The 57,671-nt window shown below is 65.1% G+C and carries 48 protein-coding genes, 2 tRNA genes and 1 pseudogene (2 of these 51 running past the window's edge); 32 read left to right on the forward strand and 19 right to left on the reverse strand.

The window, feature by feature from the left end; all coding sequences use genetic code 11:
- Positions 1–495, reverse strand: partial view of a lipid A export permease/ATP-binding protein MsbA gene (msbA, locus tag ACEN9P_RS22740; protein ID WP_495620546.1) — the 5' portion only. Its footprint begins 1,278 nt before the window's first position; only the first 495 of its 1,773 coding nucleotides appear in the window; it begins with the start codon at positions 493–495; its stop codon lies off the left edge, out of view.
- Positions 492–1,739, reverse strand: a complete 1,248-nt coding sequence (locus tag ACEN9P_RS22745) for an O-antigen ligase family protein (protein WP_477701032.1) — start codon at positions 1,737–1,739, stop codon at positions 492–494. The genes msbA and ACEN9P_RS22745 overlap by 4 nt, the downstream gene beginning before the upstream one ends.
- 218 nt (positions 1,740–1,957) lie before the next feature.
- On the opposite strand from ACEN9P_RS22745, the gene ACEN9P_RS22750 reads away from it, so the two are divergent.
- The 9 genes from ACEN9P_RS22750 (at position 1,958) to ACEN9P_RS22790 (ending at position 8,448) form a co-directional block, all read left to right on the forward strand.
- Positions 1,958–2,680, forward strand: a complete 723-nt coding sequence (locus tag ACEN9P_RS22750) for a glycosyltransferase family 2 protein (RefSeq protein WP_495622220.1) — start codon at positions 1,958–1,960, stop codon at positions 2,678–2,680.
- Complete coding sequence (locus tag ACEN9P_RS22755; RefSeq protein ID WP_495620547.1) at positions 2,677–3,549, forward strand: glycosyltransferase family 2 protein; 873 nt, start codon at positions 2,677–2,679, stop codon at positions 3,547–3,549. The genes ACEN9P_RS22750 and ACEN9P_RS22755 overlap by 4 nt, the downstream gene beginning before the upstream one ends.
- The gene (gene tolB, locus ACEN9P_RS22760) at positions 3,546–4,835 is read left to right on the forward strand and encodes a Tol-Pal system beta propeller repeat protein TolB (RefSeq protein WP_477663685.1); all 1,290 of its coding nucleotides are present in this window, start codon (positions 3,546–3,548) and stop codon (positions 4,833–4,835) included. The genes ACEN9P_RS22755 and tolB overlap by 4 nt, the downstream gene beginning before the upstream one ends.
- A gap of 74 nt (positions 4,836–4,909) precedes the next feature.
- Positions 4,910–5,443, forward strand: coding sequence for a peptidoglycan-associated lipoprotein Pal (gene pal, locus ACEN9P_RS22765; protein ID WP_477663686.1), 534 nt, complete (start codon positions 4,910–4,912; stop codon positions 5,441–5,443).
- Positions 5,444–5,457: 14 nt separating this feature from the next.
- Positions 5,458–6,219, forward strand: a complete 762-nt coding sequence (gene ybgF, locus ACEN9P_RS22770) for a tol-pal system protein YbgF (protein ID WP_495620548.1) — start codon at positions 5,458–5,460, stop codon at positions 6,217–6,219.
- Positions 6,220–6,267: 48 nt separating this feature from the next.
- Entirely contained in the window at positions 6,268–7,383 is a 1,116-nt protein-coding gene (locus ACEN9P_RS22775) for a YeeE/YedE family protein (protein ID WP_477701033.1), read from the forward strand.
- A gap of 21 nt (positions 7,384–7,404) precedes the next feature.
- Positions 7,405–8,184: a tRNA threonylcarbamoyladenosine dehydratase gene (locus ACEN9P_RS22780; protein WP_477663689.1), complete on the forward strand. Its 780-nt coding sequence runs from the start codon at positions 7,405–7,407 to the stop codon at positions 8,182–8,184.
- A gap of 104 nt (positions 8,185–8,288) precedes the next feature.
- A tRNA-Lys gene (locus ACEN9P_RS22785) sits at positions 8,289–8,364 on the forward strand.
- Positions 8,365–8,372: 8 nt separating this feature from the next.
- Positions 8,373–8,448, forward strand: a tRNA-Lys gene (locus ACEN9P_RS22790).
- A gap of 101 nt (positions 8,449–8,549) precedes the next feature.
- On the opposite strand, the gene ACEN9P_RS22795 is transcribed toward ACEN9P_RS22790, so the two are convergent.
- The 7 genes from ACEN9P_RS22795 to dapC form a co-directional block, all read right to left on the reverse strand.
- Positions 8,550–9,053 carry a hypothetical protein gene (locus ACEN9P_RS22795; protein ID WP_477664813.1) on the reverse strand — a complete coding sequence of 168 codons (504 nt, stop codon included), beginning with the start codon at positions 9,051–9,053 and terminating at the stop codon, positions 8,550–8,552.
- Between the two features lie 68 nt (positions 9,054–9,121).
- Positions 9,122–11,128 (reverse strand): ABC-F family ATP-binding cassette domain-containing protein, encoded by a 2,007-nt coding sequence (locus tag ACEN9P_RS22800; RefSeq protein WP_477664814.1) that lies wholly within the window; start codon positions 11,126–11,128, stop codon positions 9,122–9,124.
- Positions 11,129–11,231: 103 nt separating this feature from the next.
- Positions 11,232–12,125, reverse strand: a complete 894-nt coding sequence (prmB, locus tag ACEN9P_RS22805; RefSeq protein ID WP_477664815.1) for a 50S ribosomal protein L3 N(5)-glutamine methyltransferase — start codon at positions 12,123–12,125, stop codon at positions 11,232–11,234.
- On the reverse strand, positions 12,122–13,285 hold the full coding sequence (gene dapE, locus ACEN9P_RS22810) for a succinyl-diaminopimelate desuccinylase (RefSeq protein WP_495620549.1): 1,164 nt from the start codon (positions 13,283–13,285) through the stop codon (positions 12,122–12,124). Before dapE ends, prmB begins: the two co-directional genes overlap by 4 nt.
- A gap of 315 nt (positions 13,286–13,600) precedes the next feature.
- Entirely contained in the window at positions 13,601–14,746 is a 1,146-nt protein-coding gene (locus ACEN9P_RS22815; protein WP_477664817.1) for a PilT/PilU family type 4a pilus ATPase, read from the reverse strand.
- A 52-nt stretch (positions 14,747–14,798) separates the two neighbouring features.
- Positions 14,799–15,626: a 2,3,4,5-tetrahydropyridine-2,6-dicarboxylate N-succinyltransferase gene (gene dapD, locus ACEN9P_RS22820; RefSeq protein ID WP_477701035.1), complete on the reverse strand. Its 828-nt coding sequence runs from the start codon at positions 15,624–15,626 to the stop codon at positions 14,799–14,801.
- Positions 15,627–15,646: 20 nt separating this feature from the next.
- On the reverse strand, positions 15,647–16,852 hold the full coding sequence (gene dapC / locus ACEN9P_RS22825) for a succinyldiaminopimelate transaminase (protein WP_477663090.1): 1,206 nt from the start codon (positions 16,850–16,852) through the stop codon (positions 15,647–15,649).
- Between the two features lie 388 nt (positions 16,853–17,240).
- Here dapC and smc point away from each other — a divergent pair, with 388 nt between their 5' ends.
- The 7 genes from smc (at position 17,241) to ACEN9P_RS22860 (ending at position 26,419) form a co-directional block, all read left to right on the forward strand.
- On the forward strand, positions 17,241–20,777 hold the full coding sequence (smc, locus tag ACEN9P_RS22830; protein ID WP_477663091.1) for a chromosome segregation protein SMC: 3,537 nt from the start codon (positions 17,241–17,243) through the stop codon (positions 20,775–20,777).
- A 7-nt stretch (positions 20,778–20,784) separates the two neighbouring features.
- Complete coding sequence (locus tag ACEN9P_RS22835; protein ID WP_477663092.1) at positions 20,785–21,870, forward strand: cell division protein ZipA C-terminal FtsZ-binding domain-containing protein; 1,086 nt, start codon at positions 20,785–20,787, stop codon at positions 21,868–21,870.
- A 36-nt stretch (positions 21,871–21,906) separates the two neighbouring features.
- The gene (gene ligA / locus ACEN9P_RS22840) at positions 21,907–24,003 is read left to right on the forward strand and encodes an NAD-dependent DNA ligase LigA (protein ID WP_495620550.1); all 2,097 of its coding nucleotides are present in this window, start codon (positions 21,907–21,909) and stop codon (positions 24,001–24,003) included.
- Between the two features lie 24 nt (positions 24,004–24,027).
- Complete coding sequence (locus ACEN9P_RS22845) at positions 24,028–24,744, forward strand: MgtC/SapB family protein (RefSeq protein ID WP_477663094.1); 717 nt, start codon at positions 24,028–24,030, stop codon at positions 24,742–24,744.
- A gap of 105 nt (positions 24,745–24,849) precedes the next feature.
- Positions 24,850–25,044: a hypothetical protein gene (locus ACEN9P_RS22850; protein ID WP_007874547.1), complete on the forward strand. Its 195-nt coding sequence runs from the start codon at positions 24,850–24,852 to the stop codon at positions 25,042–25,044.
- Positions 25,045–25,077: 33 nt separating this feature from the next.
- Positions 25,078–25,617: a peptide deformylase gene (gene def / locus ACEN9P_RS22855; protein WP_074574241.1), complete on the forward strand. Its 540-nt coding sequence runs from the start codon at positions 25,078–25,080 to the stop codon at positions 25,615–25,617.
- Positions 25,618–25,705: 88 nt separating this feature from the next.
- On the forward strand, positions 25,706–26,419 hold the full coding sequence (locus ACEN9P_RS22860; RefSeq protein WP_477663096.1) for a class I SAM-dependent methyltransferase: 714 nt from the start codon (positions 25,706–25,708) through the stop codon (positions 26,417–26,419).
- 13 nt (positions 26,420–26,432) lie between these two features.
- On the opposite strand, the gene ACEN9P_RS22865 is transcribed toward ACEN9P_RS22860, so the two are convergent.
- Both ACEN9P_RS22865 and map read right to left on the reverse strand, forming a co-directional pair.
- Positions 26,433–29,024, reverse strand: coding sequence for a [protein-PII] uridylyltransferase (locus ACEN9P_RS22865; RefSeq protein ID WP_477663157.1), 2,592 nt, complete (start codon positions 29,022–29,024; stop codon positions 26,433–26,435).
- Positions 29,025–29,086: 62 nt separating this feature from the next.
- Positions 29,087–29,929, reverse strand: coding sequence for a type I methionyl aminopeptidase (map, locus tag ACEN9P_RS22870; RefSeq protein ID WP_074574244.1), 843 nt, complete (start codon positions 29,927–29,929; stop codon positions 29,087–29,089).
- 260 nt (positions 29,930–30,189) lie between these two features.
- Between map and purL the strand changes: the two genes are divergently transcribed.
- Together purL and ACEN9P_RS22880 are read left to right on the forward strand one after the other, a co-directional pair.
- A complete protein-coding gene (purL, locus tag ACEN9P_RS22875; RefSeq protein ID WP_495620551.1) occupies positions 30,190–34,197 on the forward strand; it encodes a phosphoribosylformylglycinamidine synthase in 4,008 nt (1,335 codons plus the stop codon).
- A gap of 22 nt (positions 34,198–34,219) precedes the next feature.
- Positions 34,220–34,768, forward strand: coding sequence for a hypothetical protein (locus tag ACEN9P_RS22880; RefSeq protein ID WP_477663099.1), 549 nt, complete (start codon positions 34,220–34,222; stop codon positions 34,766–34,768).
- A 10-nt stretch (positions 34,769–34,778) separates the two neighbouring features.
- Here the strand turns inward: ACEN9P_RS22880 and ACEN9P_RS22885 are convergent, their stop codons facing one another.
- The 8 genes and pseudogenes from ACEN9P_RS22885 to ACEN9P_RS22920 form a co-directional block, all read right to left on the reverse strand.
- Positions 34,779–35,525: an ABC transporter substrate-binding protein gene (locus ACEN9P_RS22885; RefSeq protein ID WP_477701066.1), complete on the reverse strand. Its 747-nt coding sequence runs from the start codon at positions 35,523–35,525 to the stop codon at positions 34,779–34,781.
- Positions 35,526–35,690: 165 nt separating this feature from the next.
- Positions 35,691–36,053 (reverse strand): annotated as a pseudogene (locus ACEN9P_RS22890) (hypothetical protein); the annotation flags it as partial.
- Between the two features lie 155 nt (positions 36,054–36,208).
- Complete coding sequence (locus ACEN9P_RS22895) at positions 36,209–36,994, reverse strand: peptidylprolyl isomerase (RefSeq protein WP_477663100.1); 786 nt, start codon at positions 36,992–36,994, stop codon at positions 36,209–36,211.
- Positions 36,995–37,083: 89 nt separating this feature from the next.
- Positions 37,084–37,377, reverse strand: a complete 294-nt coding sequence (locus ACEN9P_RS22900; RefSeq protein WP_495620552.1) for a BolA family protein — start codon at positions 37,375–37,377, stop codon at positions 37,084–37,086.
- On the reverse strand, positions 37,374–38,000 hold the full coding sequence (locus ACEN9P_RS22905) for a septation protein A (protein ID WP_495620553.1): 627 nt from the start codon (positions 37,998–38,000) through the stop codon (positions 37,374–37,376). The genes ACEN9P_RS22900 and ACEN9P_RS22905 overlap by 4 nt, the downstream gene beginning before the upstream one ends.
- An 84-nt stretch (positions 38,001–38,084) precedes the next feature.
- A complete protein-coding gene (msrB, locus tag ACEN9P_RS22910; protein ID WP_074574249.1) occupies positions 38,085–38,498 on the reverse strand; it encodes a peptide-methionine (R)-S-oxide reductase MsrB in 414 nt (137 codons plus the stop codon).
- Positions 38,499–38,527: 29 nt separating this feature from the next.
- Positions 38,528–40,027: a protein adenylyltransferase SelO gene (locus ACEN9P_RS22915; RefSeq protein ID WP_495620554.1), complete on the reverse strand. Its 1,500-nt coding sequence runs from the start codon at positions 40,025–40,027 to the stop codon at positions 38,528–38,530.
- A 43-nt stretch (positions 40,028–40,070) separates the two neighbouring features.
- Positions 40,071–40,766: a Crp/Fnr family transcriptional regulator gene (locus ACEN9P_RS22920; RefSeq protein WP_495620555.1), complete on the reverse strand. Its 696-nt coding sequence runs from the start codon at positions 40,764–40,766 to the stop codon at positions 40,071–40,073.
- 230 nt (positions 40,767–40,996) lie between these two features.
- On the opposite strand from ACEN9P_RS22920, the gene ACEN9P_RS22925 reads away from it, so the two are divergent.
- From ACEN9P_RS22925 to ACEN9P_RS22990, 14 genes are all read left to right on the forward strand, one after another.
- Positions 40,997–42,625, forward strand: a complete 1,629-nt coding sequence (locus ACEN9P_RS22925) for a 3-(methylthio)propionyl-CoA ligase (protein ID WP_495620556.1) — start codon at positions 40,997–40,999, stop codon at positions 42,623–42,625.
- Positions 42,626–42,939: 314 nt separating this feature from the next.
- The gene (locus ACEN9P_RS22930; protein ID WP_495622221.1) at positions 42,940–44,205 is read left to right on the forward strand and encodes a branched-chain amino acid ABC transporter substrate-binding protein; all 1,266 of its coding nucleotides are present in this window, start codon (positions 42,940–42,942) and stop codon (positions 44,203–44,205) included.
- Positions 44,206–44,290: 85 nt separating this feature from the next.
- On the forward strand, positions 44,291–45,244 hold the full coding sequence (locus tag ACEN9P_RS22935) for a branched-chain amino acid ABC transporter permease (RefSeq protein WP_413328063.1): 954 nt from the start codon (positions 44,291–44,293) through the stop codon (positions 45,242–45,244).
- A gap of 14 nt (positions 45,245–45,258) precedes the next feature.
- On the forward strand, positions 45,259–46,551 hold the full coding sequence (locus ACEN9P_RS22940; protein ID WP_495620557.1) for a branched-chain amino acid ABC transporter permease: 1,293 nt from the start codon (positions 45,259–45,261) through the stop codon (positions 46,549–46,551).
- Positions 46,548–47,327, forward strand: coding sequence for an ABC transporter ATP-binding protein (locus ACEN9P_RS22945; protein WP_477663107.1), 780 nt, complete (start codon positions 46,548–46,550; stop codon positions 47,325–47,327). Before ACEN9P_RS22940 ends, ACEN9P_RS22945 begins: the two co-directional genes overlap by 4 nt.
- Positions 47,327–48,022 carry an ABC transporter ATP-binding protein gene (locus ACEN9P_RS22950; RefSeq protein WP_074574254.1) on the forward strand — a complete coding sequence of 232 codons (696 nt, stop codon included), beginning with the start codon at positions 47,327–47,329 and terminating at the stop codon, positions 48,020–48,022. Before ACEN9P_RS22945 ends, ACEN9P_RS22950 begins: the two co-directional genes overlap by 1 nt.
- Positions 48,023–48,240: 218 nt before the next feature.
- A complete protein-coding gene (locus ACEN9P_RS22955) occupies positions 48,241–50,349 on the forward strand; it encodes a 3-hydroxyacyl-CoA dehydrogenase NAD-binding domain-containing protein (RefSeq protein ID WP_477663109.1) in 2,109 nt (702 codons plus the stop codon).
- A 47-nt stretch (positions 50,350–50,396) separates the two neighbouring features.
- Positions 50,397–51,572 (forward strand): acetyl-CoA C-acyltransferase, encoded by a 1,176-nt coding sequence (locus ACEN9P_RS22960; protein ID WP_074574256.1) that lies wholly within the window; start codon positions 50,397–50,399, stop codon positions 51,570–51,572.
- Between the two features lie 91 nt (positions 51,573–51,663).
- Complete coding sequence (locus ACEN9P_RS22965) at positions 51,664–53,487, forward strand: acyl-CoA dehydrogenase (RefSeq protein WP_495620558.1); 1,824 nt, start codon at positions 51,664–51,666, stop codon at positions 53,485–53,487.
- Entirely contained in the window at positions 53,487–53,717 is a 231-nt protein-coding gene (locus ACEN9P_RS22970) for a hypothetical protein (RefSeq protein ID WP_477663111.1), read from the forward strand. Before ACEN9P_RS22965 ends, ACEN9P_RS22970 begins: the two co-directional genes overlap by 1 nt.
- A 193-nt stretch (positions 53,718–53,910) precedes the next feature.
- Positions 53,911–54,702 (forward strand): SDR family oxidoreductase, encoded by a 792-nt coding sequence (locus ACEN9P_RS22975; RefSeq protein ID WP_477663112.1) that lies wholly within the window; start codon positions 53,911–53,913, stop codon positions 54,700–54,702.
- 90 nt (positions 54,703–54,792) lie between these two features.
- Positions 54,793–55,248, forward strand: coding sequence for a PaaI family thioesterase (locus ACEN9P_RS22980; protein WP_495620559.1), 456 nt, complete (start codon positions 54,793–54,795; stop codon positions 55,246–55,248).
- 50 nt (positions 55,249–55,298) lie between these two features.
- Entirely contained in the window at positions 55,299–56,315 is a 1,017-nt protein-coding gene (locus tag ACEN9P_RS22985; RefSeq protein ID WP_477663114.1) for an NADP-dependent oxidoreductase, read from the forward strand.
- 24 nt (positions 56,316–56,339) lie between these two features.
- Positions 56,340–57,671, forward strand: the 5' portion of a protein-coding gene (locus ACEN9P_RS22990; protein WP_495620560.1) for an isovaleryl-CoA dehydrogenase. Its footprint extends 309 nt past the window's final position; 1,332 of the gene's 1,641 nt are visible here — the first part of the coding sequence; it begins with the start codon at positions 56,340–56,342; its stop codon lies beyond the right edge, outside the window.

The following is a 57,671-nucleotide window of genomic DNA, read 5'->3' on the forward strand; positions in this document are numbered from 1 at the left end:
CACCAGCGCCGCCAGCGTGAGCACGTCGCGCGCCAGCTTCATGACCGCGTTGATCATCATCGACGAGCCGTTGAACACCTCGTAGACCACGGTGTTGGCGAGAGCGCTGGAGGACTGGTCCGCGAACAGCGACAGGCGCGAACTCAGCAGCTTGCCGAACATGGCGCGGCGCAGCGACTGCAGGCCCTCGTTGGTGACCTTGGCCAGCGCGTACTGCGCCACAAAACCGGAGATGCCGCGCACGGCGAACAGCAGGATCAGGGTCACCGGCACCAGCCAGAGGTCCAGCGCGCCCTTCTGGAAGCCGCGGTCCAGCAGCGGCTTGAGCAGGGCCGGCACAAAGGGTTCGGTGGCCGAGGCGACGATGGTCGCGCCCACGGCCAGTGCCCAGCCCGTGCGCGAGCCGCTGAAGTAGGGCCAGACCCGCGCGAGGCGGCGCCACAGGCTCAGCCTGGCGGCCGCGGCGGGGGCTTGGTTATCGGTGGAAGAGCTCACGTTGCGTGTTGGGGTGGGGGCGGCACGGCGGGTTTGCTCAGTCCCAATGCCAGCAGCAGGCCGATCAGGACGCAGAAAAAATCGCCGATCAGGCCGTCGTAAAGGGTGGAATTGAACAGGCAGGCCACAGCCAGCGCCAGCAGGGCGGATTGCGCGGCCCGGGCGTGGGGTATTTCCATCTTCAGGGTGTCGCGCAGCACCGAGAGCATGAAGCCGGCGATCAGCAGCAGGCCGGGAACGCCGAGCTGCACGCCCCAGAGCAGGTATTCCTGGTGCGGGTTGCCGTTGGGTTCTATATCGCTGTGGGCCGGATTTTTCTGGCGCTCCATCCGGTTGTATTCGGTGCTCCAGCTGCCTATGCCCGCGCCCACAAGCGGCTTTTGAACGATAAGCTGGGCGGCGGTCCGCCAGAACGTCAGCCGCACGCCCGATGAAGTGTTGGTGTCCTGCTGCGGCGAATAGGCTTGCACTTCGGTCTTGAGCAGCGTGAGCCTTTCCCGCATCGTCGGGGAGCTCGCAAACAGCACCAGCATCAGCACAAAGGGCAGGGCCACCGCGGCGATGCGGTATTTTTTGGGAAGCTGCCACATGATGGCCAGGGACAGCAGGGTGACGCCGACCGCCTGGCCGCTGCGGCCGGCCAGCACGAAGAACACGTTGGCCAGGGAGGCCAGCGCCACCACGGTGGCGGCTTGCGGCCCGTAGCGGCCAGGCACCATGCCCCGCAAATGCCAGCACACCGCGGCGAATACGGCGCTCATGATGCCCTGGTCGAGGTAGCCGGAAAAGACGGTGTAGTGGCTCAGCGTCGTACGGGAACTGGCCCAGGCTACCGGCAGGTGGGCAAAAAGCAGCCACGAACTGGCAACCACCAGCAACTGTGCAAGCGCAAATGCGGCCAGGGCGCAGCTCGCCTCGCGGCGGTCTCGGATCAGGGCCATCATGGCGATGATGATGGCGAGTTTGCCGTACTTGGCGAGCGAGCCAAGGGCCTCCTTTTGCGGCGCGACCGTCCAGAGCAGGCTTAGCGCAAACGCCACCAGCACGAGCAGCACGGCCGCCGGCGTCCAGGTTTTTGTCAGGGAGGCGCCGTTCTTCGGCAGATTCCTGGCGAGCAAGGGGAAGGCCAGGAAGCAGGCCAGCAAGAACAGCTTGGCGATGCTGATGATGGCGATGGACAACCCCACGGAAGCCGCCGCCAGGCAGATGATGGCGAGCCGGAAATTGATTGTTTTTGTTCGCAAAATGGTCTGGGGTTGCCGTAGGGGTTGCCCCGCATTATCGGCGATTCCGTTTCCGGCCAAGGCCTTGCATGCCGGGGGGCTCTGCTATGCTGTCAGCGCGTCAAGCGGGGCCGGTTTCACTGGCAAAATCCTGGGCGGTTTCCTTCTTCACCTCATTGCAAAGGCATTCGTTGGCAAGCTTGTCCGTCACAGTCATCACCCACAACGAGGCCCACAACATGGAGGCCTGCCTTCGCTCCGTGAGCTTCGCGGACCAGGTCGTGGTGCTCGATTCCGGCAGTACCGACAACACCGTGCAGATCGCCCGATCCCTGGGCGCCGAAGTCAGCGCCAGCCCTGACTGGCAGGGCTTCGGCATCCAGAAGAATCGGGCGCTGGCGCTGGCCACCTCGGACTGGGTGCTGTCCCTGGACGCCGACGAGCGGGTGACGCCCGAGCTGCAGCTGGAAATCCTGGCCTGCCTGCGGGCCCCGGCCTTCGATGTGTATTCCTTTCCCCGGCTCTCGAGCTATTGCGGGCAGTACATGCGCCATTCGGGCTGGTACCCGGACCGGGTCACCCGGCTGTTCCGCCGCACGGCGGCCCGCTTCAGCGAGGACCTGGTGCATGAAAAAGTGCTGGCCCAGGGGCCGGTCGGCCAGCTGCGCTCCGAGCTGCTGCACGAGAGTTTCCGCAACTTCGAGGCGGTCCTGGACAAGGCCAACCGTTATTCCACGGCGGGCGCGCAGAGCCTGCAGGGCAAGGGCAAAACAGCCTCGGTCGGCAAGGCCATAGGGCACGGCCTGTGGGCTTTCATCCGCACCTACTTTCTGCGCCTGGGTTTCCTCGACGGCAGGATGGGCCTGGTGCTGGCCGTCTCCAACGCCGAGGGCACCTATTACCGCTACCTGAAGCTGTGGCTGCTGCAGCGGGGCGCCAAGGGAGCGCCGGGCGGGCGATGAAGATCAGCTTTATCGTCCTGACCTACAACCGCATGGATGCCTTGCTGGCCGTGTTGCGGTCGCTGGCTGCGCAGTGCGGTGAAGGCCATGAGGTGCTGGTGGCCGACGACGGCTCGCGGCCCGAACAGGTGCGAATGCTGCTCGAGCAATGCCCCGCGTTCAAGTGCCCGGCCCGCCACATCTGGCACCCCGACGTGGGTTTTACCGCGGCGCGGGCGCGCAACCTCGGGGCCAGCCAGGCCACGGGCGACTACCTGGTCTTTCTGGACGGCGACTGCGTGCCCAACAAGGCGTTTGTGGCCGCGCACACGCGGCTTGCTGAAAAAGGCTGCTTTGTGAACGGCAGCCGGGTGCTTGTCAGCCAACGTCTGACAGAAGCTGTCGTCAATGGCGCTATCGACCTGCCCAGCCGTCCTGTATGGTTCTGGCTGGGGGCACGGCTCTCGGGGGGCAGCAACAAATTATTGCACCTGCTCCCCTGGCCGCGGCGTTTATTCAGGGTAAAACCAGACTTTCACTGGCATGGCATACGCAGCTGCAACCTGGGCGTCTGGCGCGCGGACTTTGCCGATGTCAACGGATTTGATGAAACCTTCGAAGGCTGGGGGCACGAAGATGCCGACCTCGTGCTCAGGCTTCACCACCTGGGCATTCACCGCAAAAACGGTTTCATGGGCACCGAAGTCTTTCACCTCTGGCACCGCGAGAACCCGCGCGATCAGGAGTCCATCAACAAAAAAAGGGTGCTTGAGCGCATGAAAACCGATGTGGTCCTGGCCGACAAAGGGCTTCGTGAACTTGATTCTTCCCCCGGCGTCAAATCCACCGTCAAAATAACTCCCCTGAACGGATTCAACCCTTCCCTATGAGCATTGCACCTTTTCTACGCCGCCGCACCCTCGTCAGCCTGCTGGCGGCCGGCGCTTTCCCTGTCCTGCCGGCTTTGGCGCAATTTCGCGTCGAGGTGTCCGGTGTCGGCCTGACCCAATTGCCCATTGCCGTCGCCGCGTTTCGCGGGGACGCGCAGGCGCCGCAAAAAATCGGCGCCATCGTGCGGGCCGACCTCGAGCGCAGCGGCATGTTCCGCCCGGTCGACACCACCGGCGTCACCGCCGACGAGAACACCCGCCCGGACCTGACGGCCTGGCGGCAAAAGGGCGCGGACTCCATGGTCACGGGCAGCGTGAGCTTGCTGGCCGACGGCCGCTACGACGTGCGCCTGCGCCTGTGGGACATCGTGCGCGGCCAGGACCTGGGCGGGCAGAGCTACACCGTGGGCCCGGCCGACCTGCGCCTGTCGGCGCACCGCATCTCTGATTTTGTCTATGAAAAACTGACCGGTGAAAAGGGCATTTTTTCGACGCGCATCGCCTATGTGACCAAGGCGGCGCAAAAGTACAACCTCTGGGTGGCCGACTCCGACGGGGAGGGCGCGCAGTCGGCCCTGACCAGCCCGGAGCCCATCATCTCGCCGGCCTGGTCGCCCAACGGCGCGCAGCTGGCCTATGTGTCGTTTGAATCGCGCAAGCCGGTGATCTACGCCCACGACGTGGCCAGCGGCAAGCGGCGCCTGCTGGCCAACTTCCGCGGCTCCAACAGCGCGCCGGCCTGGTCGCCGGACGGCAAACAACTGGTGGCGACGCTGAGCCGCGACGGCGGCTCGCAGCTCTACGCCATAGGCCTCAATGGCGGCGACCCCAAGCGGCTGACCCAGTCTTCCAGCATAGACACCGAGCCTGCTTTCTCGCCCGACGGGCGCTATATCTACTTCGTCAGCGACCGCGGCGGCGCGCCGCAGATCTACCGCATGAGCCCGAACGGCGGCAATGCCGAGCGCGTGACCTTTACCGGGAGCTACAACATCTCCCCCGCGATCAGCCCCGACGGGCGCTGGCTGGCCTACATCTCCCGGGTGGGTGGCGCCTTCAAGCTGCACGTCATGGAACTTGCGACGGGGACCGTCACTCCAATCACCGAAACTTCGGCCGACGAGAGCCCGAGCTTCGCGCCCAACAGCCGCCTGATCGTCTACGCGACCCACCAGCAGGGCAGGGAAGCGCTGATGACCACCACGCTGGACGGCAAGATCAAAGCCAAGCTGTCCGGCGCCAGCGGCGATATCCGGGAGCCCGATTGGGGACCCTTCCAGCGTTGATCCACAGCGCCAGGCAGGCGCTTCAAGCCACCGTTTTCGATCCGGCCCATTTTTATTTTTTGTAGAGGTACTTCATGAAACGCAGAATTTTTTCCATCATCTCCTCCCTGGTCCTGGCGGCCACGCTGACGGCCTGCGGCTCCGGCGTCAAGCTCAATGACGTTCCCGTCGAAGACCGCACGGGCCAGGCCACACAAGGCGACCCGTCGGGCGCCAGCGGCCGCGGTGTGCAGCCGGTGCAGGTGGAAGGCGCCGATGCGTCGCTCGCGGGCCCGGCCAATGTGGCCAAGGTCATCTACTTTGATTTCGACAGCTATGTGGTCAAGCCCGAGTTCCAGGGCGTGATCGAGGCCCATGCCAAGTACCTGACCGCCAACAAGGGCCGCAAGATGGCCATCGAAGGCCACACCGACGAGCGCGGCGGCCGCGAGTACAACCTGGCCCTGGGCCAGAAACGCGCCGAGGCCGTGCGCCGCGCGCTGGGCCTGCTGGGCGTGGCCGATGCGCAGGTCGAGGCCGTGAGCTTCGGCAAGGAAAAACCCGCGGTGCCGGGCACCGACGAGGAAGCCATGGCGAAGAATCGCCGCGCTGAACTGAGCTACCGCTAAGCCGGGTGCCGACCGTGAAGACCTTCCGGATCGCCGCGATCCTCGCGGCCGGCCTGCTGGCGTTCAACGCGCATGCGGGGCTGTTTGAAGACGACGAGGCTCGCCGGGCGATCCTCGATTTGCGCCAGAAAGTCGATGCGGCGCAAACCCGCACGGCCGAAGAGCTGCGCAGGACCACCGAGGACAATGCCCAGCTGCGCCGCAGCCTGCTGGACCTGTCCAACCAGATCGAAGCCTTGCGCAATGAACTCGCCACCATGCGCGGGCAGAACGAGAACCTCACGCGCAACCTGGCCGAGATGCAGCGCACCCAGAAGGACCTGACGACGGGTGTGGATGAGCGCCTGCGCAAGTTCGAGCCGGGCAAGGTCAACGTGGACGGCAAGGAGTTTGTCGCCGACCCGGCCGAAAGGCAGGAGTTCGAAACCGCGCTGGCCACGCTGCGCAAGGGCGACTTTGCCGGCGCGCAGACTGGTTTCCTGGCTTTCCTCAAGCGCTATCCGCAGACCGGCTACCGGGCTTCGTCCCTGTTCTGGCTCGGCAATGCGCAGTACGCCCTGCGCAACTACCGTGATGCGGTGACCAATTTCCGCTCGCTGGTGACGGCTGAACCCGACCATATGCGCGCGCCGGAAGCCATGCTTTCGATGGCCAACTGCCAGGTGGAACTCAAGGACGTCAAGTCGGCCCGCAAGACGCTGGAAGACCTGGTCAAGGCTTATCCCCAAGCCGAAGCGGCTTCCGTCGCCAAGGAGCGGCTGGCCAAGCTGAAGTAGCGGGGACACTTCCAGGAGTACAGGTTCATTCGCCCCTAAAATCAGGCGATGGACATCTCCGCACTCAACAGTCTCACGGCCCAGGTTCTCTGGGCCGGTTTCATTCTGGCCATGGTTTTTGGCGCGATTGCCCAGCGCACCCACTTCTGCACCATGGGCGCCGTCAGCGACATCGTGAACATGGGCGACTGGACGCGCATGCGCATGTGGGGCATGGCCATAGGCGTTGCGATGATCGGCTTCTTCACCATGGCAGCCGCCGGCGTCATAGACCCTGCCAAGACGCTTTACGCCTCCAACCGCTTTATCTGGCTCTCGGCCCTGGTGGGCGGCGCGATGTTCGGTTTCGGCATGGTGCTGGCTTCGGGTTGCGGCAGCAAGACCCTGGTGCGCATAGGCGGCGGCAGCCTCAAGTCCGTGGTGGTGTTTGCCGTGATGGGTATCGCGGCCTTCGCCACGCTCAAGGGCATCACCGCCGTGGTCCGCGTGGCCACCGTCGACAAGGTCGCGATTGATTTCACTGGCAATGCAACTCTCCCGAACTGGGTGGCCGGCGCCATCGGCATCACGCCGGCCGCGGCCGGCATAGGCCTGGCCATCCTCATAGGCCTGGGCCTGATCGTCTGGGCCTTGTTCAGCGAGGATTTCCGCCGCTTCGACAGCCTGCTCGCGGGCCTGGGCATAGGCGGCGTCATCGCTGCCATGTGGTGGGTCAGCGGGCACCTGGGTTATGTGGCCGAACACCCCGAGACCTTGCAGGAGGCTTTTCTGGCCACCAACTCGGGCCGGGCCGAGGCGCTGAGTTTTGTCTCGCCGGTGGCCTACACCGTGGACTGGCTGATGTTCTTCAGCGACAAGAGCAAGGTGCTCACGCTGGGCATTGTGTCGGTGTTCGGCGTGGTGGCGGGCTCGGCCATTTATGCGCTGCTGTCGCGCAGCTTCCGCTGGGAAGGCTTTCGCGACGCGGAAGACACGGCCAACCACCTGGTGGGCGCCACGCTGATGGGCGTGGGCGGTGTCTGCGCCATGGGCTGCACCGTGGGGCAGGGCCTGTCGGGCATCTCGACCCTGAGCTTCACGAGTTTTGTGGCGCTGGCGGCCATACTCGCGGGCTGCGTGGCGGGCTTGAAATACCAGATCTGGCGGCTTGAGCGCCAGGCCTGAGGCCCGCATAGCTTCACGGCCATGACTTCCCTGATCGAAGAACTCCCCGCCGACCTGGAGCGCCGCTTCGGCGGCCTGGCACGCCTTTACGGCGCGGCGGGCGCGCAGCGCATACGCCAGGCGCACATCGTGGTTGTGGGCCTGGGCGGCGTGGGCTCCTGGGCGGCCGAAGCCGCGGCCCGCAGCGGCGTGGCCCGGCTGACCCTGATAGACCTGGACCACATCGCCGAATCCAATATCAACCGCCAGGTCCATGCGCTGGACAGCACCCTGGGGCAGGCCAAGGTGCAGGCCATGCGTGAACGCATCGCGCAAATCCATCCAGGCTGCCGCGTCGACGGTATCGAGGAATTCGTCGACGCCGCCAACTGGCCGGGCATTCTGGGCCTCGAGGACGGGTTCGAGCGCAAGCAACTGGCCGTGATCGACGCCTGCGACCAGGTGAAAGCCAAGACCGCCATGGCCGCCTGGGCCATTGCCAACAAAGTCAACTTCGTCAGTGTGGGCGCGGCGGGCGGCAAGCGGCTGGCGCACCGCGTGGACATCGACGACCTGTCGCTGGTCACGCACGACCCCTTGCTGGCGCAACTGCGCTACCGCCTGCGCAAGGAGCACGGCGCGGCGCGCAAAGGCAAGATGGGCGTGGCCTGCGTGTTCAGCCGCGAGGCCGTGCTGCAGCCCGCTGCCGCGGCCCAAAGCGACGGCAGCCTGAACTGCCACGGCTACGGGTCGGTCGTGAGCGTGACCTCGACCTTTGGCCTGTGCGCGGCCGGCTGGGCGCTCGACAAAATTGCCGCCTGAGTTTTTGCGGAGCGCTAAAAAACCGCGCTATAATTCAAGGCTTTGCTGCTCTTGAAGTGGCAAATACCGGAATGTGTCGCGAGGGAAACCCTGTGATATAACTCGGGACCATAGCTCAGTTGGTAGAGCAGCGGACTTTTAATCCGTTTGTCGTGGGTTCGACCCCCGCTGGTCCCACCAGAATTTCCGGGTTCTTAGCTCAGTTGGTAGAGCAGCGGACTCTTAATCCGTAGGTCGACAGTTCGAATCTGTCAGAACCCACCATCCTTCAGAAGGACTTGGCCGAAAGGCCAAGTCCTTTTGTTTTTTGCGCGGGGAAATCGCGGGGGCCGGCTTCAGCTCAGCTCAGCTCAGCTCAGCTTGATTCAGGCCGGATAGCCCAGCGCCGGCACGTCGAGCTGCGCCTGCCGTGCCACCCGTATGCAGTCCTTCATGTGCTCTTCACCGAAGTAGCGAATCGCCGCGTAGCCGACGGCGGCCGCGACGACCTGGCCGGCCAGCGGGACGTATTTGGCGGCCTGCTTGGCCGTCAGGCGCACGCCGATCTTGGTGGCGGCCTTGATGACCAGGTCGCGGCTGATGAATTTGCCGATCAGCACCGAGCCCACCAGGGCCACGGCTTTTTGTACCTGGTCGCGCTTTTTCGGTTCGAGCCGGTCGAGCTGCTGCGGCGTGAGGCCGAATTCCTTGTTGATCTCGGGGATGAGCTGGGACAGCATGGCCGCGTCCACCATCCAGTCGAGGCCGGGCACCGGCACGGCGCTGGCCGCGGCCGCGACCATGGCGCGCTTGTTCAGCAGCTTGCGGCTGCGCTTGACGGCGGCTGACAGTGCCGCGTTGTCCGCGGCCATGTGCAAGGCGGAAGGCATGGATCAAATCCTTTCAAGGACGGCCCCGCCTGGGCAGACAGGCTGCAGGCGAGGGGCCTGCAGCCACTTTACACCGCGGCGGTCTCGATCTGCTCGGTCAGCTCCAGCCACCGTTCTTCCAGCATGCCTATTTCGCCTTCGATGGCCTTGAGGCGCTTGCCGGCCTGGGCCAGCTCGGCCGGCGCGGTGGTGGTGGCCAGCAGGGCCTGCAGGCTGTCGCGCTCCGTGTTGAGCGCCTTCATGCGCTGGTCGATTTTTTCGACCTCCTTGCGCAGCGGCTTGGTGGCCTCGGCCTGCTGCTGGCGGCGCTGCGCGTCGAGCTTGCGCTGCTCGGGCGTGTCGCGCGGCACGGGTTTCTTTTCGGCGGGCGCGGCGGCCGGTGTTTCTGATTTGGCGGCCGGGGCCGCGCCACCGGCCTTCTTGGCCTCTTCGCGCTGGCGCTTGGCCTCGTCGAGCAGGTAGCGCTGGTAGTCGTCCAGGTCGCCGTCAAAGGGCGCGACGCCGCCGCGCGAGACCATCCAGAACTCGTCGCAGACGGCGCGCAGCAGTGCGCGGTCATGGCTGACCAGCATCACCGTGCCTTCAAACTCGTTGAGCGCCATCGACAGCGCCTCGCGCGTGGCCAGGTCCAGGTGGTTGGTCGGCTCGTCGAGCAGCAGCAGGTTGGGGCGCTGCCAGACGATCATGCACAGCACCAGGCGGGCTTTTTCGCCGCCGCTCATGCTGCCCACGGCCTGCTTGACCATGTCGCCGCTGAAATTGAACATGCCCAGGAAGGCGCGCAGGTCCTGCTCGCGCGTCTGCTGGCCGCTGATCCTGCCGGCCGCGGTGACTTCCTTGACGAGGCGGATCATGTGCTCCAGCGGCGTGTCGGCCGGGCGCAGCACGTCGAGTTCCTGCTGGGCAAAGTAGCCGATGTTCAGGCCCTTGCCTTCGGTCATCTCTCCTTGAATAGGCGCCAATGCGCGCGCCACGGTCTTGACCAGCGTGGACTTGCCCTGGCCGTTGGCGCCCAGGATGCCTATGCGCTGGCCGGCCAGCACCGACTTGCTGACGTTCTGCACGATGACCGTGGGCGGCGTGCCTTCGGGTGCGCCTTCGGGCGGCGGATAGCCGAAGAAGGCGTTCTGCATCGACAGCATGGGGTTGGGCAGGTTGGCCGGTTCCTTGAACTCGAAGGTGAAATCGGCCTCGGCCAGCAGAGGCGCGATTTTTTCCATGCGGTCCAGCGCCTTGACGCGGCTTTGCGCCTGCTTGGCCTTGCTGGCCTTGGCCTTGAAGCGCGCGATGAACTTCTGCAGGTGGGCGATCTTGTCCTGCTGCTTGGCGAAGGCGGTCTGCTGCAAGGCCATCTGCTCGGAACGCAGGTCTTCGAACTTGCTGTAATTGCCGCCGTAGCGGGTCAGCCTGGCGTTTTCGATGTGCACCGTCACGTCGGTCACGGCGTCGAGGAATTCGCGGTCATGGCTGATGACCAGCATGGTGCCCTGGTATTTTTTGAGCCAGGCTTCGAGCCAGACCAGCGCGTCCAGGTCCAGGTGGTTGGTGGGCTCGTCGAGCAGCAGCAGGTCGGATGGGCACATCAGCGCGCGCGCCAGCTGCAGGCGCATGCGCCAGCCGCCGGAGAAGCTGTTGACGGGGTTGTCGAGCTCGCTGACCTTGAAGCCCAGGCCGAGGATCAGGGCCTGGGCCCGGGCCTGCGCGTCGTGCGCGCCGGCGTCGTACAGCGCCATATAGGCATGGGCCATGCGGTCGCCGTCGCCGCTGGCTTCCGAGGCCTCCACCTCGGTCTGCGCGGCCAGCAGCACCACATCGCCTTCGACCACAAAGGCGGTCGCGCTCTGCTCGGTCTCGGGCATGTCCTGCGCCACCTGCGCCATGCTCCACTGCGCGGGAATCGAAAAATCGCCACCGTCCTCGTGCAGCGTGCCGTTGAGCATGGCGAACAGCGAGGACTTGCCGGCGCCGTTGCGGCCCACCAGCCCGATTTTTTCACCGGGGTTGAGGGTGACGGACGCGCTGTCCAGAATCACTTTGGCGCCGCGGCGCAGCACGACGTTTTTAAGGGTAATCATTTAAATGTGAAATTTCAGGAAAAGTAGTCGGGCGGCGGTGTCCACGCCTGGCCCTTGCGGTGCAAGAGCCGCGCCAGGGCTTCGCGCCGGCCGCCAGGCCGGCTCAGGCCAGTTGTTCGCGCGTCAGCAGCAAAACCTGGTCGGCGCCCGAGCTGGTCTCGAACCACAGCGGTTCAAGCGTCGGGAAGGCGCGCTCGAAATTCTCGCGCTCATTGCCGATTTCCAGCACCAGGACCGCATTTTCGCTCATATGGCGGGCCGCGTTTTGAATCAGGCCTCGAATGAAGTCCATGCCGTCGCTGCCGCCGGCCAGCGCCAGGCCCGGTTCCGCGCGGAATTCGGGGGGCAGGGCGGCCATGCTGGCCGCGTTCACATAGGGCGGATTGCACAGGATGAGGTCGTATTCGCCCGCGCAGGCGGCCAGCCCGTCCGATTCAACCAGCGTGATGCGGCTGTCCAGGTGGTGGCGGTCCACATTGATGCGGGCCACGGCCAGGGCGTCCAGGCTGATGTCGGCGGCTTCCACGACCACGTCGGGGTAGGTGATGGCCGCGAGAACGGCCAGGCTGCCGTTGCCGGTGCACAGGTCGAGCACGCGGTGGGTGTGCTCGCCCAGCCAGGGGTCTATGCTGGCGTCGGCCAGCAGCTCGGCGATCAGGGAGCGCGGGATGATCACGCGCTCGTCGACGTAAAAAGGCAGGCCCATGAGCCAGGCCTCCTTCGTGAGGTAGGCAGCCGGCTTGCGCGTGCTGATGCGCGCGTCCAGCAGCGCGGCGACCTGTGCTTCTTCCGCGGCCGTCACGGGCCGTTTTTCGACCGAATCAAGATCGTCCAGCGGCAGGCCCAGCTTCCACAGCACCAGCCAGGCGGCTTCGTCAAAGGCGTTGGTCGTGCCCTGGCCGAAGCCGTTGGAAAAGTTCAGGCCCGCGGCCTCCAGCCTGGCCGCCATCTGCTCGACCAGTGCCAGCACCGTCAGGGGTGTCGCGGCCTTTGTCATGCCGTGGCCAGCCGATCCAGCACGCCCTTGTAGATGTTCTTGAGCGGATCGAGGGAGCTCACCGGTACACACTCATTGATCTTGTGGATGGTGGCGTTGAGCGGGCCGAATTCAATGACCTGTGGGCATATCTTGGCGATGAAACGGCCGTCGCTGGTGCCGCCCGTGGTGGAGAGCTCGGTCTGCAGGCCGGTTTCGGCCTCGATGGCGCCGCGCACCGCCTCGACCAGCGTGCCGGGCGTGGTCAGAAAGGGCAGCCCGCCCAGCGTCCATTTGAGGTCGTAATCGAGCTGGTGCCGGCTCAGCAAGGCCTGCAGGCGCTGCTGCAGGCTTTCGGGCGTGGACTCGGTGCAGAAGCGGAAGTTGAAATCGACCACCAGCTCACCCGGGATCACGTTGGACGCACCGGTGCCGCCATGGATGTTGGACACCTGCCAGCTGGTGGCCGGGAAGAAGGCGTTGCCCTTGTCCCATTCGGTGGCCACCAGCTCCGCCAGCGCCGGCGCGAACAGGTGGATGGGGTTTCTGGCCAGGTGCGGGTAGGCGATGTGGCCTTGCACGCCCTTGACCGTGAGTTTGCCGCTCAGGGTGCCGCGCCGCCCGTTCTTGATCATGTCGCCCAGCTGGGCGACCGAGGTGGGCTCGCCCACGATGCAGTAGTCCAGCACTTCGCCGCGCGCCTTGAGCTGCTCGCAGACCATGACCGTGCCGTCGACCGCCGGGCCTTCCTCGTCGCTGGTGACCAGGAAGGCGATGGACAGGGCAGGGTCGGGATGGGCGGCCAGGAACTCTTCGACCGCCACCACCATGGCCGCGATGGAGGTTTTCATGTCGGCGGCGCCGCGCCCGTACAGCTGGCCGCCGCGGTGGCTGGGCGTGAAGGGGGGGCTCTGCCACTGCTCCAGCGGGCCGGTGGGCACAACGTCGGTGTGGCCGGCAAATACAAGCGTCTTGGCCGGGGTTTTGCCGGACGCCGGCTTGCCCGCGCGCTTGGCCCAGAGGTTGGTCACGCGGAAGTTTTCAGGGCCGCCGGTGATGGTTTCGCACTGGAAGCCCAGCGGCGCCAGGCGTTCAATCAGCAGGGCCTGGCAGCCGGCGTCGTCGGGCGTGACGGAAGGGCGGGCGATCAGTTGCTCGGTGAGCTGCAGGGTTCGGGACATGGTCGTTTAGGGCCTGTTAACACTATGTTTACAAATGCGAATGGGGTGAAAACAGCGCCAATCAAGGCGTGCGACGAATCCCAGACCGGGAGTCTGGGTGAGGAGCGCAACGCGGAGTGGCGCTGTTTTCACCCCATTCCCTCCGGGTTGCGATCAAAAAGGCCCTGTGCGGCGTTGCAAAGCCTTGACGGGGTTCACCCCGCCTGCGTTTTGCGCCTTGCTCAAGGCCTTTTTGACTCGCAACGCATCTTGCAAACATAGTGTTAACAGGCCCTGGGTTCGGGTCGGCCCGAAGAGACGAGCGCCATCGTGTTTTTAATGTTTCACGTCCAGCGTGATTTCGGTGAAGGACGGTTCGTCATCCGGGTCTTCTTCAGGCTCCAAGGCCTTGGCCTTGACGGCGAAGTCGTTTTCGAGACGCCACATCAGGTTGGTCGGCGAGTCGGCGTAGAGAATGCCTTCCTTGCGGGTGACAGTGCCGTCCACGATCAGCTTGGCGATGTCCTGCTCAAAGGTCTGCGAGCCCTCGGCCATGGATTTTTCCATGGCTTCCTTGACACCGGAGAAGTCGCCTTTTTCAATCAGCTCGGCGATCAGCTTGGTGTTGAGCATGACTTCCACCGCCGGCGTGCGGCCGCCATCCTGCGTGCGCAACAGGCGCTGCGAGACGATGGCCTTGAGGGCCGCGGCCAGGTCGCCCAGCATGGTGCTGCGCACCTCGACCGGGTAAAAGCTCAGGATACGGTTGAGCGCCTGGTAGCTGTTGTTGGCGTGCATGGTGGCCAGGCACAGATGGCCCGACTGCGCATAGGCAATGGCGGCCGACATGGTTTCCCGGTCGCGGATTTCACCGATCAGGATCACGTCGGGCGCCTGGCGCAGCGCGTTTTTGAGCGCCACCTGCAGCGATTGTGTGTCGCTGCCGACCTCGCGCTGGTTGACCACCGACTTCTTGTTGGTGAACAGGAATTCGACCGGGTCCTCGATGGTGAGGATGTGGCCCAGCGAAATCTCGTTGCGGCGGTCCATCATCGCGGCCAGCGTGGTGCTCTTGCCGGCGCCGGTGGAGCCCACCATCAGCAGCAGGCCGCGCTTTTCCATGATCAGGTCGGCCAGGATGGGCGGCACGTTCAGGCTGTCCAGCGGCGGGATTTCGTTGGGGATGAAACGGATCACCGCCGCGTAGGTGCTGCGCTGCCTGAAGGCGCTGATGCGGAAGTTGCCCAGGCCGGCAATCGGCAGCGCCATGTTGAGCTCGCCGATTTCCTCCATCTCCTCGATACGCTCGGGCGGCAGCACCTCGGCCAGCAGGTTGCGCGGCGCGTCCGGCGGCAGGATTTGCGCATTGATCGGAATGGCCTGGCCGTTGATCTTGATCAGGGCGGGCGAATGAGCCGACAGGTAAACGTCCGACGCCTTTTTGTCCGCCATCAAACGAAGGATTCTTTCCATCGTGCTCATAGTCCGCTCCCAGTCATTTCAATATGTGCAATCCAAGCGTGAGGCAAGGTGTTCAGTCGCGCAGCAGGTCGTTCAGGCTGGTCGTTGAACGCGTCTTGGCGTCCACGCGCTTGACAATCACCGCGCAGTACATGCTGTACTTGCCACCGGCCTTGGGCAGGTTGCCCGAGACCACGACGGAGCCCGCGGGAATACGGCCGTAAGTGACGGTGTCGGCTTCGCGGTCGTAAATCGGCGTGCTCTGGCCGATGTAAACGCCCATGGAGATGACCGAGTTTTCTTCCACGATCACGCCCTCGACGACTTCGGAGCGCGCGCCTATGAAGCAGTTGTCTTCAATGATGGTGGGGTTGGCCTGCAGGGGTTCGAGCACGCCGCCCAGGCCCACGCCGCCGGAGAGGTGGACGTTGTTGCCGACCTGCGCGCAGCTGCCCACGGTGGCCCAGGTGTCGACCATGGTGCCTTCGCCGACCCAGGCGCCGATGTTGACGTAGCTGGGCATCAGGATCGCGCCCTTGGCGATATAGCTGCCGCGGCGCGCCACGGCGGGCGGCACCACGCGCACGCCGGTGGCGCGCATTTCGCTTTCGCTCAGGTGGGCGAACTTGGTGGGCACCTTGTCGAAAAAGCCCAGGTCGCCGGCGCGCATCATTTCGTTGTCCTTCAGGCGAAAGCTCAACAGCACGGCCTTTTTGATCCACTGGTGGGTGGTCCACTGGCCCACGCCTTCGCGGGTGGCCACGCGCAGCTTGCCGCTGTTGAGCTGGGCGATGGTGTGTTCGACGGCGTCCAGCACATCCTTGGGGGCCGATTGGGCCGACAGGTTCGCGCGATTTTCCCAGGCCGCGTCAATGGTGCTTTGCAGGTTGTCTTGTGTCATGTTGGTTTCAGTCTTGTTGTTCAGTGAGTTTTGGATTGGATGAATTGAACGATGCGCTGCGCCGCTTCCACGCACTCGGCGGTTTCAGCCACCAGTGCCATGCGGATTCTGCCGGCGCCGGGATTGTGCCCCTGCGCGTCGCGCGCCAGATAGCTGCCCGGCAACACCACGACATTGTAGAGAGCGAGCAGCTCGCGTGAAAACGCGGTGTCCGAGCCCTTGAAAGTCTCGGGGATTCCGGCCCACAGGTAAAAGCCCGCGTCGGGCAGGGCGACGTCCATCACGGCCGAGAGCATGGGCGTGACCTGGGCGAATTTTTCGCGGTACATCGCGCGGTTGTCCACCACGTGTCGCTCGTCATTCCAGGCCGCGATGCTGGCGGCCTGCACGACCGGGCTCATGGCGCTGCCGTGGTAGGTGCGGTACAGCAAAAAGGGCTTGATCAGGGAGGCGTCGCCGGCCACAAAGCCGCTGCGCAGGCCTGGCACATTGCTGCGTTTGGAGAGGCTGGTCAGCGACACGAGGTTCCTGAAGTCATGCCGGCCCAGCCTGGCCGCCGCCTGCAGGCCCCCCAGGGGCGCCTCGTCGCGGAAGTAGATTTCGCTGTAGCACTCGTCGGAGGCGATCACAAAACCGTGGCGGTCGCTGAGCTCGAACAGCAGCTTCCATTCATCCAGCGACATCACGGCGCCCGTGGGGTTGCCCGGCGAGCAGACAAACACCAGCTGGGTTTTGGCCCAGACGGCCTCGGGCACGCCGGCCCAGTCGACCGCGAAATTGCGCGCCGGGTCGCTGGGGGCAAACCAGGTCTGGGCGCCCGCCAGCAGGGCCGCGCCCTCATAGATTTGGTAAAACGGGTTGGGGCAAACCACGGTGGCCCCCGGCTTGCCGGCGTCCAGCACGGTCTGTGCGAGCGAAAACAGCGCCTCCCGCGAACCGTTGACGGGCAGGATCTGCGTGGCCGGGTCCAGCTTCAGGTCGTAGCGGCGGGCCACCCAGTCGGCCATGGCCTGGCGCAGTTTGGGCTCGCCCAGGGTGCCCGGGTAGCTCGCCAGGCCGCTCAGGCTGGCCGTCAGCGCGTCCTTGATCAGCTGCGGCGTGGCATGGCGGGGCTCGCCTATGCCCAGGCTGATGGCTTTGTAGGCGGGATTGGGGGTGACGTCGGCGTGCAACTGGCGCAGCCGCTCAAAAGGATAGGGCTGAAGGCGTGAAAGCAGGGGATTCATACCCGGATTATCCAGCCTCGCGGCCGGCCCAAAATGACCGGCTGCCGGGCCCGCAGCGCCAGAAGGGCCGGCTTGCTGCCAAATTGATAGCTTGGGCGCCAGGCTGGATACCGCTGGAGCGGCGTTGGTGCAGCTGCTTTGAGGCCGGCCCGCCACGCCAGGCCAGCCGGCGCACCGGCCGGTGCGCACGGCGCGATGCAAAGTGTTTCACGCCGGCCCCGTCAAGGGCCTTTTTCCCGGCAAAATCCCCGTCCCGCTCGGGTAACATGGCGGACCGTGCCGCTTGCCGAAGGCGGCACCCGATATGCCAGCGTTGTTGTAAAAACGCTATAAGAATCAACGAGTTAGGGCCAGGCCCTGCCTCAGGCTCATAAAAACAGGGACAGCCGTGCGTCTCAATTCGATCAAGCTATCAGGTTTCAAGTCATTCGCGGAGCCCACCAATTTTGTATTACCGGGCCAACTGGTGGGTGTGGTGGGCCCCAACGGCTGCGGCAAGTCCAACATCATGGACGCGGTGCGCTGGGTGCTGGGCGAGAGCAAGGCCTCCGAACTGCGCGGCGAGTCCATGCAGGACGTCATCTTCAACGGCACCACCACGCGCAAGCCGGCCAGCCGCTCCAGCGTGGAACTGGTGTTCGACAACGCCGACCACCGCGCCGGCGGCCAGTGGGGGCAGTTTGTCGAGATCGCCGTCAAGCGCGTGCTCACGCGCGACGGCACCTCCAGCTACTACATCAACAACCAGCCGGTGCGCCGCCGCGACGTGCAGGACGTGTTCCTGGGCACCGGCCTGGGCCCGCGCGCCTACGCCATCATCGGCCAAGGCACCATCAGCCGCATCATCGAGTCCAAGCCCGAAGAGCTGCGCCTGTTCCTCGAGGAAGCCGCCGGCGTATCGAAGTACAAGGAACGCCGCCGCGAGACCGCCAACCGCCTGTCCGACACCCGGGAAAACCTGACCCGCGTCGAAGACATCCTGCGCGAGCTCAACGCCAACCTGGACCGGCTGGAAAAGCAGGCCGAGGTGGCCCTGCGCTACAACACCCTGCACGCCGACGCCAGCCTCAAGCAGCACCAGCTGTGGTTCCTCAAACGGGCCGAAAGCGAGGCCGACCAGTCCAAGGTCAAGGCCGATGCCGAAAAGGCCGTGAACGACCTGGAAAGCCGCGTGGCCGACCTGCGCCACATCGAGGCCGACCTCGAAACCATACGCCAGGCGCATTACGCGGCCGGCGACCAGGTCAACCAGGCCCAGGGCAAGCTGTATGAGGCCAGCGCCGAGGTCGGCCGGCTGGAAGCCGAGATCCGCTTTGTGGTCGACGGACGCCAGCGCGTCGAGCAGCGGCTGAACCAGCTCAAGGAACAAACCGCGCAGTGGGCCACGCGCAAGGAAGACGCCGCCGTCGAAACCGAAAGCCTGGCCGCCCAGGCCATCGAAGCCGAGGAAAAGGCCGAACTGCTGGCCGCGCAGACCGAAGAACACCTGACGCAGCTGCCGGCCCTTGAGGACGCGCTGCGCCAGGCCCAGGCCAAGGCCAACGAGCAGCGCACCAGCGTGGGCCAGGTGCAGCAGCAGATCCAGGTGCTGGCCGCCGACCAGCGCAACATCGAGGAGCAATCGCGCAGCCTGGGCTTGCGCCTGGAAAAGCTCACGGCCGACCGCAACGCGCTCAATGCGCCCGACGAAGCCCGCCTGGCCAACCTGAACACCCAGTTCGCCGCCGCGCAGGAAGCCCAGGCCGAGGCCGAAGCCCGCCTGCACGAGCTGACCGAAAGCGTGCCCCAGCTCGACGAAGAGCGCCGCACCCTGCAGCAGACCGTCAACACCGAATCGGCCAAGCGGGCCGACCTGTCGGCGCGCATGGAAGCGCTCAAGGCCTTGCAGGAAAAGGTCAAGACCGACGGCAAACTCAAGCCCTGGCTGGCCAAGCACGGCCTGGACGGCCTGCAGGGCCTCTGGAGCCGCATTCACATCGAGCAGGGCTGGGAGAATGCGCTGGAAGCCGCTCTCAGAGAGCGGCTGGGCGCCCTGGAGGTGTCCCGGCTCGACATGGTGCGCGGCTTTGCCGGCAGCGACGGGCAGGGCACGCCGCCGGCCAAGCTCGCGTTTTATTCGCCGCCCAGCGCCGCCGCACCCGCGCGTGTCAACGCCGCGATCAACCTCAAGCCCCTGACCGAGCTGCTGCGCCTGAACGACGCCGGCCAGTCGGCGCTGCTGGGCGACTGGCTCAACGGCTGTTACACCGCTGGTAGCCTGGACGACGCGCTCGCCGCGCGCGACAAGCTGCAGGCCGGCGAGGTGATTTATGTGCAGAGCGGCCATGCCGTGACGCACCACAGCGTGAGTTTTTACGCCCAGGATTCCGAACAGGCCGGCCTGCTGGCCCGCGCCCAGGAAATTGAAAACCTCGACAAGCAGCTCAAGGCCCAGGCCCTGATCAGCGAGGAAGCCCGCTCCGCGCTGGTGCGCGCCGAAGCCGCTTATGCCGATGCCGCCCAGCGCCTGGCCACAGCCCGCCGCGAAACCGCCGAAGGCCAGAGCCGGGCCCACGAACTGCAGGTGGAAGTGCTGCGCCTCACGCAGCTGGCCGAGCAGACCCGCGCGCGCAGCGAGCAGATCCAGGCCGACATGGCTGAAATCGAAGCCCAGCTTGGTGAATTGCAGGAGCGCAAGGTCACGGCCGAGGGCCGTTTTGAAGAGCTGGACATGCAGCTAGCCGACAGCCAGGAACGCCATGCGCAGCTCGACGACCGGGTGATCGAGACCGAACGCAAGCTCGGCGAATCGCGCGAACAGCAGCGTACGCTGGAGCGCCAGGCCCAGGAAGCGGCCTTCGCGCTGCGCAGCCTGGCTTCGCGCCGCGAAGAGCTGACCCGCTCCATCGACATGGCCGCCCAGCAGGCCGCCTCCATCGCCAGCGAGGAGGCGCAGGCCCGCGAAGAGCTGTCGCGCCTGACCGACGCCGCCGCGCAGGCCGGCCTGCAAAGCGCCCTGAGCGTCAAGCTCGAGCGCGAGGCCGACCTGGGCGCCAAACGCAGCCAGTACGACGACCTGACCAGCAAGCTGCGCGCCAGCGACGAGCGCCGCCTGCAGCTGGAGCGCGAGCTCGACCCGCTGCGCCAGCGCATCACCGAGTTCCAGCTCAAGGAACAGGCCGCGCGCCTGGGCTTCGAGCAGTACGAGCAGCTGCTGGCCGACGCCCAGGCCGACCTGGCCGCGGTGGAGCAGTCCATACAGTCCGGCAATGTGCGCCTCACGGGCCTGCAGGGCGAAATCGACCGCATCAACCGCGAAATCCAGTCGCTGGGGGCCGTCAACCTGGCCGCGCTTGACGAGCTGAGCGCCGCGCGCGAACGCAAGCAGTTCCTCGATTCGCAGTCCAAGGACCTCAACGAGGCCATGACCACGCTGGAAGACGCGATCAAGAAGATCGACATCGAAACGCGCGACCTGCTGTCCAGCACCTTCGACACCGTCAACGGCCATTTCGGCCGCATGTTCCCCGAGCTTTTCGGCGGCGGCAACGCCAAGCTCATGATGACGGGCGAGGAAATCCTCGACGCCGGCGTGCAGGTGATCGCCCAGCCGCCCGGCAAGAAGAACCAGACCATCCACCTGCTGTCCGGCGGCGAAAAAGCGCTGACGGCCATCGCGCTGGTCTTCGCCATCTTCCAGCTCAACCCCGCGCCTTTCTGCCTGCTGGACGAGGTCGACGCGCCGCTGGACGACGCCAATACCGAGCGTTATGCCAAGCTGGTGCGCTCCATGAGCAAGGAAACCCAGTTCCTGTTCATCAGCCACAACAAGATCGCGATGGAAATGGCCGAGCAGCTGATAGGTGTGACCATGCAGGAGCAAGGTGTCTCGCGCATCGTGGCCGTGGACATGGAAGCCGCTATTGGCTTCGCCGAGGCAGCCTGATCCCCGTATGAGCTCCTTGCAGATCAGTCTGGCGGTGGTGGGCGGCCTGGTGCTGGCCGGCGTCGTGGCCCACAGCGCCTGGTCCTCGCGCCGCAACCTGCCCAAGCGCGCCACGCCCGAGGCCGCGCCTGTGCCGGAAACGGCCGCCGCGGCGGATCACCAGCCGCCAGCAGCCGGCGAAGGCGAGGCCGAGCGGCTGGAGCCCAGCTTTGACGCCGACTCGGGCCTGGCTTCGCTGAACGCGCTGACCCGGCTCACCACGCCCGAACGCAAGCCCGGCCTGGACATTTTGATAGACGCCATGGCGGCCGTCGCCCTGGACAACGTGGTCTCGGGCGAGGCCGCGCTGGCCGCCATGCCCAGCACGCGCCGCGCCGGCAGCAAACCTTTCGGCGTAGAGGGCCTCAGCGTGATCACCGGCGAATGGGAGTTCCCGACGGCCGGCCACCGCTACAGCGCTTTCCAGTGCGGCGTGCAACTGGCCAACCGCACCGGCGCGCTCAACCAGATCGAATACTCCGAATTTGTCATGAAGGCCCAGGCCTTCGCCGACGCCGTGGGCGGCGAGCCCGAGTTTCCCGAGATGCTGGACGAGGTGGCCCGCGCCCGCGAACTCGACCAGTTCGCCAGCGCCCACGATGCGCAGCTCAGTTTCACCCTGCGCGCCGTCAATACCGCCTGGAGCCCCGGCTATGTGCAGCAAAGCGCGGCCCGGCTCGGTTTTGTTCCCGGCTCCATTCCCGGCCGCATGGTGCTGCCGGCCAGCCAGCCCGGCCACGCGCCCATCCTGGGCCTGGCCTTCGACACCCAGGCCGCCATGGCCGAAGACCCCGAGCAGACGGCCTTGCGCGAACTCACGCTGTCGCTGGACGTGCCCCAGGTGCTGCGCTCCGAGCAGCCTTTTGCCCGCATGTGCGAGGCCGCGCTGTCCCTGGCCGCCAATATGGACGGCGTGATCATCGACGACAACGGCAACCTGATACGGCCCGAGGCGATGGAAGTCATACACGCCGACCTCGAGCAACTCTATGACACGCTGGACAGCCGCGATCTGTCGGCCGGCTCGGTGCTGGGGCGCCGGCTGTTCAGCTGATTTTCCCGGGCTTTAATGCCCTTTTCCGATTTTTTCATGGCCACCAAAGACCTGTTTGCGCCACCCGAGCCTTCGCCGCAGCCGACCGCCGCCGCGGCGCGGGCCGCCACCCTGCGCGCGGAGTTGCACCTGCACGCGCACCGCTACTACGTGCTCGACGAACCGACGATTCCCGATGCCGAGTACGACAGGCTGTTCAGGGAACTGCAGGAACTCGAGGCCGCCCATCCCGAACTGCTGACGGCGGATTCGCCGACCCAGCGCGTGGGCGGCAAGCCGCTGGACCAGTTCGCCAGCGTGCGCCACAAGGTGCCCATGCTCAGCATACGCACCGAGACCGACACCGAGGCCACGGGCGCGCAGAACTTCGACACCCGCGTGCGCAAGGAGCTGGGCCTGGCCGAGTCCGAACCGCCGGTCGAGTATGTGGCCGAACTCAAGTTCGACGGCCTGGCCATGAGCTTGCGTTATGAGAACGGCATCCTGGTGCAAGCCGCCACGCGCGGCGACGGCGAGGTCGGCGAGGACGTGACGCAGAACATCCGCACCATCAACCAGATTCCTTTGCGCCTGCCCGCCGACGCCCCCCCTGTGATGGAAGTGCGCGGCGAGGTGTATATGCGCCGCGCCGACTTTGAAGCGCTCAATGAAAAGCAGCGCGAGAAGATCGCGCAAGGCGCCAAGGGCGAAAAAACCTTTGTCAATCCGCGCAATGCGGCGGCCGGCGGCGTGCGCCAGCTGGACCCGGCCATGGCCGCGCAGCGGCGCCTGAGCTTTTTTGCCTACGGCCTGGGCGAGATCACGCCGGCGGAAGAGGGCGGCCCGGCCTTCGAGAGCCATTTCCAGATGCTGCTGACGCTCAAATCCTGGGGTTTCCCGGTGGCGTCGCAGACGCAGCTCGCGCAGGGCGCGCCTGAACTGATCGCCTTTCACGAAGCCATGGGCCGGCAGCGCGACAGCCTGCCTTACGACATCGACGGCGTGGTCTACAAGGTCAACAGCCTGGCGCTGCAAAAAAAGATGGGCTTTGTCACGCGCGAACCGCGCTGGGCCGTGGCGCACAAATATCCGGCCCAGGAGCAGCTCACCACCGTGCAGGCCATCGAGGTCCAGGTGGGGCGCACCGGCAAGCTCACGCCGGTGGCCAAGCTGGCGCCGGTGTTTGTGGGCGGCGTCACCGTGACCAATGCCACGCTGCACAACGAGGACGAGGCGCGGCGCAAGGACGTGCGCGTGGGCGACACCGTGATCGTGCGCCGCGCGGGCGACGTGATCCCCGAAGTCGTCAGCGTGCTGCTCGACAAACGCGTGCAGGACGCACCGCAATTCAGCATGCCGCGCAAATGCCCGGTCTGCGGCTCCGACGCCGTGCGCGAGGAAGGCGAAGCCGACTATCGCTGCACCGGCGGCCTGTTCTGCGGAGCCCAGCGCAAGGAAGCCATCCTGCATTACGCGCACCGGCGCGCCGTCGAGGTCGAAGGACTGGGCGACAAGCTGGTCGAGCAACTGGTGGACGCCAACATCATCCGCACCTTGCCCGACCTTTACAAACTGGGCCTCACGGCGCTGGCCGGCCTGGACCGCATGGCCGAAAAATCGGCCAACAACCTGCTGGAAGCGCTCGAAAAATCCAAGCAGACGACCTTGCCGCGTTTCCTGTTCGGCCTGGGCATACGCCATGTCGGCGAGGCCACGGCCAAGGAACTGGCACGCCACTTCGGCAAGCTCGATGCCATCATGGACGCCACCGAGGAGCAGTTGCTGGAAGTCAGCGATATCGGCCCCATCGTCGCGCAAAGCATACGCACCTTTTTTGAGCAGCCGCACAACCGCGAGGTAGTGGAACAGCTGCGTGCCTGTGGCGTGACGTGGGAAGAGGGCGAGCCCGCCGCCCGCACGCCGCAGCCGCTGTCGGGCAAGACCTTTGTCATCACCGGCACCCTGCCTACCCTGAGCCGCGACGAGGCCAAGGACAAAGTGGAAGCCGCCGGCGGCAAGGTCGCTGGTTCAGTCAGCAAGAAGACCGATTTTGTGGTCGCGGGCGAGGAGGCCGGCAGCAAGCTGGTCAAGGCGCAGGCGCTGGGTGTGCCGGTGATTGATGAGGCGGCCTTGCTGGCCATGCTGGCCGGTTGATGATTTAAGGTGCGGAGGCCGTAGATGCAGGCGCTTGAAACCATCAATACCCCCGACCTCCTGGACTCGGTCGTCAGCCTGTCCTCCGCCTTTATTTTTGGCGCCCTGATCGGCTTTGAGCGCCAGTACCGCCAGCGCACCGCCGGCCTGCGCACCAATGTGCTGGTGGCAGTGGGCGCGGCGATTTTTGTCGACATGGCGAACCGGCTCTCGGGCTCGTCCGGCGCGGTGCATGTGGTGGCCTATGTGGTGTCTGGCATAGGTTTTCTGGGCGCCGGCGTGATCATGCGCGAGGAAGGCAATGTGCGCGGCCTCAACACGGCGGCCACTCTGTGGTGCTCGGGCGCGGTGGGCGCCTGCGCCGGCGCGGACCTCATCGTGCAGGCCGGCATCGCCACGCTGTTTGTGCTGGCGGCCAATACGCTGCTGCGGCCCATCGTGAACCAGATCAACCGCCTGCCGCTGGACGTGCAGTCGGCCGAGGTGACCAACACGGTCTATGTGGTGACGGATGGATCGCACCAGAAAGAGGTGCTGTCCATCCTGGAAAAATCCCTCGAAGCGCTGCATTACCCGACCAACGACCTGGAGGTTTATGCCTTCGGCGAGGAGGGCGTGAAAATCCAGGCCACGCTGGTGGCCATCGCGGTGGACGGCGCCGCCATGGACCGCCTGGTCCAGCAGCTCGGCGAGCTGCCCATGGTGAGCCAGGCCTACTGGAGCGCCAGCACCACGGAGTAGCCGCGCAAGAGCGGCCTTACATGGCGTTACCGGGGTTTGCACGCCGGACGTCAGGCCGGCCGCCCCCGCCGGACGTTGAAAAGACCTGTACACAGGAGCTTTTCCATGAATAACAAACGTTTGCCCGCCTTGCTGGCCGCCGCCGGCCTGGCCGCCTTGCTGTCTGGTTGCGTGGTCGCCCCTGTCGGCCCTCCGGTGGCGGTTTACCCCTCCCGTCCCGTTTATGTCGAACCCGCACCTGTCGTGGTGGTACCCGCGCCGGGTTATTACCGGGGTTGGGGCTACAGGCATTGGCGTTAAGCCAAAAAAGCTTCGCGCCGCCATAATCGGCGCATGACCATTCGCGAAATCCTCAAGATGGGCGACCCCCGGCTGCTGCGGGTTGCCCAGCCCGTCACCGCCTTCGACACCGATGAGCTGCACCAGCTGGTCTCGGACATGTTCGACACCATGCGCGCCGTCAACGGCGCGGGCCTGGCGGCGCCGCAGATCGGCGTGGATTTGCAGCTGGTGATTTTCGGCACCGACGCGGTGAACCCGCGTTATCCCGACGCGCCGCTGGTGCCGCGCACGGTGCTGCTCAACCCGGTGATCAAGCCCCTGGGCCCCGAGGAGGAAGAGGGCTGGGAAGGCTGCCTGTCGGTGCCCGGGCTGCGCGGCGTGGTGCCGCGGTTCTCGCGCATCCACTATGCCGGTTTTGACCAGTACGGCGATGCGATAGAACGCACGGTGGAGGGCTTTCATGCGCGTGTGGTGCAGCATGAATGCGACCACCTGATCGGCACCTTGTACCCCATGCGCATCCGCGATTTCAGCCGCTTCGGTTTTACCGAGGTGCTGTTTCCCGGGCTGGACGCGTCCGACGACGATTGAGCGCTGACAAGGGCCAGGGGTACACTGGCCCCGGTTGAGGGCTATTTCGCCCCGTTTGAGCGTGTTGTACGCAAGGAAAGTTTTCCGCATGCCGCACGCTCCCGTCCCGGGCCCGGTTCCCGCCGCCGGAACCGCCCCTGCAGCACCCTACCTGCTCAAGTATGAAACCGTGTGCGGCAGCGGCGAAGACCTGCAGCTGCGCTCCCTGCTGGACCGGCAGCAATTCCACGATCCCCTGGGCGAGGCCGAGCGCGAAGGCATTTCTTCCTCGGCCTGGCCGCTGTTCGGCCTGCTCTGGCCCTCGGGCCGGGTGCTGGCCCATGCCATGCTGAGCTTCGAGCTGGATGGCAAGCGCATCCTGGAGCTGGGCTGCGGCCTGGCGCTGGCCAGCCTGGTGGTGCACAGGCGCGGCGGCAACATCACCGCCAGCGACTGCCATCCGCTGGCGGCGGAGTTCCTGCTGGAGAACCTCAAGCTCAACCAGCTGCCGGCGATGAAATACCAGGCCGGCAACTGGTCGCGCGCCAACCCGCTGCTGGAGCGCTTTGACCTGATCATAGGCAGCGACGTGCTTTACGACCGCGGCCAGCCCGAGGCCTTGTCGCAGTTCATCGAGCTGCACACCTACGCGGATGCCGAAGTGCTGATTGTCGACCCGGACCGCGGAAACCGGGCGAGTTTTAATCGAAAAATGGATGTATTGGGCTATTCACGCACTGAGACGCGAGTGTCCGAACTCCCGGGGAACGGCGGCGTTTACAAGGGCCGGCTTTTGCAATACCTGCGCAAATCAGCCGCCTGAACTCAGCGCCGGCTCAGGTATTGAGCGCTTCGAGCAACTCAGTCTCGATCGCGATCTGCGCCTTGTTGTGCTGCAGTTCGGGCCCGTCGATCAAAAACGTGTCTTCCACGCGCTCGCCCAGGGTGCTGACCTTGGCCAGCTGCAGGTTGATGCGGTGGCGCGCCAGCACCCGCGCGATGCGGTACAGCAGCCCGACACGGTCGCTGGCCGAGACGCTGAGCAGCCAGCGCTGGGCTTTTTCGTCGGGCCGCAGGTCCACGCGCGGCGCGATCGGAAAGCTCTTGACCCGGCGCGACACGCGGCCCTTGCCGGGCGGGGGCAGGGGGCCGGGCTCCTCGATGGTGCGGTCCAGGTCGGCCTCCACCATGGCCGCGAGTTCGCGGTAGTGGTCGGCCAGCGTCGGGCTGACGACCTGGAAGGTGTCCAGCGCATAGCCGTTCTGGGCGGTGTGGATCTTGGCATCCAGGATGCTGAAGCCGGCTTCGTCGAAGTAGCCGCAGATGCGCGCGAACAGGTCGGGCGCATCGGGCGTGTAAACCAGCACCTGCATGCCTTCGCCGGCCAGGGAGCGGCGCGCGCGCACCACCGCCTTGGCCTTGCCGACGTGGCGCGAGAGCTGGCGTGCGTGCCAGGCAATGTCGGAGGCCTCGTGGCGCATGAAATAGCTGACGTCCAGCGTGTCCCACAGCAACTTGTGCGCCTCGAAGGGTTCGGCATGCAGGGCCAGGGTGGTCAGGGCCTCGCGCTTGCGGGCCTCGACCTCGGCGTCCGCGTCGGGCGCGCGGCCGCCCAGCACGCGCAGGGTGTAGCGGTACAGGTCCTCGAGCAGCTTGCCCTTCCAGGCGTTCCAGACCTTGGGGCTGGTACCGCGTATGTCGGCCACCGTCAGCAGGTAGAGCGCCGTCAGGTAGCGCTCGTTGCCCACGCGCTTGGCGAAGGCCGCGATGACTTCCGGGTCGCTCAAGTCTTCCTTCTGCGCAATGCGGCTCATGCTCAGGTGCTCGCCGACCAGGAATTCGATGAGTTTTGCGTCCTCGGTCGCGATGCCGTGCTGGCGGCAGAAAATGTGTACTTCCTTGCAGCCCAGCTCGGAATGGTCGCCACCGCGGCCCTTGGCGATGTCATGGAACAGCGCGGCGATGTACAGGATCCAGGGTTTGTCCCAGCCGGCCGCCAACTGCGAGCACATGGGATATTCGTGCGAGTGCTCGGCCATGAAGAAGCGCCGCACATTGCGCAGCACCATCAGGATGTGCTGGTCCACCGTGTAGACATGGAACAGGTCGTGCTGCATCTGCCCGACGATCTTGCGGAAGATCCAGAGGTAGCGGCCCAGCACCGAGGTCTGGTTCATCAGCCGCATGGCATGGGTGATGCCCTCGGGCTGCTGCAGGATGCGCAGGAAGGTCGCACGGTTGACCGGGTCCCTGCGGAAGCTGGCGTTCATCAGGCCGCGGGCGTTGTAGAGCGCGCGAAGCGTGCGCGCCGACAGGCCCTTGATGCCCACCGTGGTTTCGTAGAGCAAAAAGGTCTCGAGGATGGCGTGCGGCTCGCGCGCGTACAGATCGTCGCTGGCCACCTCCAGCATGCCGGCCTTGTCGCAAAAGCGCTCATTGATGGGCCGCAGCGGGTAGGTGTTGGGGTTCAGCCGCTCCTCGATGTTGAGCAGCAGGATCTGGTTGAGCTGGGTCACGGCCTTGGCCGCCCAGTAGTAGCGCTTCATCAGCGCCTCGCTGGCGCGGCGCGGCAGCTTGCTGCCGTCGTCGGCCTCGGCCGAATAACCGAAGGATTCGGCCACGGCGGTCTGCAGGTCGAACACCAGGCGGTCTTCGCGGCGCCCGGCGATCAGGTGCAGGCGCGCGCGTATCAGGCTCAGCAGGGCCTCGTTGGCCTTGATCTGCCGTACCTCAAAGGCCGTGGCCAGGCCCTTGCGCGCCAGGTCGTCCCAGGACTTGCCCAGGCCGGCGGCGCGCGCCACCCAGAGGATCACCTGCAGGTCGCGCAGGCCGCCCGGCGACTCCTTGCAATTGGGCTCCAGCGAGTAGGGCGTGTTCTCGAACTTGTTGTGGCGCTGGCGCAGCTCCAGCGTCTTGGCCACGTAAAAAGCCTGCGGGTCCAGCACGGCGGCCAGGCGTTTTTGCAGCTGCTGGAAGTTCTTTTTGGCGCCGGCGACCAGGCGGGCCTCCAGCAGTGAGGTCTGCACTGTGACGTCCTTGGAGGCTTCCTCCACGCAATCGGACGCTGTGCGCACGCTGGAGCCGATTTCCAGGCCCACGTCCCAGCAGGCGCCTATGAAGCGCTCGACCTTGGCCTTCAGCGCCGGGTCGGCATCGACGTCGGTGTGGTCCGGCAGCAGCAGCAGCACGTCCACGTCCGAGTGGGGAAACAGCTCGCCGCGGCCATAACCGCCCGCGGCGACCAGGCAGGCCGCGGCCGGAAAGCCGGCGCCTTCCCACAGTGCCTGCAGCGTGGCGTCGGTGTGGCGGGCGAATTTTTGCAGCAGGCCATGGATGCCGCGCGAGGACGCGCCGCTGGCGGCCAGCGAGGCCAGCAAGGCGGCCTTGCCGGCTTTGTACTGCTCGCGCAGCTGGGGCAGGCCGGTCATTGCCGTAGAGGCCGTGTCAGGGGACGCGCGCGGCACGGGCATAGGGGCCATAGGGGCGCCGCTCAGGCGCTGACCGTGGCCTGGACCGGGCTTTGCTGCGGCACAAAGGCCGGAATCGGCGGGCTGCCGGCCGACAGGGTCAGCACCTCGTAGCCGGTGTCGGTCACCAGGATGGTGTGCTCCCACTGGGCGGACAGCGAATGGTCGCGGGTCACGATGCTCCAGCCGTCTTTTTCGGGGCCGTCCTTGATGTCGCGCTTGCCGGCGTTGATCATGGGCTCTATGGTGAAGGTCATGCCGGGAACCAGCTCTTCGAGCGTGCCGGGGCGGCCGTAGTGCAGCACCTGGGGTTCTTCATGGAAGTTTTTGCCTATGCCGTGGCCGCAGAACTCGCGCACCACCGAAAAGCCCTGTTTTTCGGCAAAAGTCTGGATCGCAAAGCCGATGTCGCCCAGCCGCACGCCGGGTTTGACGCGCATGATGCCCTGCCACATGGCTTCGTAGGTGATGTTGCACAGCCGCTTGGCGGCGATCGAGGCCTCGCCGACCAGGTACATGCGGCTGTTGTCGCCGTGCCAGCCGTCCTTGGTGATGACCGTCACGTCGATGTTGACGATGTCGCCCTTTTTGAGCGGCTTGTCGTTGGGAATGCCGTGGCAGACCTGGTGGTTGACCGAGGTGCACAGCGATTTGGGGTAGGGCACATAGCCCGGGGGGCCGTAGCCCAGGGTCGCGGGAATGGTGCCCTGGACCTGGGTCATGTAGTCATGGGCCAGCCGGTCGATTTCATTGGTGGTCACGCCCGGTTTCACGAAGGGGGCCAGGTAATCCAGTACCTCGGAAGCCAGCCTGCCGGCCAGGCGCATGCCCTCAATTCCGGCCGCATCTTTGTAAGTAATACTCATGGCCCTGATTATCCCACCGCTCTCCGGGGCATGCATTTTCAGCATGAGACCGAGGGCTTTTGCTTTTTTGGCCTGAATGAATCGCAAAAGTGCCCATGCTCGGCGTTCGCCGGGCCCGGCAAACGCCCAGTCGCTGATAAAATTACGGGTTAACGCGAACCCCGCAAAGGCCGGCCACCAACAGGGCAACAGGCGCTTGCAGGCGGTGTTAAACCCCCAGCCATGAGCTGCCCACTTCCCACTACAAGGCCACCGCTACCGTGACCCTGCACCTGACGACTTTTGAGGGCGAACCCCACGGGATCAGCGCCCTCAGCGACTTCCGCGTCCAGCAACTCCTTCCCCGCCTGCAAGCCATCCACGACAAGATCGCCGGCATCAGCGCCCGTTTTGTGCACCTGGTGGCGACCGAATCGCCGCCTTCAGCGGCCGCCAAAGCCCAGCTTGCGGCGCTGCTGACTTATGGCGAGCCTTGCGCGCCGGCCGCCGGCAAGGAGGGCGATGCCCTGGTCTTTATCGTCTCGCCGCGTTTCGGCACCGTCTCGCCCTGGGCTTCCAAGGCCACGGACATCGCCCACAACTGCGGCCTGGCCGTCAAGCGCGTGGAGCGCATCACCGAATACCGTGTCACGCTGAAAAGCGGGTTTTTCAGCAAGACCGCCCTGAGCGCCGCCCAGCGCGAGCAGGTCGCCGGCCTGCTGCATGACCGCATGACCGAAAGCGTGATGTTCGACCGCGCGGAGGCCGCGGGCCTGTTCACCGAGCTGCAGGGCGCACCGCTGCAGACCATAGACGTGCTGGCTAGCGGCAAGGCCGCGCTCGAAAAAGCCAACGCCGAGTTCGGCCTGGCGCTGGCCGCCGACGAAATCGACTACCTGGTCAATGCCTTCACGCAATTGAAGCGCAACCCGACCGACGTCGAGCTCATGATGTTCGCCCAGGCCAACAGCGAGCACTGCCGCCACAAGATCTTCAACGCCGATTTCACGATTGACGGCGTGCCGCAGGAAAAAAGCCTGTTCGGCATGATTCGCAACACCGAAAAGCTGCACCCCCAGCACACGGTGGTGGCCTATTCGGACAATGCCTCGGTCATGGAGGGCTACAAAAGCCAGCGTTTTTACGCCAAACCGGACGCCACCGGCCGCCAGACCTACAGCGCCACCGAGGGCGTGCAGATGCACGTGCTCATGAAAGTCGAGACGCACAACCACCCCACGGCGATTTCGCCATTCCCGGGCGCTTCCACAGGCGCGGGCGGCGAGATCCGCGACGAGGGCGCGACCGGCCGAGGCTCCAAGCCCAAGGCGGGTTTGACGGGTTTCACGGTGTCAAAACTGTTTGACGGCGGCTACGGCAAGCCCGAACACATCGCCAGCCCGCTGCAGATCATGACCGAGGGCCCGCTGGGCGGCGCGGCCTTTAACAACGAGTTCGGCCGGCCCAACCTGGCAGGCTACTTCCGCGAATACGAGCAGACCGTGGCCGGCCAGCGCTGGGGTTACCACAAGCCCATCATGATCGCGGGCGGCGTCGGCACGATTGATGCGGCCTTGACCAAGAAGATTTTGTTCCCGGCCGGCACGCTGCTGATCCAGCTGGGCGGACCCGGCATGCGCATCGGCATGGGCGGCAGCGCGGCCAGCTCCATGGCCTCGGGTGCCAACGCGGCCCAGCTCGACTTCGACTCGGTGCAGCGCGGCAACCCCGAAATCGAACGCCGGGCCCAGGAGGTCATCAACCAGTGCGCCCAGCTGGGCGCGGCCAACCCCATCCTGGCCATCCACGACGTGGGTGCTGGCGGTTTGTCCAATGCCTTCCCCGAACTCGTGAACGACGCCGGCCGCGGCGCGAAGTTCGACCTGCGCGCCGTGCCGCTTGAAGAAAGCGGCCTCTCGCCCAAGGAAATCTGGAGCAACGAAAGCCAGGAACGCTATGTGATGGCGGTCGCGCCCGAGTCGCTGCCGCAGTTCCAGGCCTTCTGCGAACGCGAACGCTGCCCGTTCGCCGTGATCGGTGTCGCGACGGAAGAAAAGCAGCTGGTGCTGTCCGACAAGGATGCCGCGGCGCCGGTCGACATGCCCATGAATGTGCTGCTGGGCAAGCCGCCCAAGATGCACCGCGACGTGAAAACCGCCAGGCACACGGTCAAACCGATAGACCTGACCGGCGTGGACCTGCAAAAAAGCGCGATTGCCGTGCTGAGCCACCCCACGGTCGCTTCCAAACGCTTTTTGATCACCATAGGCGACCGCACCGTCAGCGGCCTCACGCACCGCGACCAGATGGTCGGCCCCTGGCAGGTGCCTGTGGCCGATTGCGCCGTCACGCTGGCCGACTACAGCGGTTTTGCCGGCGAGGCCATGAGCATGGGCGAACGCACGCCGCTGGCCACCGTCAACGCGGCGGCCTCCGGCCGCATGGCGGTTGCCGAGGCCATCACCAACCTGCTGGCCGCGCCTATCGAGTTGCCGCGCGTCAAGCTCTCGGCCAACTGGATGGCCGCCTGCGGCGAGCCCGGCCAGGATGCCGCACTGTACGAAACCGTCAAGGCCGTGGGCATGGAGCTGTGCCCGGCACTCGGCGTGTCGATTCCCGTCGGCAAGGATTCCCTGTCCATGCGCACCGTGTGGAGCGAGGGCGCTGACAGCAAGAAGGTCACCTCGCCGGTCTCGCTGATCGTGAGCGCCTTCGCTACGCTGCCCGACGTGCGCGGCACGCTGACGCCGCAGCTGGACCGTGACGAGGCTGACAGCACGCTGATCCTGGTCGACCTGGGCAAGGGCAAAAACCGCATGGGCGGCTCCATCCTCGCGCAGACGCTGGACAAGGAAGAGGGCGAAGTGCCCGACCTCGACGATCCCCAGGACCTGGTCAAGCTGGTCAATGCCATCAATGCGCTGCGCAAGCAAGGCAAGCTCTTGGCCTACCACGACCGCAGCGACGGCGGCCTGTTCGCCGCGGTCTGCGAGATGGGTTTTGCCGGCAATGTGGGCGTGTCGCTCAACATCGAGATGCTGCTGGTCGAAGGCGACGGCATTTCCGACAGCCGCATGGACACCGGCGACAGCAAGAACTGGGCAAGCCAGGTCGGCGCGCGCCGCGAAGAGCTCACGCTCAAGGCGCTGTTCAACGAAGAGCTGGGCGCCGTCATCCAGGTGGCCACTTCAGAGCGCAACGAGGTCATGCAGACCCTGCGCGAACACGGGCTCTCCAAGTTCAGCCACTTCATCGGCAAGACCCGGCCCCAGCAGGCTTCGCTCGAGGTCGGCAAGGGCGAGATCCAGGTCTGGCGCGACACCAAGGCCGTGTTCTCGGCCAAGCTGCAGGATCTGCACCAGGTCTGGGACTCGGTCAGCTGGAAGATCTGCCAGCAGCGCGACAACCCCGACTGTGCCAACACCGAACACGCGGCCGCCGGCAACCCCGCCGACCCGGGCCTGCACGTTCAATTGACTTTCGACCCGGCCAAGCTGCCGGTGGCGCCCGCGCTGAACCTGTCGGCACGGCCGCGCGTGGCGGTGCTGCGCGAGCAGGGCGTCAACTCGCACATGGAAATGGCTTACGTCTTCACCGAGGCCGGTTTTGAAGCCTGCGACGTGCACATGACCGACCTGCAGAGCGGCCGCGCCAAACTCGCCGACTTCAAGGGCATCGTCGCCTGCGGTGGTTTCAGCTACGGCGACACCCTGGGGGCCGGCGTGGGCTGGGCGCGCTCCGTCACCTTCAACCCGGTGCTGTCCGACGAGTTCAAGGCCTTCTTCGCGCGCCAGGACACCTTCGGCCTGGGCGTGTGCAACGGCTGCCAGATGTTCGCCGAGCTGGCCGACATCATCCCGGGCGCCGAGGCCTGGCCCCGCTTCACCACCAACCGCAGCGAACGCTTCGAGGCGCGCCTGAGCATGGTCGAGGTGCTGGAATCGCCCAGCATCTTCCTGAAGGGCATGGCCGGCAGCCGTATGCCCATCGCGGTTGCCCACGGCGAGGGTTATGCCAATTTCGCCTTCCGGGGTGATGCGTCCAAGGCTATTGCCGCCATGCGTTATGTCGACAACCACGGCCAGCCCACGGAAGCCTACCCGGCCAACCCCAACGGCAGCGCCGGCGGCCTGACGGGCGTGACCACGGCCGACGGCCGCTTCACGGCCATGATGCCGCACCCCGAGCGCGTGTTCCGCAACATCCAGAAAAGCTGGACTTCAGGTAATGCCAGCGAGCGCAGCCCGTGGATGAGCCTGTGGCACAACGCGCGCAAGTGGGTCGGCTGATCATCAACAACACAGACGAGGGATGTCCATGAACCGATTGTTTAAACACGTATTCATCGCCATCCTGTCCGGATTGCTCGCCTGCGGCGCCATCGCCGCCGATATGCGCGTGGCGCTGCCCGAGCGGCCGGCGCTGATCATTCCACTTCCCGTGGGCTGGCGGGGCCAGGTGCGGCGCGCCACGCCGGAGCTGCCACCCACCGTGATGCTGTCGTCCATCACCGAGAAAAATTTCCAGGTTCTGGTCACCCCCATCTGGCCGATGCGCGCAGACTCCAAGCCGATCACGCCGGATTTTCTGCGGGCTATGGTGGCGGCTGGTGCCGAAAAGGCCAAGCCACAGGCTGTCGAGACGGATATCCCGGTGCGTGAATTGTCGGGCCAGGGCCTGTTTGGCGCGTACTTTTTCGCCACTGACCGGGCGCCCAAGCCCGGCGAATACCGCAACATGACCCAGGGCATGGTCGCGATCGGCGAGTTGCAGGTGGGCTTTACCATCCTGAGCAACGGCGATGCGGCGGCGGTCAATGGGCCCGCGCTGCAGATGCTGCAGTCCCTGCGGCGGGAATGACGCCCGGGCGCTAGCGGCCGGGCGGCGCGACCGCCGCGCCCTCAATCCCGTGCCGCGCCAGGGCCTGCGCCACAAAACCCGAGGCTTTCATCTCCTCAATGAAGGACGCGAGGTAGCGCGCGCCGGCCTCACGCCCCTTGGGCAGGCCCATGGCCTGGTTGATCACCATAAAGCGCCCCGGCAGCAGGCGCAGGCCGGGCAGGCGTTTGGCGTCGGCTTCGAGCTGCTGCTTGACGCCGGCCGCCACTTCCAGGTTCTGCGCGACCATGACGTCGGTCACCGCCGGTGAGGTTGGGGCTTTCACCAGCCTGGCGGCCTTGAGCTCACGGCTCAGGTAAAGGTCGTAGGCGCTGCCATTGCCGACCACGATGCGGTGGGCCGCCTGGTCCACCTCTTCATTGCGGCGTATCGGCGAGTCGTTTCGCACCAGGTAGGCGCCTTCGATGATGACGTAAGGCGGTGTCTGCAGCATGTCGGCGCCGCGTACCGGGTCTATCGCAACAAAAGCGATGTCGACCTGCGCGTCCCTGACCGCTTCGACCACCTTGCCGGCCGAGGTGAAGGTCACCAGTTCAACCGGCACGCCCAGCCGCCGGCCGAGTTCACGCGAGAGGTCCACCGACACGCCGCGTGGCTCGCCGCCGGCGGCATCTTTCACCGCCAGTATGGGGTTGCCGAAATTGATCGCGGCCTTGAGCTTGCCGGAGGGCGCCAGTTCGGCCACGGGCGCCCGTGGTGCGGAGGCGCAACCCAGCAGTGCGAAAGCAGCCAGCACCAGTATGGCCAGCGCTACCAGCCACCACCACAAACCGTTAGCGCCGCGCACCTGGCCCGGGGACAGTTCCTCGCTCGTGCCCGTGCCCGGTCCCTCCTCGAATCCGATGCCCCCTGCCTCCACCGCATCCTTGGCTTCCTTGAGTCCCATGCCGGTCAGGCCCCGCAAGCGCCGTACCGCCTCTATCTTGTTGCCCTGGTCCAGCGCCTCCCGCACCTGCGCGGGCAGGGGCGCGCCGGCGGGCAAGGCTTTGGGCGCAAAACCGCCGGCCGGTGCTTCGCCGCGCATATAGGCTTCCAGCGCGTCCTTGGTTTCCTTCAGGCCCAGGCCGGTGCCGGCGCGCATCAGCTGGATGGCTTCGACCAGGTTGCCGCGCTGCAAGGCGTCCTGCACGGGCTGGGGAAGACTGGGGGCAGGGTTGCTACTGTGAGAGGAGGAAGTAGGACTGGGGTCATTCATATGCGCCTCGACGTGGGACGAAAGATGAAAAAAAGCAAGGCGCTTGCGCATCGGGCCTGCGCAAGAAGGTGAGCCATTGGAACGGCCCGCGCCACCTTCGTCAATCGGCAGTTCACCCCCATCAAGCGAGCCCTAATAAAAAAGCAGCCCAAAGGCTGCTTTTTCAGGAAGGCAGGGCGGGCAGGCCGCCCGCGGCGCTGTGCCGCTTACTCGACCTTGGCTTTTTTGCGCAGGTCGGCCTGGAAGGCGGCCAGCTTTTGCTGCTGCATCGACTGGGCGATCTGCGGCTTGACTTCGTCAAACGAAGGCAGCTGCGCCGTGCGGATGTCGTCGACACGAATGATGTGGTAGCCGAATTGGGTCTTCACCGGGGTTTCGGTGGTCTGGCCCTTGGCCAGCTTGCCCAGCGCTTCGCTGAACTCAGGCACATAGCTGGAGGGGTTGGCCCAGTCCAGGTCGCCGCCCTTGGCGCCGGATCCGGGGTCCTTGGATTTCTTCTTGGCGATCTCGTCGAACTTGCCGCCTTTTTTCAGGCTGGCAATGATGTCCTTGGCTTCGGCTTCTTTTTCCACCAGGATGTGGCGCGCCTTGTATTCCTTGCCGCCGTTGGCCTCGGCGAACTTGTCGTATTCGGCCTTCATTTCGGCTTCGGTGACCGGATTGTTCTTCTGGTAGTCGGCGAACAGCTCGCGGATCAGGATGGTCTGGCGCGCCAGTTCCATCTGCACCTTGACGTCTTCGCTGGTGGTCAGGCCCCGTTTTTCGGCTTCCTGCATGAAGACCTCGCGCGCGATCACTTCTTCGCGCAGCTGGGATTCCATGTCCGGGGTCACGGGCCGGCCGGACTTGGCGACCTGCTGCGCCAGCGAGTCCAGGCGGGACTTGGGAACGGCCTTGCCGTTGACGATGGCAAGGTTTTGCGCCAGGGCGCCTTGGGCGCCCAGGGCCAGCAGGGCCGCAACAGCGGTAGCCAGTACAAATTGTTTCTTCATGGTGTCTTGCAGTCCTTTGGTGAATGCTTGGGTTGGCGTCTGGATGGTGCCTGGCCTTCGCGGCCGGAGTGACGCAGGCGCCGCGGGTTTCAGGGTGACTCGATGATCTCGATCGCCAGGGCGTGCAGGCCCTGGTCAATGAAATTTTGCAGTGCATCATACACAAGGCGGTGGCGCGCCACCCGGCTTTGGCCGGTAAAGAGCGGGCTCGCGATGCGGATGCGAAAGTGGCTGCCGTAGCCCTCGGCGTTGGCGCCCGAATGCCCGGCATGGGCGGCGCTTTCATCCAGCACCTCCAGCCGCGTGGGCTGCAGCCGCGCCTGCAGCTGCAGTTCCATGTCATGGGCGCGCACGGGCAAGGCGCTGGAAACGCCGGCCATCATGGTGTGGTGCCGGGTTTGATGTGCTTGTTGAGGTACACCGCCTGCGCCAGCACAAACACCACCATCAGGCCCAGGCCGCCGAAGAGCTTGAAATTGACCCAGGTGTCGGTGGAGAAGGTGAAGGCCACCCAGAGGTTGAGCATGCCCATGACGGCAAAAAAGCCGATCCAGCTGAAATTGACGGCTCGCCAGATGGCGTCCGGCAGTTCCATCTGCGCGCCCATCAGCGACTTGATGCCGTTTTTCTTGAAGACCAGCTGGCCGACCAGCAGGGCGCTGCCCATGACCCAGTAGAGCACGGTGGGCTTCCATTTGATGAAGTTCTCGCTGTGGAAATAAATCGTGGCGCCGCCCAGCACGGTGACCAGCGCCAGGCTGACCCACAGCATGGTGTCCACCTTTTTGCCGCGCACCTTGAGCCAGAGGATTTGCGCCAGCGTGGCGATGATCACCACCACGGTGGCCAGCAGCACCGGCGCCTCCGAGGGGCCCACCACGCCGCCCGAAACCATAAAACCCAGCCAGTCGGTGGCCGTCGTTGCGGCCCAGTCCTTGTGGCCTTCGGCGTACTTGAACATGCCGAAAAACAGGACGATGGGTAAAAAGTCGAAAAGAAGTTTCATGTGCTGATTATCTGGCCTAAGCGTGGGCCCTTGAACGATCCCCAGCCGGGCGCGCGGCCCGGCCCCCATGCATTTCGTGCGCCCTCAGGCTTTGGGTTTGAAATCGAGGGAGGCCGAATTCATGCAGTAACGCAGGCCGGTTGGCGTCGGCCCATCCGGGAACACATGGCCCAGGTGCGCGCCGCAGCTGGCGCACACCGTTTCGGTGCGCACCATGCCGTGCTTGCGGTCCACGATTTCCTCGATCGCGCCCGGCACGGCCTCCTCGGAAAAACTGGGCCAGCCGCAGCCGGCGTCGAATTTGGTCTCGGAGTCGAACAGCTTGGCGCCGCAGCAGATGCAGTGGTAGCTGCCGTCGGCCCAGACGGCTTCGTACTTGCCGGTGTAGGGGCGTTCGGTGGCGGCGTGGCGGGTGACTTCAAAGGCGGCCGGTTCGGCCCCTTTTTCGGCCAGCAGGGCTTTCCATTCGGCGTCGGTTTTCTGGATCTTGGCGCTCATATTCCGGGTCCTGTGGTGTGGCGTTGATGTTACGAACTGCAACTGATTTCAATCGAGGACGCCCAGTCGGGCGGGAAACCGGCAAAACTTTCGTGGCCGGGATGCTCCTCACATGGGGATTGCAGCAGGGCAAGCAAGGTATCGACACCCGAAAAGTCTTTTAGTTTCGCCGCGCGTATGGCTTCTTCGCCCAGGTGGTTGCGCAGCACGAATTTCGGGTTGCTCTTGTGCATCAGGCCGGCCCGCAGTGCCTGGTCCACGCCGGCCAGCCGCCGCGAATAGTCCTGCGCCCAGGTGTTGAAGGATTCGCGGTCGAAGAACAGGTCGCGCACCGGCTCATGGCCGCTTTGCGGCGTGAAGCCGTTCAGGCGCCGCCAGAAGATGCTGTAGTCCACCTTGTTGCCGGCCAGCAGCTTGAAGGCGTTGTCCACCAGGGCCTTGTCATCCGGCTGCTCGTCCGCCAGGCCCAGCTTGACGCGCATGCGCGCGTACAGGGCGTCGGGAAACAGGGTTTTATAAGGCTCCAGCGCGGCCAGTGCGAGTTCCTGCTCGCCGATCAGCGGCAGCAGGGCCTGGCCCAGGCAGAACAAGTTCCAGTAGGCCATGTTCGGCTGGCGGTTGTAGGCGTAGCGGCCCTGGGCGTCCGAATGGTTGCAGATGTGGTTGGGGTCGAAAGCGTCCAGGAACTGGAAGGGGCCGTAGTCTATGGTCAGGCCCAGGATGCTCATGTTGTCGGTGTTCATCACGCCGTGGCAAAAACCCACGGCCTGCCAGGCCGCCATCAGGTGGGCCGTGCGCGCGCTGACGGCCTCCAGCAGGGCCGCATAGGGCTGCGGCGCCTCGCGGCAGTCGGGGTAAAAGCGGTCTATGACGTAGTCGGCCAGGGCCTTGAGCTGGGCGTGCTGGCCGCTGTAGCTGAAATGCTCGAAATGCCCGAAGCGGATAAAGCTGGGTGCGGCGCGCGTCACCACGGCGGCGGTTTCGATTTCTTCGCGCCGCACCGGCGCGTCTGAGCCCGTGACGCACAGCGCCCGCGTGGTCGGAATGCCCAGGCCGTGCATGGCCTCGGAGCACAAAAACTCGCGAATCGAGCTGCGCAGCACGGCGCGGCCGTCGCCCATGCGCGAATACGGGGTTTTGCCGGCGCCCTTGAGCTGGATTTCCTGCGGGCCGTTCGGTGTATCTATCTCACCCAGCAGCAGCGCGCGGCCGTCGCCCAGTTGCCCGGTCCAGACGCCGAACTGGTGGCCGCTGTAGACGCTGGCCAGGGGTCGTGAGCCCGGCAGCAGGCGGTTGCCCGTCAGGGCTTCCAGGGTGTCGGCCGATTCCAGCCAGCTGTCTTCAAGCCCGAGCTCGCGTGCCAGCGCGCGGCTTTTACCCACCCAGTAGGGCGAGGGCAGGGGGGTGGGCTGAAGTTCGGTGTAAAAGTCCGGGCCCAGGGCGGCAAAGCTGTTGACCCAGGTCAGGCCGGAGGTATCGGCGGGGTTCAATTCGCCGGCAGGGCTGTCTATCGCGGAGGCTGAGGTCATGGCCTTATTGTGCTATCCCCTCACCAGCCATGCCGGACAGGGGTTAAGCCCTGTCCTGCGTCGGCCGGCTGGCATAGGCGGCCAGCGCCTGTTCATCGAGCAAGGCCACGCGGCCAAACTCCAGCGACACCAGGCCCAGCCCCTCCAGGGTCTGCAGCACGCGGTTGACGGTCTGGCGCGACAGGCCGGCCAGGTGGCCCAGTTCTTCCTGCGACAGCAGCAGCTTGCGCCTACCCTGCCAGAACACCCGGCTCAGGTACAGCGCCACACGCTGCTCGGGCGCGCGCAGGCGGCCCGCCTCGATGATGGTCATGGCCTGGGCCAGGCGCCGGTTCAGGTGGGCGACCAGGTAGTGGTTGAAGTCCAGGGAGCCGGCCAGCAGTTCGTCGAATTCGGCGCGCGGCAGGCACAACAGCGTGGTGTCGCGCAGCGCGATCACGTCGTAGCGGCGCGGCTCGGTCTTGAGCGCCGAGCCTTCGCCAAACCATTCGCCGTCGGGCACGCCCAGGAAGGCCGACACCCGGCCTTCGGCCGAGGTGCTTTGCAGCTTCACCAAACCCGACAGCACCGCATACCAGCCCTGGACCGGCGCGCCCGCGCCCAGCAGCACTTCGCCCTTGCGCCCGTCCAGCGTGAAGCTGCGCTCCAGCAAGCGCGCCTGGTGCTCGGCCGTCAGGCCGGGGAACCAGGGCTGGCCGCTGAGGAAGCGATGCGGCAAAGGGGCGAGGTCGAAGGGCATGGGCGCAATTGTCCTCTGGCCGCGGCACGGGGTATTTACCTAGAACCTGTCGGCCGGACGACAGGCTTTGCCTTCCGCCCGCCAGGCGGCGACAGTAGTCTGCGCGGTGTCGCCAAGGCGCCGCCGCTGGGGACTTTCCCGGGGCCTGGTGTGCAAGCCCCGGGGGTACCATGGCCGCGCAGACAGTTGATTCACCCACACGCCCACCGGGCAGGAAAGGAAAGCCGACGATGTTAGGTTTGATGCAAAGCCAGCCACTGCTGATTTCCGGTTTGATCGAGTTCGCGGAGCGCCACCACGGCGACGCCGAAATCGTCTCGCGCCGCGTGGAAGGCGACCTGCATCGCTACAGCTACAAGGACATGGGCCAGCGGGCCCGCCGCGTCGCCAAGGCGCTGGACGGCCTGAAGCTGGCTTTCAGCGACCGGGTCGCCACGCTGGCCTGGAACGGCTACCGCCACCTGGAGCTGTACTACGGCGTGAGCGGCTCAGGCCGGGTGCTGCACACCATCAACCCGCGCCTGCACCCGGACCAGATCGCCTGGATTGCCAACCATGCCGAGGATCAGGTGCTGTGCTTCGACCTGAGTTTTTTGCCGCTGGTGCAGGCCGTGCATGCCCGCTGCCCGACCATCAAACACTACATCGCGCTTTGCGACGCCGACAAGCTGCCGGCCGATTCGGGTGTGCCTAACCTGCAAAGCTATGAAAGCTGGATAGGGGCGCAAAGCGCCGACTACACCTGGCCCAGCTTTGACGAGAACACGGCGTCGAGCATGTGCTACACCAGCGGCACCACCGGCAACCCCAAGGCCGCGCTCTACAGCCACCGTTCCAGCACGCTGCATGCCTATGCGGCCGCGCTGCCCGACGTGATGTGCATCTCGGCGCGCGACGCCATCCTGCCCGTGGTGCCCATGTTCCACGTCAACGCCTGGGGCATTCCGTACTCGGCCGCGCTCACCGGCGCCAAGCTGGTGTTCCCCGGCCCGGCGCTGGACGGCAAGTCGATCTACGAGCTGATAGAGGCCGAGAAAGTCACCTACGCGGCCGGCGTGCCCACGGTGTGGCAGATGCTGCTGACCCATATGAAACCCGCGGGCCTGAAGTTCTCCACCTTGAAGCGCACCGTCATAGGCGGCTCGGCCTGCCCGCCGGCCATGATCCATGCCTTCCGCGAAGACTACGGTGTGGAGGTGCTGCATGCCTGGGGCATGACCGAGATGAGCCCGCTGGGCACGCTGTGCACGCTCAAGAACAAGCACGATGCGCTGCCCGAAGCCGAAAAAATGAAGATACGCCTCAAGCAGGGGCGTGCCATCTACGGCGTCGACATGAAAATCGTGGACGCCAATGGCGAGGAACTGCCCTGGGACGGCAAGGTCTTCGGCGACCTGCACGTCAAGGGGCCGTGGATCGTGCGCGAGTACTTCAAGGGCGAGGGCGGCGACCCGCTGGTGGGCGGCTGGTTTCCCACGGGCGACGTCGGCACCATAGACCCCGACGGCTATTTGCAGATCACCGACCGCAGCAAGGACGTCATCAAGTCGGGCGGCGAATGGATCAGTTCCATCGAGATCGAGAACATCGCCGTGGCCCACCCGGCCGTGGCCATGGCCGCCTGCATAGGCGTGGCCCATCCCAAGTGGGACGAGCGCCCCATCATCGCCGTGGTCAAAAAACCGGGTATGGATGTCACCCGCGATGAGCTGCTGCGCTTTTACGACGGCAAGACCGCCAAATGGCAAATCCCCGACGACGTGGTTTTTGTCGACGCCATCCCGCTGGGCGCCACCGGCAAGATGCTCAAGACCAAACTGCGCGAGATGCTCAAAGATTACAAGCTACCGCAGAGCTAAAACCAAAGTTCGAGGAGCCCGGATTCAAACCAAGCAGGGGCCGCGGAACCGGCTTTGCCGGGCCGCAGGCGCAGCGGCCCCCCCGGGGGGCAGCGTATTACACGGAGCCGAAGGCGCAGTGAAAAGCGTGGGGGTCACGTTAGTGACATACCGCTAGGGCATTCCCTGACGCAGTGCAGCATTAATTAACCTAACCTTTGCCCGCTCACCGTTAGATTTCGTTCGCAAATTCATAAATTTTCAGGAGACAAGGGATGACAACCCAAACCCGATTTTTCGCGCGGCATGCAGGCGTCGCCCTGGCGGTGTCCGCCATGCTCTACAGCGGCATGACGCTGGCCCAGGCACCGGCCAAGGCCGCCGCGCCGGCCAAAGCCGCCGTCGCGGCGCCCGCCGCCGGCGGCGCCGTGAACCTGAACCAGACCGTCAAGATCGCGTGGCTGGACCCGCTGTCCGGCCTGATGGCGGCGGTCGGCACCAACCAGCTCAAGGGCTTCCAGTTCCTGGCCGAGCAGTTCAGCAAAAAGAACAAGGCCGGCGTGAAGTTCGAGATCATCGGCATCGACAACAAGCTCAGCCCGCAGGAAACCACCAACGCGCTGAAGTCCGCCATCGACCAAGGTGCGCGCTACATCGTGCAGGGCAACGGCTCCGGCCCGGCGCTGGCCATCATGGACGCGCTGTCCAAGTACAACGAACGTAACCCCGGCAAGGAAGTCGTCTACCTCAACTACGCCGCGGTGGACCCTGACCTGACCAACAGCAAGTGCGACTACTGGCACTTCCGCCTGGATGCCGACACCTCCATGAAGATGGAGGCGCTGACCGCCTTCATGAAGGAGCAGCCGGACATCAAGAAGGTCTACCTGATCAACCAGAACTACTCGCACGGCCAGCAGGTCGCCAAGTTCGCCAAGGCCAACCTTGCATCCAAGCGCCCCGACATCCAGATCGTCGGCGAAGACCTGCACCCGCTGGCCCAGGTGCGCGACTTCGCGCCCTACATCGCCAAGATCAAGCAGTCGGGTGCCGACACCGTGATCACCGGCAACTGGGGCTCAGACCTTTCGCTGCTGGTCAAGGCCGCCAACGAGGCGGGCCTGAACAACGTCAAGTTCTACACCTACTACGCCGGCGTCACCGGCACGCCGACCGCACTGGGCGCGGGCTCGGCCGGGCGCGTCTACATGGTGGCCTACAACCACCTCAACATGGGCGGCGAGATCCAGCAGATCCAGGCCGAGTACAAAAAGAAGTTCAGCGACGACTTCTACACCGGCGCGATCTTCCACGCCTTCACCATCCTGACCGAAGCCATGGCGCAGACCAAGTCGACCGAGCCGGCCGTGGTGGCCAAGGCCATGGAAGGCCTGCGCTTCAAGAGCTTTAACGGCGACGTCGAGATGCGCAAGACCGACCACCAGCTGCAGCAGGGCCTTTACATCGACAAATGGGAAAAAGCCGGCGGCAAATACCCCTACGATGCCGAGAACACAGGCTACACCTTTGTGCCGGTCAAATACTATGAGCCCTATGTGGCCAGCACGCCCACCTCGTGCCAGATGAAGCGCCCGGGTTGATACCGGCGTCCCGCTGACGGACCCAGGCCCGATCCGAGTTCGGGCCTTTTTTTCATCCGGCTTTTATTGCAACAGGCGCTTATCGATGAATCTGGAATCCTTCACCATCGCGATGCTCAACGGCCTCAGCTACGGCTTGCTGCTGTTCATGCTCAGCTCCGGCCTGACGCTGATCTTCAGCATGATGGGGGTGCTCAATTTCGCGCACGCCTCCTTCTACATGGTCGGCGCCTATATCGCCTACAGCACCTCGCAGGTCATAGGCTTTTGGTGGTCGCTGCTGGTGGCGCCGCTGCTGGTATTCGCCATGGGCGCGGCTTTCGAGCGCTTTTGCCTGCGCAAGGTGCACAAGTTCGGCCATGTGCCCGAGCTGCTGGTCACCTTCGGGCTGTCCTACCTGCTGCTGGAGCTGGTGCAGCTCGTGTGGGGCCGCTCGGCCGTCAACTACGTGCTGCCCGAAGGCCTGCAGGGCCCGCTGTTCACGGTGTTCGGCACCAACTTCCCGAAATCGCGCGCCTTCATCATGTTCATCTCGCTGGCCATGCTGGCCGGCATCTGGCTGCTGCTCACACGCACCCGCATAGGCCTGGTGATCCAGGCCGCGCTGACCCATCCTGAAACGGTGGAGGCGCTCGGCCACAACGTGCCGCGTGTCTTCATGCTGGTCTTCGGCGGCGGCGCTGCGCTGGCGGGCCTGGCCGGCGTCATAGGCGGCAACACCTTCATCACCGAGCCCGCCATGGCCGGCTCGGTGGGCGCCATCATCTTTGTGGTCGTGGTGGTGGGCGGCATGGGCTCGCTGAGCGGCGCCTTCCTGGCCTCGCTGCTGATAGGCCTGATACAGACTTTCGCGGTGCAGATGGACCAGTCGCTGATGACCTTGCTGGCCCACTTTAACTACCGGGTGACACCCGAGACCTTCGGTTATCCGCTGCTCAAGCTCACGATTTCGCAGGTGGGGCCCATACTGCCTTTCCTGTTCCTGGTGCTGATCCTGATTTTCAGGCCCAAGGGCCTGCTCGGTACGCGGGAAGGGTAAGGCAAAAGAAGAACATGTCGACCCCGTACCACCAATTCAAACCCTATAACGTCGGCCGCTGGCTGCTGTGGACGCTGTACGCGCTGCTGCTGATCATCGCGCCGCTGATGTTCAAGAGCAGCCTGGCGCTCACCATGCTGTCGCAGGCCGGCTACCTGGTCATCATCTGCCTGAGCTACAACATCCTGCTGGGGCAGGGCGGCATGCTCAGTTTCGGCCATGCGGTCTATGCCGGGCTGGGCTCCTTCCTGGCCGTGCATGCGATGAACCTGGCCGGCAAGGGCACGTTCTACATCCCGCTGTCGCTGATCCCGCTGGTGGGCGGCCTGTCGGGCCTGTTCTTCGCGGTGCTGCTGGGCTACGTCACCACCAAGAAGGCCGGCACCACCTTTGCCATGATCACGCTGGGCGTGGGCGAGCTGGTGTTTGCCATGTCGCTGATGTTCCCCGAGTTCTTCGGCGGGGAGGGCGGCATCACCACCAACCGGGCCTACGGCAAGCCGGTGTTCGGCATCAGTTTCGGCCCGCAGATCCAGGTCTACTACCTGATCGCGTTTTACTGCTTTGTCTGCACCGCCGCGATGTTCGCCTTCACGCGCACGCCGCTGGGCCGCATCCTGAACGCCGTGCGCGACAACCCCGAGCGCGTGGAGTTCATCGGCTATAACACCCAGCGCGTGCGCTACTACGCCTTCATCATCGCCGGCTTCTTCGCCGGCATAGGCGGCGGGCTGGCGGCCATCAACTCGGAAATCGTCACGGCCGAAGTCGTGAGCGGCCTGCGCTCGGGCAGCCTGCTGCTGTTCACCTTCCTGGGCGGGGCGACCTTTTTCTTCGGCCCCATCATCGGCGCCGGCTTGCTGGTGGTGGCGCTGATCCTGCTGTCGGAGCTGTCCATGGCCTGGCTGCTGTATGTGGGCCTGATCTTCCTGTTCATGGTGATGTATGCGCCCGGCGGCATCGCCAGCCTGATCATGATGAACCTGCGCGTGGCCGCCTTCGGCAAGCTCAGGGAGTTGTGGGTCGGTTACCTGGGCCTGGCCGTGACGGCCTTTACCGCGCTGGCCGGCGCGGCCGCCATGGTCGAGATGGTCTACCACCTGCAGCTCAACGCGGCCCTGGGCCCCGAGCTGGGATTCATGGGCGTGCGGCTCAACGCGACCAATCTCAACAGCTGGCTGGGCGCGGGTTTTGTGCTGGCCACTGGCCTTGGGCTGTTTGAACTCACGCGCCGGCAATTCCTCACGCAATGGGGCCAGATACAAGATGACATCGAAAAAGAAATCAAGCGGAGGGAGCTGTTGTGAGTGCCATCACCTGTTCGCTTGAACTGAAGGATTTGCGGAAAAACTTCGGCAAGACCGAGATCATTCGCGGCGCCAACCTGCAGGTGAAAGCCGGCGAGCGCGTCGCCATCATCGGCCCCAACGGCGCGGGCAAGTCCACGCTGTTCAACCTCATCAGCGGGCGCTTTGAGCCCACCAGCGGCGAAGTGTTGCTCAACGGCCAGCGCATTGACGGCAAGAAGCCGTTTGAGATCAACCGGCTGGGCCTGTCGCGCAGCTTCCAGATCACCAACATCTTCCCCAAGCTCAGCGTGTTCGAGAACCTGCGCTGCGGCGTGCTCTGGAGCCTGGGCTACAAATACACTTTCTTGCGCTTCCTGGCCGACCTGGACGACGCCAACCAGCGCGCCGAGGAGTTGATGGCCATGATCAAGCTCGACAAAAAACGCGACGTGCTGGCCACCAACCTGACTTACGCCGAGCAGCGCGCGCTGGAAATCGGCATCACGATTGCCGGCGGCGCCAGCGTCATCCTGCTCGATGAACCCACGGCCGGCATGAGCCGCTCCGAGACCAGCCGCTTCATCAGCCTGATCAAGGAAGTCACCGTGGGCAAGACCCTGCTGACGGTGGAGCACGACATGGGCGTGGTCTTCGGCCTGGCCGACAAGATCGCGGTCGTGGTGTATGGCGAAATCATTGCCTATGACACGCCGGAAGCCGTGCGCGCCGACCAGCGCGTGCAGGAGGCTTATCTCGGCTCTTCCGTTGCAGATGCCCAGGCGGGAGGCCACTGATGCTGCATATACAAAACCTCCACGCCTTCTACGGCAAAAGCCATGTGCTGCACGGCGTGCATTTCGACGTGCAGCCCGGCCAGATCGTCGCCTTGCTGGGGCGCAACGGCTCGGGGCGCTCCACCACGGCCAAGGCCATCATGGGCCTGGTCGACTGCCAGGGCTCCATACTCTGGAAAAAGCAGGAGATTGTCGGCAAGAAGGCCTACCAGATCGCCCACCTGGGCATAGGTTATGTGCCCGAAAACCGCGACATCTTCCCCAAGCTCACGGTGCACCAGAACCTGCTGCTGGGCCAGAAGGGATCGGGCAAGGGCTCGCGCTGGTCGTTTGAAGACATGTACCAGATGTTCCCGCGGCTGCGCGAACGCCAGCACACCGAGGCCGGCGTGCTCTCGGGCGGCGAGCAGCAGATGCTGACCTTGTGCCGCACGCTGATGGGCGATCCCGACCTCATCATCATCGACGAGCCCACCGAGGGCCTGGCGCCCAAAATCGTCGAACTGGTGGGCCAGTATTTGCAGACGCTCAAGGCCAAGGGCATTTCGGTGCTGCTGATCGAGCAGAAGCTGACGATTGCCATGGCGATTTCCGACCGCGCGCTGGTCATGGGCCACGGCAGCATCGTGTTTGACGGCACGCCCGACAGCCTGCGGGCCGACGCCTACATCCGCAAAGAGTGGCTTGAGGTGTAAAAAATGGTATGGACTGTCCCGCGCCTGTCGCCGCAGGGACAAAAATAGACCAAACACCCCAACCCAGGCCTTGTGCGGTCACAAACGCCCCCTACAATAGAAAAAGAACGGTCGTACTTTTTTGGCGACCGCTGGTGTCGCCACCAGGGCTTGCAGGGCCGCAGCGCCAGCCGAGACAACTGAAAACCGAAACTCCCATCAAGGAAAGAAGCACCGCAATGACCACTCTTTACGAAGTCCACGGCCCCGTCGCGCTCATCACGCTGAGCAACCCGCCCGTCAACGGCCTGGGCCACGCCACCCGCCTGAGCCTGACCGACAACCTGGCAAAAGCCAATGCCGATGCGGCCGTCAAGGCCATCGTGATCACCGGCGCCGGCAAGGCCTTCTCGGGCGGCGCCGACATCAAGGAGTTCGGCACGCCCAAGGCGCTGACCGAACCCAACCTGCTCAGCGTGATCCGCGCCGTCGAGAATTCCGCCAAGCCCGTCGTGGCCGCCATCCATACCGTCTGCATGGGCGGTGGCCTGGAGCTGGCCCTGGGTTGCCATTACCGCATCGCCGCGCCCGGCACCAACATTGCCTTGCCTGAAGTCAAGCTGGGCCTGCTGCCCGGCGCCGGCGGCACGCAGCGCCTGCCGCGCGTGCTCGGCGTGGAGCCGGCCCTGAACATGATCGTGAGCGGCGAACCCGTCAAGAGCGAGCTGCTCGCGCAAATCCCCGGCCAGAAGCTGTTCGACAAGCTCGCTGCCTCGCCCGAATCGCTGGCCCAGGAAGCCCTGGCCTTCGCGCAGTCGATCTCCGATACCCGGCCGCTGCCGCTGGTGCGCGAGCTGCGCGCCAAGCACCCCAACGGCGACGCCTACTTCCAGTTCGCCCGCAACATGGTCAAGGGCATGTCCAAGAACTTCCCGGCGCCGCTCAAGTGCGTGGACGCCGTGGAAGCCGCCACCAAGAAGAAATTCGAAGAAGGCATGGCCCTGGAGCGCGAGTTCTTCATCAACCTGATGTGGACGCCTGAAAGCCGCGCGCTGCGCCATATCTTCATGGCCGAGCGCGCCGCCTCCAAGATTCCCGACGTGCCGGAAGACACGCCCAAGCGCGAGATCAACTCCGTTGCGGTGATAGGCGCCGGCACCATGGGCGGCGGCATCGCCATGAACTTCCTGAACGCCGGTATTCCGGTCAAGATCCTGGAGATGAAGCAGGAAGCCCTGGACAAGGGCCTGGGCATCATCCGCAAGAACTACGAAGCCCAGGTCAAAAAGGGCAAGCTCAAGCAGGACAAGTACGAGCAGCGCATGAGCCTGCTGAGCACCACGCTGAGCTACGACGACCTGAAAGACGCCGACATGGTGATCGAGGCCGTGTTCGAGGACATGGGCGTGAAGGAAAAAGTCTTCAAGGAACTGGACCGCGTGATGAAACCAGGCGCCATCCTGGCTTCCAACACCTCGACGCTGGACGTCAACCAGATCGCCGCCTTCACCAAACGCCCGCAGGACGTGGTGGGCATGCATTTCTTCAGCCCCGCCAACGTCATGAAGCTGCTTGAAGTGGTGCGCGGCGCCAAGACCGGCAAGGACGTGCTGGCCACCGTGATGGCGGTGGGCAAAAAAATCCGCAAGACGGCCGTGGTCTCCGGCGTGTGCGACGGCTTTATCGGCAACCGCATGATCGAGCAGTACGGCCGCCAGGGCGGTTTCCTGCTCGACGAAGGCTGCACGCCCGAGCAGGTCGACAAGGCCATCGAGAAATTCGGTTTCGCCATGGGCCCCTTCCGCATGGGCGACCTGGCCGGCAACGACATCGGCTGGGCCATACGCAAGCGCCGCTACACCGAAAAGCCCGACATGAAGTACAGCAAGACGGCCGACCTGCTCTGCGAAAAAGGCCGCTTCGGCCAGAAGACCGGTGCCGGCTGGTACGACTATGTGCCCGGCAAGCGCGACGCCATCCCGAACGCCGAAGTCGTCAAGATGATTGAAGACCACCGCAAATCGCTGGGCATCACGCCGCGCAAGATTTCCGACGAGGAAATCGTGCAGCGCCTGGTGTTCTCGCTGGTCAACGAGGCCGCGCACATCCTGGAGGAGGGCATTGCCTCCAAGGCCAGCGACATCGACATGGTCTACATCATGGGCTACGGCTTCCCGGTCTACCGCGGCGGCCCCATGCTGTACGCCGACCAGCTGGGCCTGTTCAACGTGGTGCAAAGCATGAACCGCTTCGCCCAGAACCCGCTGGACGACGCCAAATTCTGGAAGCCCGCGCCCCTGCTGGCCAAACTCGCGGCTGAAGGCAAGACCTTCAACCCGACCGTCTGAACCCAGCGCACCGCACAGATCAACGCACCCAGATTCCGGAGAATTTCATGAGCTCAGCAGTCATTGTTTCCACCGCACGCACCCCCCTGGCCAAAAGCTGGAAGGGCTCTTTCAACATGACGCACGGCGCCACCCTGGGCGGCCACGCCGTCGAGCATGCGCTCAAACGCGCCGGCATCGAGGCCGGTGAAGTCGATGACGTGATCATGGGCTGCGCCACGCCCGAAGGCGCGACCGGCGCCAACATCGCGCGCCAGGTCGCGCTGCGCGCCGGCTGCCCCGTCACCGTCTCGGGCATGACGGTCAACCGTTTTTGCTCGTCGGGCCTGCAGACCATTGCCCTGGCGGCCCAGCGCGTGATCGCCGGCGAAGCCGACATCTATGTGGCCGGCGGCGTCGAAAGCATCTCCTGCGTGCAGCAGGAAATGAACACCCACATGCTGCAGGAAGCCTGGCTGGCCAAGAACAAGCCCGAGATTTACTGGAACATGCTGCAGACGGCCGAGCAGGTCGCCAAACGCTACAACATCTCGCGCGACCGCATGGACGAATACGGCGCGCTGAGCCAGCAAAAGGCCACGGCCGCGCAGGCCGCGGGCCTCTTTGAAGCCGAAATCGCGCCCATCACCGTCACGGCCGGCGTGGCCGACAAGGTCATGGGCCTGACGACCAAACAGGTCACCGTCAGCAAGGACGAAGGCATACGCGAAGGCACGACCAAGGAAGGCATCAGCGGCATCAAGCCGGCGATTCCCGGCGGCGTGATCGCGGCCGGCAATGCCAGCCAGTTCTCCGACGGCGGCGGCGCCGTGGTCGTCATGAGCGAAACCGTGGCGCAAAAGAAGGGCCTCAAGCCCCTGGGCCGCTTCCTCGGTTTTGCGGTCGCCGGCTGCGAACCCGACGAGATGGGCATAGGCCCGGTCTTCGCGATCCCCAAGGTGCTGGCCAAGCTGGGCCTGAAGATTGACGACATCGACCTCTGGGAGCTCAATGAAGCTTTTGCCGTGCAGGTGCTGTACTGCGCCGACAAGCTGGGCATTCCCATGGACAAACTCAACGTCAACGGCGGCGCGATTGCCGTCGGCCACCCCTACGGCGTGACCGGCCAGCGCCTGACGGGCCACGCGCTGATCGAGGGTAAGCGCCGCGGCGCCAAGCGCGTCTGCGTGACCATGTGCATTGGCGGCGGCATGGGCGCGGCCGGCATTTACGAAGTCCTCTAAACCGGGCAAGCACCATGGATGAAACCCTGCTCCTTCAGAAAGGGCAGGTGTTTCCTGCCTTCCCGCCCGCCTGCCAGCCGGGGAGCCCGTCATGAGCCTCAGGCCCACGCTGGACTTCCTGCTGTACCAATGGCTGGATGCCGAGTCGCTGAACCAGCGCGAGCGCTTCGCCGACCATTCGCGCGAGACCTTTGACGCGGTCTTTGATACCTGCGAGCGCATCGCGCGCGAGAAATACGCGCCCTTCAACCGCACGGTGGACACGCAGGAGCCGCATTTCGACGGCGAAAAAGTGATATTGCCGCAGGCCACGCATGATGCGCAGAAGGCCTATGCGGCTTCCGGCATGCTCAGCGCCGCGCAGGACTATGAGGTCGGCGGCATGCAGCTGCCCTATACCGTCGAGGCCGCGGCCAACGCCTTTTTTGCCATGGCCTCGGTCAGCATAGGCTCCGGCCTCTTGACCACCGGCAATGCCAACCTGCTGATGGTGCACGGCACCGAGCTGCAAAAAGAAGTCTTCGCGAAGAACGAATTCTCGGGCCGCTTCTCGGGCACCATGTGTTTGTCCGAGCCGCAGGCCGGCTCTTCGCTGAGCGACGTCACCACACGCGCCGTGCCCGACGGCGAAGGGTTTGAGGCCGACCCGCTGGGTGCGCGCTACCGCCTCAAGGGCAACAAGATGTGGATCTCGGCCGGCGAGCATGAGCTGACCGACAACATCATCCACCTGGTGCTGGCCAAGATACCGGGGCCGGACGGCAAGCTGATCGCCGGCACGCGCGGCATCTCGCTGTTCATCGTGCCCAAGAAAATGGTCAATACCAGAGGCGAGCTTACCGGCGTGCGCAACGACGTGGCGCTGGCGGGCCTGAACCACAAGCTGGGCTGGCGCGGCACCACCAACACCTTGCTCAATTTCGGCGAAGGCAAATACCCGGTGGACGGCCAGGCCGGCGCCGTCGGCTACCTGGTGGGCAAGCCGCATGAAGGCCTGCGCTGCATGTTCCACATGATGAACGAGGCGCGCATAGGCGTGGGCACGGCCGCCACCATGCTGGGCATGGCGGGTTATTACGCCAGCCTGGACTACGCCAAAAACCGGCCGCAGGGCAGGCCGGTGGGTGTGGGCGGCAAGGACGCCTCCCAGCCGCAGATCCGCATCATCGAACACGCCGACGTCAAGCGCATGCTGCTGGCGCAAAAAGCCTACTGCGAAGGCGCGCTGGCGCTGGAGCTCTACTGCGCGCGCCTGGTGGATGAAAACCATACCGCCGAAGCGCAGGCCGCCGACGACGCGCGCCTGCTGCTGGAGGTGTTGACACCGATCGCCAAGAGCTGGCCCAGCGAATGGTGCCTGGAGGCCAATTCCCTGGCCATCCAGGTGCACGGCGGCTACGGCTACACGCGCGACTTCCCGGTGGAGCAGTACTGGCGCGACAACCGCCTGAACATGATCCACGAGGGCACACACGGCATCCAGGCCATGGACCTGCTGGGCCGCAAGGTGCTGATGGAAGGGGGCAGGGGCTTGCAACTGCTGGCCGCCCGCATCAATACCACGATTGAAAAAGCCATACAGCAGCCCGCGCTGGCGGTGCATGCCAACGTGCTGGGCAAGGCGCTCCAGCATGTGGGCAGCGCCACCAAGGCGGCCTGGGCCACGGGCGAACCCGGCGAGGCCCTGGCCAATGCGGTACCCTATATGCAGGCCTTCGGCCACACCGTGCTGGCGTGGCTGTGGCTGGACGTGGCCCTGGCCAGTCTCTCATTGTCCGCGGATGCACCGCATGCGGGGCGAATGGGGGCCATGCGCTACTTTTATCATTACGAGTTACCCAAGATCGACGCCTGGCTCAAGGTGGTTGAAAACCGCGACCTGACCTGCGCCGAGCTGCCCGAGGAGGCTTTTTAATGGCATTTTTCAAACCGTCCGCCGACCCTGTGTCCAACAAGAACGTGGCGCGCCTGCAGGCCCTGATCTGGATACTGATCTACGGCGGGCTGCTGACCCTGGTGCTGGGCCTGTCGGTCCAGCGCACGGACGACGCCATAGGCTGGTCGCTGGTGGTCGTCGGCGGCCTTGTCGCGGCGGTGGGCTTTTTGCTGATCTACGTGCGCTCCCGCATCAACGTGGGGCCCTGAGCAGCGCCTGGACGGAAGTCGCCGCCACGACAGCAGGGACTGCAAGCGGCGCGATGTTGTGCCAATATGGCGAGGTCCGACCCAAGTGAAAACATCGCAGCCGCGGCTGCCTGACACCACCCTCATTTCAACACCATCATCCCCGCCCGGCACAAAGGGAGGGCGCATGAACAACACACACAGGAGACCCTCCATGACCCGTAGCATCCAGCAACTGTTTGACCTCAAAGGCAAGACCGCCCTCGTGACCGGCGGCTCGCGCGGCCTGGGCCTGCAACTGGCCCAGGCGCTGGGCGAGGCCGGCGCCAAAGTCATCCTGAGTTCGCGCAAGGCCGAAGACCTCATCGAGTCCGCCGCCGAACTCAAGGCCGCCGGCATAGACGTCGACTGGATCGCCGCCGACTGCTCGAAAGAAGAGGACATACGCGCGCTGGCCGACGAGGCCATCAAGCGCCTGGGCCATGTCGACATCCTGGTCAACAACGCCGGCGCCGCCTGGGGCGCGCCCGCCGAAGACCACCCGGTGGAAGCCTGGGACAAGGTCATGAACCTGAACATCCGCGGCTATTTCATCCTGAGCCAGCACATTGCCAAGCACAGCATGATCGCGCGCAAGTCCGGCCGCATCATCAATGTGGCCTCCATCGCCGGCCTGGGCGGCAACCCGCGCGAAATGACCACCGTGGCCTACAACACCTCCAAGGGCGCCGTCGTCAATTTCACGCGCGCGCTGGGCTGCGAATGGGGCAAGTACAACATCACCGTCAACGCCATCTGCCCGGGCTTTTTCCCGAGCAAGATGACCGTGGGCACCCTCAAGGCGCTAGGCGAGGAAAAACTCGCCTCGCACGCGCCGCTGGGCCGCCTGGGCGACGACGAGGACCTGAAGGGCCTGTGCGTGCTCTATGCCTCGGATGCCGGCAAACACATCACCGGCCAGTGGCTGGCCGTCGACGGCGGCGTATCAGTCGTAACGGGTGGTTAATATGGCCCCCACGCTCGTCGCTTCGCGTACTGCGCTGCCCCCCGAGGGGGCGCATTTTTCCTTGGGGCGGCCCGGCGGAAAAACATACAGATGAGCTGGGACGAACTGATGGACTTCGGCGCCGATATCCCTTTCGTCAGGCACCTGGGCTTTGAGCTGGAGCTGTTCACGGGTGGCGCCTCGGCCATAGGCTATACACCCCAAGCCGAGCACCTCAACTCTTTTGCCGTGACGCACGGCGGCGCCATCATGACGCTGCTGGACGTGACCATGGCCACGGCGGCGCGCAGTGTGCAAAAAGACATGGGCGTGGTCACCATTGAAATGAAGACCAGCTTCATGCGGCCGGCGCCCGGCGACGGCAGCCGGCTGACGGCCAAGGGCCGGCTCATGCACCGTAGCGCCACCATGGCGTTTACCGAAGCCACGCTATACGATGTGCTGGGCCAGGCCTGCGCGCATTCGACCGGTACCTTTAAATACGTCAAACGCAAGCCCGCCGCCGGCCAGGCGGATGCGCCCGGCGGCGCGATTTCCACCGATTGACGCCCCCCCGCCGCGGCCCGAACGCGGCACACGATTCACAGGAGACCTCCATGCCCATCAACCAGCAAATCCTTCTCGACAACCGTCCCACCGGCGAGGCCAGCGCAAGCAACTTCATGCTGGTCTCCAGCGACACGCCGCCCCTGCAGGACGGCCAGGTGCTGGTGCGCCACCACTACCTGAGCCTGGACCCGTATATGCGCGGCCGCATGAACGACTCCAAAAGTTATGCCGCGCCCCAGCCGCTGGGCCAGGTCATGATTGGCGGCACGGCCGGCGAGGTGGTCGAAAGCCGCTCGCCCAAATTCCAGCCCGGCGACAAGGTCGTCGGCATGGGCGGCTGGCAGGAATACAGCGTGGTCAGCGCCGACCAGCCCGGCGCGCTGCGCAAGGTGGACACCACCCATGTGCCGCTGTCGCACTACCTGGGCGCGGTCGGCATGCCCGGCGTCACCGCCTGGTACGGCCTGGTCAAAATCATAGAACCCAAGGCCGGCCAGACCATGGTGGTCAGCGCCGCCACCGGCGCCGTGGGCAGCGCCTTTGCCGCGCTGTCCAAGGCGCGCGGCTGCCGCACGGTCGGTATCGCGGGCGGGCCCGACAAATGCAAATACGCGGTCGATGAACTCGGCTTTGACGCCTGCATCGACTACAAGCTGCACGCCGACGCGGCCTCGCTGTCCAAGGCCTTGCGCGATGCCTGCCCCGACGGCATAGACGGCTATTTCGAGAACGTGGGCGGCATGGTGCTGGACGCCGTGCTGCCGCGCATGAACGCCTTCGGCCGCATCGCGCTGTGCGGCGTGATCGCCGGCTACGACGGCCGGCCCTTGCCGCTGGCCCACCCGGCGCTGATCCTGACCAGCCGCCTCAAGCTCGAAGGTTTTATCGTGGCCGAGCACATGGAAGTCTGGCCCGAAGCGCTCAAGGAACTCGGCACCCTGGTGGGCACCGGCAAGCTGCGCCCGCGTGAAAGCGTTGCGCAGGGCATTGAGTCGGCGCCTGAAGCGTTTCTGGGTCTTCTTAAAGGCAAAAACTTCGGCAAGCAGCTGGTCAAGCTCATTTAAGCCAAACCCCACAGGAGGTTTGCCATGAACCCCACCCATGAAGTCTTCAACCAGCCCGCGCCGCTGTCGGACTACAACCTGCTGGCCAGCAACCGGCCGCTGCGTGATGCGCTGAAATTCAACGCGCCCGGCCTGGACAGCACGGAACTGGGCCAGCTGGGCGCCGCGCTGGGCAGCAGCGCCATGCAGACCCATGCGCGCCTGGCCAATGTGCACGGGCCGATGCTGCACAGCCACGACCGCTTCGGGCGGCGTGTGGACCTGGTGGAGTTCCATCCGAGCTACCACGTGCTCATGACGCTGGCGACCGGTGCGGGCCTGCATGGCACGCCCTGGACCGATGACGAAGCATCCCCGCATGTCCGGCGCGCCGCGGGCTTTATGCTCTTCACCGAGCTCGAGCCCTCCATCCTGTGCCCCATTTCCATGAGCTATGCGGCCACACCCGCGCTGCGCGGCAACACCGCCATCTACGCCGACTGGGGCCCCAAGCTGGCCAGCCGCGCCTACGACGCCGAACTCAAGCCCTGGCAGGCCAAGGCCGGCCTCACCATGGGCATGGGCATGACCGAAAAGCAGGGCGGCTCCGACGTGCGGGCCAACACCACGCGGGCCGAGCCCTCGGGCCGCGACGGCTGGGGCGAGCGTTATGCCATCACCGGCCACAAATGGTTTTTCTCGGCGCCCATGTGCGACGCCTTTCTGGTGCTGGCCCAGACCCAGAGCGGCCTGAGCTGCTTTTTCCTGCCGCGCGTGCTGCCTGACGGCAGCCTCAATGCGATACGCATCCAGCGCCTGAAGGACAAACTCGGCAACAAGGCCAACGCCAGCTCCGAAGTGGAGTTCGAAGGCGCCCAGGCCTGGCTGGTCGGCGAGGAAGGCCACGGCATTCCGCAGATTCTGGAAATGGGCACCATGACGCGGCTGGACTGCGCCCTGGGCACCAGCGGTTTGATGCGCCAGGCGCTGGCCCTGGCGCTGAACCATACCTCCCAGCGCAAGGCCTTCGGCAAGCTGCTGGTGGAGCAGCCCTTGATGCGCAATGTGCTGGCTGACCTGGCGCTTGAATCCGAAGCCGCCACGGCACTGGCGATTCGCCTGGCCCGGGCCTTCGACCGGCCGGGCGATGCCCACGAAGCCGCCATGGCGCGCCTCTTGACGCCGGTTGCCAAGTTCTGGATCTGCAAGCGCGGCAGCCACTTCGCGCAGGAGGCCATGGAATGCCTGGGCGGCAATGGCTATGTGGAGGAGGGCGGCGAGGGCATCATGGCCCGCGTCTACCGCGAGATGCCGCTCAACTCGATCTGGGAAGGCGCTGGCAACATCATGGCGCTGGACTTGCTGCGCGCCCTGCGC

It is taken from the genome of Polaromonas sp. Polasp52, assembly GCF_059491565.1.

Excerpts from the sequence above, each read along its gene's own strand:
- ACEN9P_RS22750 (WP_495622220.1), top strand. The coding sequence starts at position 1,958 with ATGGAGGCCTGCCTTCGCTCCGTGAGCTTCGCGGACCAGGTCGTGGTG.
- ACEN9P_RS22755 (WP_495620547.1), top strand. The coding sequence starts at position 2,677 with ATGAAGATCAGCTTTATCGTCCTGACCTACAACCGCATGGATGCCTTG.
- tolB (WP_477663685.1), top strand. The coding sequence starts at position 3,546 with ATGAGCATTGCACCTTTTCTACGCCGCCGCACCCTCGTCAGCCTGCTG.
- pal (WP_477663686.1), top strand. The coding sequence starts at position 4,910 with ATGAAACGCAGAATTTTTTCCATCATCTCCTCCCTGGTCCTGGCGGCC.
- ACEN9P_RS22775 (WP_477701033.1), top strand. The coding sequence starts at position 6,268 with ATGGACATCTCCGCACTCAACAGTCTCACGGCCCAGGTTCTCTGGGCC.
- ACEN9P_RS22780 (WP_477663689.1), top strand. The coding sequence starts at position 7,405 with ATGACTTCCCTGATCGAAGAACTCCCCGCCGACCTGGAGCGCCGCTTC.
- ACEN9P_RS22795 (WP_477664813.1), bottom strand. The coding sequence starts at position 9,053 with ATGCCTTCCGCCTTGCACATGGCCGCGGACAACGCGGCACTGTCAGCC.
- ACEN9P_RS22800 (WP_477664814.1), bottom strand. The coding sequence starts at position 11,128 with ATGATTACCCTTAAAAACGTCGTGCTGCGCCGCGGCGCCAAAGTGATT.
- prmB (WP_477664815.1), bottom strand. The coding sequence starts at position 12,125 with ATGACAAAGGCCGCGACACCCCTGACGGTGCTGGCACTGGTCGAGCAG.
- dapE (WP_495620549.1), bottom strand. The coding sequence starts at position 13,285 with ATGTCCCGAACCCTGCAGCTCACCGAGCAACTGATCGCCCGCCCTTCC.
- ACEN9P_RS22815 (WP_477664817.1), bottom strand. The coding sequence starts at position 14,746 with ATGAGCACGATGGAAAGAATCCTTCGTTTGATGGCGGACAAAAAGGCG.
- dapD (WP_477701035.1), bottom strand. The coding sequence starts at position 15,626 with ATGACACAAGACAACCTGCAAAGCACCATTGACGCGGCCTGGGAAAAT.
- dapC (WP_477663090.1), bottom strand. The coding sequence starts at position 16,852 with ATGAATCCCCTGCTTTCACGCCTTCAGCCCTATCCTTTTGAGCGGCTG.
- ACEN9P_RS22835 (WP_477663092.1), top strand. The coding sequence starts at position 20,785 with ATGAGCTCCTTGCAGATCAGTCTGGCGGTGGTGGGCGGCCTGGTGCTG.
- ligA (WP_495620550.1), top strand. The coding sequence starts at position 21,907 with ATGGCCACCAAAGACCTGTTTGCGCCACCCGAGCCTTCGCCGCAGCCG.
- ACEN9P_RS22845 (WP_477663094.1), top strand. The coding sequence starts at position 24,028 with ATGCAGGCGCTTGAAACCATCAATACCCCCGACCTCCTGGACTCGGTC.
- ACEN9P_RS22850 (WP_007874547.1), top strand. The coding sequence starts at position 24,850 with ATGAATAACAAACGTTTGCCCGCCTTGCTGGCCGCCGCCGGCCTGGCC.
- def (WP_074574241.1), top strand. The coding sequence starts at position 25,078 with ATGACCATTCGCGAAATCCTCAAGATGGGCGACCCCCGGCTGCTGCGG.
- ACEN9P_RS22860 (WP_477663096.1), top strand. The coding sequence starts at position 25,706 with ATGCCGCACGCTCCCGTCCCGGGCCCGGTTCCCGCCGCCGGAACCGCC.
- ACEN9P_RS22865 (WP_477663157.1), bottom strand. The coding sequence starts at position 29,024 with ATGACCGGCCTGCCCCAGCTGCGCGAGCAGTACAAAGCCGGCAAGGCC.
- map (WP_074574244.1), bottom strand. The coding sequence starts at position 29,929 with ATGAGTATTACTTACAAAGATGCGGCCGGAATTGAGGGCATGCGCCTG.
- ACEN9P_RS22880 (WP_477663099.1), top strand. The coding sequence starts at position 34,220 with ATGTCCATGAACCGATTGTTTAAACACGTATTCATCGCCATCCTGTCC.
- ACEN9P_RS22895 (WP_477663100.1), bottom strand. The coding sequence starts at position 36,994 with ATGAAGAAACAATTTGTACTGGCTACCGCTGTTGCGGCCCTGCTGGCC.
- ACEN9P_RS22900 (WP_495620552.1), bottom strand. The coding sequence starts at position 37,377 with ATGATGGCCGGCGTTTCCAGCGCCTTGCCCGTGCGCGCCCATGACATG.
- ACEN9P_RS22905 (WP_495620553.1), bottom strand. The coding sequence starts at position 38,000 with ATGAAACTTCTTTTCGACTTTTTACCCATCGTCCTGTTTTTCGGCATG.
- msrB (WP_074574249.1), bottom strand. The coding sequence starts at position 38,498 with ATGAGCGCCAAGATCCAGAAAACCGACGCCGAATGGAAAGCCCTGCTG.
- ACEN9P_RS22915 (WP_495620554.1), bottom strand. The coding sequence starts at position 40,027 with ATGACCTCAGCCTCCGCGATAGACAGCCCTGCCGGCGAATTGAACCCC.
- ACEN9P_RS22920 (WP_495620555.1), bottom strand. The coding sequence starts at position 40,766 with ATGCCCTTCGACCTCGCCCCTTTGCCGCATCGCTTCCTCAGCGGCCAG.
- ACEN9P_RS22925 (WP_495620556.1), top strand. The coding sequence starts at position 40,997 with ATGTTAGGTTTGATGCAAAGCCAGCCACTGCTGATTTCCGGTTTGATC.
- ACEN9P_RS22930 (WP_495622221.1), top strand. The coding sequence starts at position 42,940 with ATGCTCTACAGCGGCATGACGCTGGCCCAGGCACCGGCCAAGGCCGCC.
- ACEN9P_RS22935 (WP_413328063.1), top strand. The coding sequence starts at position 44,291 with ATGAATCTGGAATCCTTCACCATCGCGATGCTCAACGGCCTCAGCTAC.
- ACEN9P_RS22940 (WP_495620557.1), top strand. The coding sequence starts at position 45,259 with ATGTCGACCCCGTACCACCAATTCAAACCCTATAACGTCGGCCGCTGG.
- ACEN9P_RS22950 (WP_074574254.1), top strand. The coding sequence starts at position 47,327 with ATGCTGCATATACAAAACCTCCACGCCTTCTACGGCAAAAGCCATGTG.
- ACEN9P_RS22955 (WP_477663109.1), top strand. The coding sequence starts at position 48,241 with ATGACCACTCTTTACGAAGTCCACGGCCCCGTCGCGCTCATCACGCTG.
- ACEN9P_RS22960 (WP_074574256.1), top strand. The coding sequence starts at position 50,397 with ATGAGCTCAGCAGTCATTGTTTCCACCGCACGCACCCCCCTGGCCAAA.
- ACEN9P_RS22965 (WP_495620558.1), top strand. The coding sequence starts at position 51,664 with ATGAGCCTCAGGCCCACGCTGGACTTCCTGCTGTACCAATGGCTGGAT.
- ACEN9P_RS22970 (WP_477663111.1), top strand. The coding sequence starts at position 53,487 with ATGGCATTTTTCAAACCGTCCGCCGACCCTGTGTCCAACAAGAACGTG.
- ACEN9P_RS22975 (WP_477663112.1), top strand. The coding sequence starts at position 53,911 with ATGACCCGTAGCATCCAGCAACTGTTTGACCTCAAAGGCAAGACCGCC.
- ACEN9P_RS22980 (WP_495620559.1), top strand. The coding sequence starts at position 54,793 with ATGAGCTGGGACGAACTGATGGACTTCGGCGCCGATATCCCTTTCGTC.
- ACEN9P_RS22985 (WP_477663114.1), top strand. The coding sequence starts at position 55,299 with ATGCCCATCAACCAGCAAATCCTTCTCGACAACCGTCCCACCGGCGAG.